This window comes from Thalassobacillus pellis (assembly GCF_016908295.1).
Taxonomy (GTDB): Bacteria; Bacillota; Bacilli; order Bacillales; family Halobacillaceae; genus Thalassobacillus; species Thalassobacillus pellis.
The window spans coordinates 519,044-576,714 of sequence record NZ_JAFBDO010000001.1; the positions used below are offsets into that span (position 1 = coordinate 519,044).

Below are 57,671 nucleotides of genomic sequence, written 5' to 3' on the forward strand. Positions count from 1 at the left end.
TGATATTTTGTTCACCCTTTTGTGATGCCAATTCTGCAACCGCCTTCAATTCATCTTGTAAATCTTGCGGGATTTCTCCCCCTTTTAGTACGTGGGATGGAGCAAAAGATGCGAATACCGGAGCTTCTTCACGCAGGCGTCGTACCCGATCCAACAACGCCAGTCCACTTAAAACACCCAATGGCTGCTTATCGCATCCCTGAATAACAAAAGCACCATGATAACTATGGGCTTCCATCTGGTTAACCACCATCTCCGCGATAGCATTCCGACTCTGCAGAGAATAGGACATCCCCATATTACTTTGCGCTGTACCATCACATAAAACAGGCGTACTGAAGTAAAAGGGAACACCCCCTTCCTCCCAAATTTTCAGAGCTGCTCTTGAAACAGTCTGTATGTCTAAAATGTGGGCAGGATGATCTGAAGATCCTCCTATGATTGCTATACGCGGGGCATTCTGATGCAGACGATTGTAAATTTCCCCAAGTGTCCAGTCAGCGGCCGATACCTGATCCCCTAAAACCTTTTTTGCCCGGTCCAGCAATCCTGCTACTGTAATCGGTTCATTGGCTTTCCCTTGCACATTGTCCCGATAAGGGTTAATCGGATTATTTATTCGAGGCATAACCTTATCTTCCGACTTTCCCATAAACATCCCTCCATCAATATTCGTATTATTGTTTTACATTATAAAACTTAGTTTTATATAAATTTCATGTAAAATATTACATTAGCTTACAAATTGAGTCAATGACTTTTGGGAATTTTCTTACAATTTAGGGAAATTACTACAAAAGACCCCTGACGCACGGTAATTTATACTATTATGCAGGTTAAACATGAGATTATATGTTGCGCCACACTTCTTGATAAACCGCTTTCAAAGGGATGTTTTGTAGTTCCGCAATTTTCCGACAATCTTCATATTCCGGAGATCTCTGTATCAATTCCCCTTGGTATAGTCCTTCTTTCACTGTTACTTCGCCCCACTTTGTAGAGACACTCAAAAACCTTCGTTCCAAACGATGTACCGTGATAGGAAAATAACGGATGCCCAACGTTGTTGTTTCTTGAAATAAGATGGCGCTGACTTTGTCTAGTTTCTCTTTATTACATAAAATCTGCAGCATTACGCCTGGCCGGTTTTTTTTCATGTAAATAGGGATGTAGAATACATCATTCACTCCTGCATCAAACAATAAATCCATGACATGGCCCAGCCACTCTCCTGGGATATCATCTAAGTTCACTTCTATTTTAAGCATCTTCTCATCCATATGTTCTTTTTTGTGGGAAAATGGCTCCATTCTATTGGACCTCCTCGATGAATTAGTAAGTTTTCCCGAGCACTACACGCAGGACATTTGGGTGATCCCTAAATTCTTTTGTTCCTGCTCCATAGCCGATAGCTTCTATCTTCATAGAAGGAATGGTTCCAAAAGACTGAGCAAGGGCGGACACAATACCCGCGCCTGTAGGGGTTGTTAATTCTCCCTCCACTTTACTCTGCTGCAACGGTTTCCCCTTTAAGATTTCTAATGTAGCAGGGGCGGGAACAGGGTAGATACCATGGTCAATATGAATTTTTCCGGTTCCTGCAGGAATTGGAGAAGAAACTATACGATCAACCTCTAACTGATTAATAGCTACTGCACTTCCAATAATATCGATAATCGAATCAATGGCTCCGACCTCGTGAAAGTGGACTTTTTCAAAGGGAATATCGTGGATCTTCGCCTCTGCCCTTCCTATTTCTTCAAAAATACGCAACGACATTTCAGTCACCTTCTCATTGAAACCGGCAGCTTTTATCATTTTCACTATATCGGTATGATGTCTATGGTGATGGTGGTGGTCACCACTAGTACCATCAGCATTGGTATGCACATAAAATTTCTTAGCAGAAATGCCGTTTTTCACTACTTTTTTCCATTCAAGCTGGTATTCCGATTCGATATCCAGCTTTTTTAATTCTTTCTCAATAATTTCCGGGTCCACACCTGCATCAACCAATGCCCCGATTGTCATGTCACCGCTTATCCCTGAAAAACAATCGAAATATAAGGTTTTCATTATAATGTCACCTGCTTCTCTTTTATTCGCTGGATTAATGCTGCATTGTAACCTGCCCCAAAGCCATTATCGATATTGACCACACTGATACCAGGGGCACACGCATTCAGCATGGAGAGTAAGGCGGACAGCCCCTGAAAGTTAGCTCCGTAGCCGACACTCGTTGGAACCGCATAGATTGGATGATTTACAAGACCACCCAGGACGCTCGCCAATGCCCCCTCCATTCCCGCAACAACCACAGAGGCAGATGCCCCCTTTATGGTTTCCAGATTTTCAAATAAACGATGAATCCCGGCTACCCCTACATCGTAAAAACGTTTTACTTGGCAGCCAAATACTTCAGCCGTTACCGCTGCTTCCTCGGCAACAGCCAAATCCGATGTTCCAGCACAAACTATAGCAACATACTCATCTGCTAGACTGCTAGACAGATTCTGACTTTTTACATAAAGAGCTTTTGCCATCTCGTTATAACTGAATTCCGGAAGGGTGTTTATAATAATTTCTGCTTTTTCCGGAGGAATACGGGTCGCAAGAACATTTTTGTTTGTCTGGACAAGGCGATGCAAAATGATTTGAATCTGCTCAACCGTTTTTCCTTCCCCAAACACGACTTCTGGGAAGCCGGTTCTCTCCTGCCGATGATGATCAAGCTTTGCAAAACCAAGTTCTTCATAAGATTGCAGTAAGGATTTGGCATCTTCGATGTTAAGCTCACCAGAGTGTACCTTTTCCAAAATGATTTCAATAGATTCCTTGTTAGCCATAAACTCTTCTCCACCTATCCTTGTAATAGATTATAACCATAAGGTAAATAAACCCTCGTTAATTCCCAAATTATATACATAGTAGAAACCAAACCCTGTACTAATAAGGCCTGTCATCTTCGTAAGTGTATCGTTCAGGCGGTTTCTGCCGGCACTAAGCACGAAAGGCACCCCAATAATAGTTGTAAACAGCAGCATTCCGACAATCGTACCTAAGCCGAAAACAAGTATGTAAATAACACCCTCCCAAAGGCTCGAAACCGTTGATGCTGTTAATAAAACCATTGTTGCACTTCCAGCCAGGCCATGAACGAAACCAATGATTAGAGGTTTGATAAAAACCGGGCTGCTTGCTTTTCCCTTCTCACCATGCATATGAATTTTCCGATAACCAAACATGCCTTTTACCCCTAAATAAATCAGCATCACGCCAACCAGGAATTCAAATGACATCGCCCAGACTTCAACAATCTCGACTTTTAGTACGATAACTGTCAAACCAACACAAAGCAGTGTAAGTGTATGACCGACACCCCAGCTAACTCCGGTTAGCGATGAACGTCTCAATGTTTTTGTTTCGCTTGCGATATTTGAAACGGCAATCACATGATCCGGCTCCAGGGAATGCTTCACTCCTAACAAAAAACCAAATAACCACATTGATATAAAACTGATTTCCATTAAGTAAACGCCCCCAATTTACAAATATAGATTATGAATAGATTTCACAGCAGCAATCTAGTAAATCACCTCCAACCGTTCCGTATTCAGAACTTTTACAATATTCTACCATATTTTCTAGAAATGGAAATTAATTATTAAGATTAGGGGCATCTTCTTTAAAGTTCTGTGGTACAACCAATCATAAGTGCATGAGAAGATTAAAACAGAATCCATAAAAAAAGTGAGCAGTAATTCCTGCCCACTTCCTTCTTCCTAAAAACAGCAAAACAACACACCCCGGGAGAACCAATTTCTGGTTCTCCCGGGGTGTGTTGTGTGTGATCTTACTTCAGGATACTTCTTCTTCGGAAATGCGGCCTTTGCTGTCTTCGATGATTTTTTTTGCTTTGGCGTAATCCTCATCCACCACTTCGAATGACAGAAGTTGTGGCTTATGGGTGTGAGCCTCATCTTCGGCGCGGACTAATCTTTTAAACAGTTCCACCAGATTGTTGTTGTCTTCCGGTATTTCTTCGACCGTCACATTCTCCACTCGAAGGGCCTGTAATCTGGCAGTGACTCCTTCTGCATGGTTTTCGTTTTCAAAATAGGCATTTACTCTTCGCATGTGTATCCCATCCTATCTATCATATTGTCTTATCTTTATATTTCCACAAACCAATGCTTGCTAAGCGGGAAATCAATAATATTTTGAAAAACATTCATTTTTTCCTTTACAAGCACGTATACTCCTATGATTCACTACATTTGTCCAGAAAGGAGTACATACGTTTCAAAAAAGAACCATCAATACGGTACAAGGAGTGACAGCTATGCAATACTGTGCAAATTGCCAGGCCCCACACCCAGATGGAAAGTTTTGCGGTAATTGCGGAAAGCTTTTTAAACCGCTGGATACTTCAGCCATCCCCACTGAAACTCCCAGACCCAGCCCAGCCTACACACCATCGGCTTTGGATGCAGATGTCGGAGCACAGCCTTTACAAACCACTCCCCATGGAGGCTATACGACGAGGGATACCTACCACGGTTCCACTTTTAATTTCAAACAGTCTGGAAAAAGTTATTTCGAATATTTTAAGGCAGCTGGTAAAAATCCGACAGCTGTCCTTCAAAGTACAGCTCATGATATTTTCGCTAATGCCAGAATAACTTTTCTCTTGTTCATTATCTTTTCCGGATTGATGATGTACTATATCACTAAGACGATGACGAGTTTCTTTGATGTGTTTGGGTTCGGCTTTAACGTGCCGTTCATGGCCGTATTTTTTCCGGTGGCAATAGTTGCAGGTATCGTTCTTCTGCTCGTGAGTGTAACGATTTTCCTGCTTACCAAAATCAACAACAATCAGCCGCCGACATTCAAGGAAGTATTCGGCAGTCTCATCACGTTTTTGACGATTCCTACACTGCTGCTTGCGCTCACTTGCCTTTTTTTAGTAGCAGGACTTGTGTCTTTAGTGCCATTCGCTAACGCCCTTACCGGTTTTGGGATTGCTGCTGCCGTTCCTTTTACGTTGTATTCCCTGCATCAAAAACAGTCTCTTGGTATCGATCCTTTTCTCCACACCTTGTTTACTTACCTTGTCTTATTCCTATTAACACGGATGATCATCATGCAAGTCGTCTCAAGCATTACCAATATGTTCAATCCTTTCTGAATTTAAAAATCCCTCATAATGGGGTTACCGAAAAATAGGAGATTATAAAAGTGCGGTCTTTATGGAGTTTTACGTACATAAAGACCGTTTTTGCATTAATTAAAGCTTATTGCGAAAATAGAGTGACATTTTTGTAAAGCAACGAAACAATCTCTCTTAAGATCAGCCACTGTTAGATATTTTTAGTTGCTTCAACAATGAGCTAGAGGCTATGACGCTTGCGGGAACAGCACGAGCCAAGATCCACTTGGACAAGCGAACTCCTTGACCAAGTTAGCTGAGGTCGTGCATGCGGCAAGCGATTCGTGATTCACAAAAAAAGAGATGACCGAAGTCACCTCCTATTCTCTCACCGTATCCAATATGTCGATTCTGGAAATCTTTAAATCCCCGTTTTCATCCACAATTAAATGGTACAATTTTTCTCTATCATAGTCAGTCCGCTCACCTTCATGAGTGAAAATAAATTGCTCATGCATATGGACGCTTATTCCTTCAGCAGTATCTTCGACTGCCAAGGGTTCGTTTACCGTGAAGTTAAATTCGAATGTGTCTATGACGTCTGTCTCCATATAGGTTTTCAAATCGTGATACGCGGAGCTATCATATAGAAGGAAGTTCTCTGCGATTGAAAAATCGACCGCATTCAATGCCTGTTCGTAAGCCTCACGGAATGCGATGACGAATGCTGCCGGGTCTGCATAGTCAGGAAGTTCATTTGAAACACTCGTATTCTTCTCTTCAGGAATAGTGATCTTATATTCTTTTGTATCACTTAACACAGGTATCGTTTCAGGAAACTCCTCATACCCAAGTGAAGAAGTTGTCACATCATAGACCTGCCACTTTCCATCAAGAAAAATCACATGGATATCCATGGTGTCCTTACTCATATCCATATCTGCATCTGAACCTGCTTCATAGCTTTGATTATAATACTCCATCCTAACTGGAATTCTTATATGATAATTCCCTTCGGCTTCAGATATCTCCTTTTCGCCTGCGAGCATTTCCATTTCCTTGACTTTCCATGCGTACGTATAACCTGCGCTTTTTTCCGTCGCAAGTTCATCCTTCATTATTTCTTCCCATTCAGTCGTTGCATTCTTTAGGCCGGATTTTCCTTGTTTTTCAAAAGATACAAGGTACGATTCGAAATATCCCCTGACTATCTCTGCCAGCTTTTTATCAAGTTTTTTCGTAAATTGGAAAGAAACGTCCACCACCGGCTCTTCCAGAGTTATTGATCCTGATTTCATTTTTCCCCACGGGAACTCTGCTTCCACTTCCGCGCTAGTCGCACCATCTAACACAATCGGTCCGTATTCTTTGATACCAAAAGGATCGAAGTCTACTTTTTTCCCATCGATGAAAAGTGTCCGATTTTCAGGAGGTCTCATGTCTGTCTGGAACCTGACCGTATCTGCCTCCATGTTGAAGTGAATCAGGTAATCCTGCGGCTGCCAGAATTCTGCCGTTTCCGTGGTTTTTAACTCTGCTGTTTCCCCTCGGTAACTGGCAGTAAAGGTATAGATCCCAGGAAACAACGGACCATATTTCTGTTCCTGCGATTCTTCGCTAGAGGTGAAGATTTCTTTTTCACCTAACTTGACCCTTGTCCCCTGGTAATCAAGCTGAAAAGTCGCATAAACCGGAGATACAGCAAGCTTGTAACGATCAAAAACAAGGAACTTTCCATCTTTTACGATTTCCAAAAACGGGTCTTCCGCGAGCATTTCATCCCAGAACTCCTGTTTTCCTGATTTTGATTCAGGAAGCTGGGCTTCCAATTCTTCCAGTACTTCTTCTTTTTTATCCGGATAGGATTTTAAGTATTCCAAATATGCTTTTGTATCCGACTTTTCAACCTTTTCCTTGACACCCTCATATACAAATAGCTCTGCCAATGCAGCTGCATCTTTCTTCTCGACAGCCTCTTCATATTCCTGGACGAGGCTTTTTTTCGAGGTCATATTGGCTCCGATTATGTATGCCGATCCCAAAACAACAAACAAAAGCACCACGGTAACCGTCCATATCTTCTGCTTTTTAGTAAATTTCTTTCGTTCCCTTGTACCATCCCCTTGAAGAGAAGATGTTTTAACAGGATGACCGCACGCTACACAGAATTGATAACCTTTAGTAAGTTCCCCTCCACATTCGGTGCAATATTTCATAAATACCTCCTTTTTTCCTGCAAATATTCGAGGGATTGCCCTCATACCACTTTATGAAAAATGGATGTAAATCATTCTAGGATCTCGAAGATGAATCTTAATTCATAATGAATATCTGTCCCGTTCATTTGAATATAGTGAGATGGCAGGAGAAAGCTTTTCAGGAATAAGCAAAGGGGGGGATTTTTTGAAAAAGTGCCTATTCTTTATAGGAGTATTGATTGTCTTGGTTGGCTGCGGACTGCCGATTAAGGATAGTTTCCAAATGTACCCTGTCGGCGAAAATGTGGAATACGAATACCATGTGTATAAAAACGATGAGATGTGGCGGAAAGAATTCACGGAAGTATTATTTCACCAGGGAAATGAATACTTCCAGAAGGTAGACTGGAACTCAGAAGACGATTCCTATCTGGACGAATATATCATTCACCAGAACAAAAACGGCGTATACTCCGCTTATGTGGAGCGATACGATGATGAAGTAGGTGCAAACGCTATTCCCTATGATGAAGAGACGTTTTTTGAAATGGAGCCCTATATGATGCTCAAGCTTCCAGCAAAAAAAGGGGCAAGCTGGACCACTGGAGGCGCTGAGTTCAAAATGACTCATAAAATCACTGATACCAATGCCACAGTAAAAACCCCTTTTAAAACATTCAAAAATGCTACCGAAGTTTCTTATACTTTTGGAGAAAAAGGAAAAGGCGTCAGATATTATGCGGAAAACTATGAAGTTGTTTATCTAGAAGAGAGAAATAACGAAGGGGACAACTACCGTTTTGAACTCGTTGATGTCAGAGATCCGGATTCAACAATCGAATAACCCGTATAAAGTTTCGGGTTATTTTTTTATGCTCGTATTAGTAAGTCCGTCTGGTTGTAATTTTCAAAAAATTAGGTATAATTCGTTGCAATAGCTTTTTTCCTGCTAAAAATTGCATGCAAGGGAGATATACATATGAGTGTCAAAATGGATCATCTACTGGAAGAATTGCAGCGGATTTTACGACCGGATCAGGTGAGCACGAACCCGACCATCCTTGAGCATCACAGCAAAGATGAATCGTATCATACGGGAAGCTCGCCTGATATTGTTGTTTTCCCGGAAGAATCTGAAGAAGTGAGCGCAATCGTTAAAGTGGCTGATGCAACAGAAACTCCGATCATTCCGTTCGGTCTTGGATCAAGCCTGGAGGGCCATGTCATCCCTTATGAACGCGGCATCACAATCGACTTTTCAGAAATGAACAAGGTGGTGGAGGTCCGGGAAAAGGACTTTCTCGTGACCGTCCAGCCTGGTGTTACCCGCTCCAAGCTCAATAAAGAATTGAAAAAGTATGGCCTCTTTTTCACGGTCGACCCTGGGGCAGATGCGACGCTCGGCGGCATGGCAGCCACCAATGCCAGCGGTACGACCTCTGTGAAATACGGGGTGATGACTGACCAGGTTCATGATCTCGAAGTGGTCACCCCGAACGGCGACATCATTCATACCGGCAATCTTGCGCAAAAATCGTCTTCCGGCTATGACCTGAACAGTCTGTACGTCGGATCGGAGGGCACATTGGGATGTATAACCGAGCTAACGCTGAAAGTCTACGGAATCCCGGAACATATCATGGCCGCCCGGGTATCGTTCCCGACCATTGATGATGCGGTCGAAGCGGTGGTTTCGATTCTGCAGGCTGGCGTCCCGATTGCCCGGGTAGAGCTTGTCGATGAAGCATCAATCAGACAGGTGAACCGATTCAGCGAAACAGATTATAAGGAAAAAGCGACCCTGTTTCTCGAATTTCATGGCAACGAGCCAGGATTGAAACACGATGTCGCTTTTACGGAAGAAATCGTTCAAGACCATCAATGCGAGGAAATCCTTTTTGAAAAGGACACAGCCGCCCGCACCAAGCTTTGGGAAGCGCGCCATAACCTGGCTTATGCCTATATCCATGGCAACCCTGGAAGAAAGCTGATGGTGACCGATGTGTGCGTGCCAATTTCTGAACTTGCCGGCGCAATCAGGCACGGCCGTGAAAAAATTGAAGCGTTGGATTTTGAAGCAGGCATTGTCGGCCATGTCGGTGATGGAAACTATCACGCTCTGTTAATGATAGATACAGAGAATCCGGATGAATTACAAAAAGCCGAACAATTCAATAAGGAAATCGTAGACTACGCGCTTGCCCGCGGCGGAACTTGTACAGGAGAACACGGTGTCGGCAGTGGGAAAATGAAATATCTGGAACAGGAGCATGGACAAGCCCTGCAGGTAATGGAAAGTATCAAAGCAGCCCTCGATCCAAAAGGGCTCATGAATCCAAATAAATTGATCGCCAAGAAAGGTGTGTAAAAATGAAATTACTAGAAACAATCAGTAATCTGGCAGGTAAATATTTCGCCTTTCTGGTAATCGGCGTCGCCCTTATCGCCTACTTGTTACCGGAAGTCTTCCTTGGACTCGGGGCGTACATAACAATCCTTCTTGGCGTTGTCATGTTTGGAATGGGACTTACCCTGAAGCCAGTCGACTTTAAGCTCGTTCTGCAAAAGCCAGTGCCAGTCCTGATCGGTGTTGCATCCCAATACACGGTTATGCCGCTGACAGCACTCCTGATTGCTTACATGCTGAATTTACCAGCCGAACTCGCAGCCGGCCTTGTATTACTCGGGTCCGTTCCCGGCGGCACAGCCTCAAATGTCATGGTTTATCTGGCGAAAGGGAATCTTGCACTATCGGTTGCGATGACCTCCCTATCAACGATGCTCGCACCAATTTTGACACCGCTAATCCTGCTCGCACTCGCAGGACAATGGCTGCCTGTCGATCCAGTCGCCATGTTCATTTCTATCGTGCAGGTCATCATCCTACCGATCACATTGGGAATTCTGCTCAGAAAATTTTTCCCGGTGACCGTCGAAAAAAGCGCGACCGTCGTCCCGCTCATTTCCGTTATCGCCATCATTGTAATTGTTTCCGCTGTCGTTGCAGCAAATGTAGAGAGCATAACGACATCCGGACTCCTGATTTTCTCAGCTGTCATGCTTCATAACCTGTTCGGACTAACCCTTGGTTATTTTGTTGCCAAATTAATGCGACTCGACGAAAGTAAACGCCGGGCAATTTCGATTGAAGTCGGCATGCAGAACTCCGGCCTCGGCGTAGCACTGGCAGCCGCCCACTTCGGCCCGCTCGCCGCCCTGCCAAATGTCATCGCAGCCGTCTGGCACAACATATCTGGCCCGATCCTCGCCACCTTCTGGTCGAAACGCCCAGTAGAGATGGAAGAAAAAGCGGAGAGCCGCAAAAAACATGCCGAGCGACTACAAAATACCGGGAATTAATAATTCAGTCGAGGATGAGCTTGCAGGAGCGAGTTTGATGCAAGCCAGATTTTGTTTTATGCTCGCTCTATTACCAATAGGAGAAATTCCCACGGAAAGGAAACACTTCCGTGGGAATTTTTTCATTTATGCTCGTTCAGAGCTGAAATATAATGCCTGCGTCTGTCCATACTTAATAACCTCTGTGCGTGAGCTTTTGTACGCGCGCTCAAGACAGTAATACGCGTGCCGGATACTGCTTTACGCGTGTTCAAGGCAGCTGTACGCGCACCAGATTCCATTGCACGCGTAGTCAAGACGGCAATACGCGTACCTCACCCTGATGTACGCGTGTTTGGAACCCAAATACGCTGACTCTAGTTATACTCATCCACCACTAATAGGAGAAATTCCCACGGAAAAGAAACACTTCCGTGGGAATTTTTTCATTAACCTTTTTCTGGAAATTCTTTTTTTATGGACTCTAAGATTTCTTGGACTGATTTTCCGATGCTTGCTTCAACGGCTGCAAGATAAGCGCCTTCTAATATTGGGGCTTCCACAACGTGAACATTATCAAGCTCCAGCATTTCAATTGCTGCTTCGGCATTCATCTTGGCGCTGCCTAAGTCATAAAAAATCAATGCTCCTTCGCTGGTGGAGATATTTTGAAGTGCTTCCTGGATTTTTTCGAGGCTGGTTCCGATTTCGCCTTCCATTCCTCCTGCTGCTTTCACATTCACTTCTCCGACTGCCTGTTCCAGTATATCCTTAATGCCAGATGCAACTTTTTCACTGTGGGATACGAGGACAATTCCTACTTGTGCCATCAGGCGCCCTCCTCTAAGCTGTCCGCCAGTGCGTCGAATATATAATAGGAAGAAACAGAGCCAGGATCGAGATGTCCTTTGGAACGTTCTTTCAGGTATGCAGCACGTCCTTTCGTCGCTACTAGATCACTGGTTGCTTCCATTGCAGTTTTAGCAGTATCACGAATCAATTCGGCATTAAAGTCGGATGCCTCTTGAAGCTTTTTTACGACAGGGGACCATACGTCTATCATCGTTTTTTCTCCTTCTGTCGCTTTTCCCCGCTGCTTTACTCCCTCGACTGCTTCTTCCACAGCCTTAATAAAGATTGGATAGTCAATAGCTTCCTCGCCTTTACTTGCCATCGACATTTTCAGAAAAGCGGTGCCGAATAATGGCCCGGAAGCGCCTCCGACTTTGGACATCAGCGTCATAGCGGCATCTTTCCATACATCGGACACAGTCACATAATCATTTTCCGATAGCTTGGCAACTGTCTCCTTGAAACCTCGGGACATATTAATACCGTGATCCCCATCGCCGATAGCCTGATCGAGCGAAGTCAAATAGTCTTTGTTATCCTGTATCTTCTCATTGGCTTTTGTGATCCAGGTTAAGGCATGATTAACGTCAAATTTCATACAAATCCTCCTTTAATTAAGCTCGGAAAGATGGTGCTTCTGACGGCTCATCCAATAGTTCCTTCAATTCGCTATCCAGCTTCAGTAGTGTAACGGAGCACCCCGCCATTTCCATAGATGTCATATATTCACCGACAAAAGTCTTGTGAGTCTTAATCCCTTTTTCCTGCAAAATAGCCTGGACTTTACGGTTGACGATATACAGTTCCATCTCCGAGGTAGCGCCTAATCCGTTTACCATGACAGCTGCTTCATCAGAATCTTTCAACCCTGCATCCTCGATGACACGATTCGTAAGTTCAGAGGCAATTTCATCGGCAGAACCAAGCTTTTTCCGCTCGATACCCGGCTCTCCGTGAATACCAATGCCGATTTCCATTTCTCCATTTTCCAGTTCGAAGCTGGGTCTTCCCGATGCTGGCATGATTGATGGGCTTAACGCTACCCCAAAGGATCGTACATTAGCGACCACTTTTTCTGCTGCTGCTTTTACTTCTTCCAATGATCCTCCTGCTTCTGCCTTTGCTCCCGCAATCTTATGCACAAAAACCGTCCCGGCGATTCCTCTGCGACCTTCCGTAGAAGAACTGTCCCCGACTGCCACATCGTCATTAACTACTATTTTCTCCACCTGGATGCCTTCCGCTTCTGCCATCTCAGCAGCCATATCGAAGTTCATGACATCCCCGGTGTAATTTTTGATGACGAGGAATACTCCCGCCCCTCCATCGACAGCCTTGATTGCTTCTAACACCTGGTCAGGTGTCGGTGATGTGAACACTTCACCTGCTACAGCGGCATCGAGCATCCCTTTTCCGATATACCCGGCATGGGCAGGCTCATGCCCACTTCCTCCTCCACTGACAATTCCTACTTTATTGTCAATCGGAGAATCTTTTCTCGTGACCACGGTCGTATCAGGGAGACGCTTCACTTCATTTGGATAAGCCAACACAAAGCCGTCCAGCATTTCCGTCACGATTTGTTCTGCATCATTGATTATTTTTTTCATGATAAAACTCCTTTCCCGAAATTTTGTATCCGCTACCATTATAAAATTGTTCCTGGCATCTATCATCCATTTGCCCTTCGGTTAATAGGAATCTACTAGTTTTTCTTCTATCTGTTCAGCCGTAGTTTTCCCTTTTTTCAATTCTGACTTAGCTGCTCCGAAGAGGATGAACACGATGACAACACTAAGCACCCAGAATAGCACGGTGAAGTCCCCTAAAAATATAGCGCGATAAAAAACAGCCCCATACGTTCCACCTAAAAGAGGTCCGGCTATCGGGACCCAGCTATATTTCCAGTCTGAACCCCCTTTCCCTGGAATCGGCAGCAGGGCATGCGCGATCCTGGGTCCAAGATCTCTGGCAGGGTTGATCGCATAGCCCGTTGCCCCGCCAAGCGACATCCCGATCGCCATGATCAGAGCTCCAACAATCATCGGATTCAACCCTTTGGTAAACTCATTCGCACCGATGAACATCAATCCCATCAGCAGTACAAACGTACCGATCATTTCACTGACCAGATTGGAAAAAGGGCTTCGTACCGCAGGATCGGTGGAAAACACAGCCAGCTTCGCACCAGGATCTTCTGTTTTTTTCCAATGGGGCAGATAATTCAGGAAAACAATGACCGCTCCAATGAAAGCACCGAGCATCTGCGCGGTAATGTAAATAGGCACCTTAGCCCACGGGAATTCCCCAGCTGCAGCAAATCCCAGCGTCACGGCAGGATTGATGTGAGCACCTGAAAATTTCCCCACAGCATACACTGCCATCGCGACAGCCAGTCCCCATGCGATTGTGATGACAACCCACCCCGATCCTTCCGCCTTGGTTTCTCGTAAAACTACTCCACCAACCACTCCCCCACCAAATATGATGAGGATCATTGTTCCAATCACTTCAGCTAAAAACTCAGGCATCCCCGACACTCCTTCATCAGTTTCATTTTGTATGCAGGAGTAAAACGCAAAAAGGCCCGCACCGATTCATGCACTTCCCTCTTGAGAAAGCGCGTGAATAGTGTGGGCCTCCGTATCTCCAGCACATCGTTAACTTGTATATAAAGGTTAATCCATCTGGAAAGCGTTGTCAATATTTGTTACAGAATGTTAGCGGAAGTTTAATCTATAGTTCATTTATGAAGTGGACTCTTTCCATACTTTTACCAGGCCATCAACAATTCGATCAACAACAGCGTCTTCTGATTCATATCTTGTATGGGAAAAAGGGTTCCAGCCTGTCAGCAGGCCCCCTGCATTGACCTGGACGTCTTCTGTAACTGCGGTTTTATACCGGTCATTCAACCCTTTCAGCGGGTAGGCAAGGATATCGTCTTTGTCATAAAAGTTTAGCCATTCGCCTCTGATCTTCGGATAGTGTTTGCCAATCGTTGGTGCAGGGACCTGGATCGGCAGGCCGTAATCAAGAAACCTTAGTGACCAGAGTGCCATAGGGCTCCCCATGGAGTAAAAGAGTGACAATGTCTCCCCTCTTTCCAGTGCCGTATCATGAATATTGGTTTTCGTTAACGTCCCGATATTCTCCTGCTTCACTTGAAGGTCATAAAAATAATTGCTGGAAACGATGGAACCGAGGCTGTGACTGATAATGCATAAAGGCGCAGCAGAACCCGCTTTTTCTGCCAGTTCGTGCAGGGATTGCGCGAGCACGGCGTGTACTTTGTCATAATTATTATCTTTTACAGAGGATGGCTGATAGGCAATCGCATCGGCCAGAAATTCCACCGTGAAACGGCGCAGCCTCTGATAGTCGAGATCAGCACTACCTTCCAGCCGCTCCCATAATCGCTTTTCTTCTGCTTCGAACACTGACGACCAGAATACCGGCTCAAACACCAGCACCTCATCGGGATTATTGAGTTTCAGCTTTTTTGCAAACCGCTTTGAAATATTTTCTATCATTTCTTCTGCAAAATTAGTCATCGGCGTTCCGGCACCGTGAAGAATCATTACAGCAAGCTTCTTTGTCATGTATCTTCCTCCTAAGATCGAGGCATTGTTCTATGGTATAAGGTGATTGTACCTTATTCAGCCAGAAGAGGAAATCATGGAAAATGATATTTATCATCAAAATTTCATGATAAACATGACTACAGGAGCAAGGCAGTATTACGGTAACTTTTATGATAGGGATTAGAAAAACTTGGCTTGTCGTCAAGTCCTTATGGCGAAAGCCTTCGTTTTATTTATACTTTAATCCTTTAGCAAAATTAAACTTTCTTAAAGTGAGACAAAGCGGAGACTATTAACCTGTCTCTGCCCTTGTAGACCAAAGGAGGTGAAATGCGTCTGCTGATAATTTTTTTAAAACAAGAGGAGGTATTCTGTTGAAAAAATTATGTTTGACATTTATAGCTTTTGTCCTTGTTCTGACCATGCCGTTAGCGTCAGCCCACGCTGGTTCCTATGACCATATCGGCACCAGGGAGACAAACAAATGGTCCGACTACTATGGTATGTGGAAAACAAGCACCATTTCATCAGGCGGCGGCTATCTCAAGGTATTGGTAGATTATGGAGCCAGGTACTATGTCTATGAATACGATCCAGGTTCCAATAAAAACGAATATTTAGGGGCCTGGTATGCAGATGCAAATACTACATTTGAACTTCATGTCGAAGGATATGTAGACGGCAGTAATAACCGGGCAGAAATATACGTTGTGTCATCGGCCTATGATGTGTTACTTAATTTTTGGGATTAAAAAAATCTCCCTCATCCTTAACGGGGTGAGGGAGATTTTTACATATACAAAATGCGTATACCAATCAGATCTATCCATTAATTTAAATTCAGAAGCTTAATCCCAGAAATAGATGGCAGCATAATTACCCGGATTCTGGTAGGTACGGACATAGACTTCTGCCCTATTATTGGAACCGTCCACATAAGAGTTGATATTCCAATATTTTGACTCCCATTCACTTAAATTTACCGACCCAACGAAATCATCATTACTGGAACCTGGATCATGCTCCCACATCTCCACATACCCTATTGCACTGTTCGCCTGGATGAGCACGCTTCCCCCGGTTGACTGGACATTAGTCGTATCCCACCAATCATAGGTGTAATTATAATAGAAATCTCGCCAACCTTGGTAATCCCATCCCCCATTTCCAGCTGCAGCTACGGAAGATACCGGAATGCTACATAACATCAGTAAAGCCACCAACAACAACCCGATTTTCTTCAAAAAATCCCTCCATATAATGATTTTTAATACCAACTGGCATACGCATTTCGAACCACTTTTTTTAAAAGAGCCTATATTTATCAATCATAGAAGGTTATTTCTCCGCCATTATTCGCCGTCACATAAAACTCCGCCTGATTATTCGATCCATCTACGAACCTGTTGATATTACGAAACGGGTATTCATCACCAGGGGCAAGAAATACAGCACCGACATAGTCATCATTGTTGGAACCAGGATCGGATTCCCATAATTTATACTTCGCGTTCGGGGTATCACTGCCGGTTTTAATCATAAAATCGCCACCCCAAGAATTATGCGCCCAGGTATTATAGAAGCCGTAAGATGAGTTATACCAAAGCCCTCCTGCACCCACGAAATCCCATATCCCGTTTCCCGAAGCTTCTGCAGAGGAAAACGGAATCGTCATAGCAAAGGCAAACGCAACAATAGACATACCAATTTTCTTCAAACTGATTCCTCCCTTAGAAAAAACACGCAAGTTTTTTGAAATCTTCTGTAAGTCTATCTAAGTATCTGCCATTCTAGTAGTGGTGTTTATCATCACTTTTTTATGATATTTGTCAGAACTAAGCCAATGGTATTGACTTTAAGTGGGTTCACAGTTGTTCAGAGCTTTTAAGTTTCAAGAAAACCGTTGAGTTAAAAAAATCGCACATTTAACAGGCCTGAAATAAGACCTAAGATTACACCTGCCGTGCAAAGTATTAACCAGATTTTCCTGCTTCGAGGCTTGTTAAGATAACACCAGCCAAGGACCCCTAATAGAATGCCTTCAATCAAAAACCACGGTTCGAATAGCAAAAGATCACTCAGTACAAATTTATGGTCAGCAACATTGAACGCCCCCGTTTCCATCTCGACGACACCTGTTATTTGAAATAAGCGGTAGATGATCCCGTAAATACCGTGCGAAGCGGAAATCGAGCACCCAATTAATGCTATCGCAAGCAGGAACCAGCCAATGATCTTTTGTTTTCTAAAATAAATAAAAGCAATTCCCAAAAAGCCCGCAGCTGTGAGAAACCCGGATGCTACCCAATTAATCATTTTCCAATAAGCTGCTTCTGCGATAGATTCCTTTAATAACGATAATCCGATTGTGCCGCCTAACGCCCAATAAAGGTGTGGCAGCATGTAGGCTATCGACCAAATGAACACTGCATATCCCGCCCATACCAGATTACGCGTTGATTGCGGCTTTGGAGATATAGCCTCGTTACTCCTTGCTCTTCTTTCAATCATAAAAAATCCCCTGCTCTCTTTTTCGATTGTGTAAAGACTAATGGAAGTGTTATCCAAAAAACCATTCGTTATGTATGTCGCTCTCTTGCTCCTATCAGTTACACTTTTTCAGAAAATTTTTACATTTTCATAAAAATATTAGGCTGAATATAAAAAGAATCCCCCGTAGATTTTTTAAACTACGGAGGATTATGAAATAATTGATATCCATATAGTTACTTCAGCACAAATTGCATGCCGTCTTTGAAGTTCTTACTGAAAATAATGAACAATACCAGTATCGGCAACGTCAAGAGAACGGATGCCGCGTACATCGGTCCCGGGTAACCTCCATATGGTCCGAACATTTGGGCCAGGAGGACGTTCAGTGTCAACATATTTTCACTGTTGACCACCAGCATATCCCATAGTAATTCCACCCATCTTTCCATGAAAAGGAACAGGAAGATGATGGTTGTAACCGACTTCGACATGGGAAGGACAATTCTCCAGAGTATCTTCCATTGACTGGCCCCGTCAATTTTGGCTGCTTCCAGAAGTTCATCCGGAAGTCCGCGGAAGAAGTTCGTATACATGAAGATCGCCCATAAGTTCACGGCTTTTGGGAGGATCATTGCCCAATAGGTGTCGTACATGCCAAAATAACGGACAATCAGGAATAACGGGATAAGAAGGATGACCGCTGGGTAGAACATCTGAAATAAAATGACGTTATTGATGAAACGACTGCCTTTGAATTTCAACTTAGCCAGTGAATATCCGACCATCAGTGCTGAAACCAGCATCAGGATTGTGGAAGCCAAGGTGACGAATACACTGTTGAAAAAAGCCCTAAGCCATGGTCTCGCAATGACATCGCTGCCTCCAAAAAACAGCCACTCATAGGACCTGAAGGTAAGTTCCGTCGGGATGATGCGCCGGTCGACCTGATCCCAGGGTGATAATGAACCCAGCACCATATAGATATAAGGGAACACCATCACTAACATGACGGTAAAGGCTAGCAGATATAATAAGGTAACTTTGATTTTACTATTCCCAACCATGTTTGGCCCCCCACACTTCTAGTATCTTCCGAAAAACAAGAATGGAAGCAAAAGTAACAATCGAATTGATGACGGCAATGGATGTTCCATAACCGGCATGCAAGCGCTCAAAAGCCTGCTGATAAATCTCTAATTGCCAGGTATGTGTCGCTAAATCCGGCCCGCCGCCTGTAAGCACGTATGGCTCCGTAAAAATACCGAACATGAGACCGACGGCTAATATCGTCACGGTATAAAAAGACGGGTAGAGCATCGGGATGGTCACATACCAGAATTTTTTCCAGCCTACTGCCCCGTCCATTCTTGCCGCCTCATATACATCCTTCGGGATACTTTCCAGTCCAGCTACAAATAACAGGGCGTAATATCCCATGAATTTCCACGCCATCATCAACGCGATGATGAGAGCTGCTAATACAGGAGACCCGAGCCAGTTGATATCCAGCCCGAACGTACTTCTGAGCCAAATATTAAATGGACTGTTATAAGACAGAATCCCGTTCACAACAATAGCAGATGCTACACCAGACGCCAGATAAGGCAGGAAGAAAGCTACAGAAAAAAGGCCTTTAAACCTTGGCAAAGCACTGATGATCAGCGCCAGGCAAAGTGCACCTATTACCGCAATCGGCACAAACATGGCAAGAAACTTATAGGTGACAAAGAAGGCTGCCCGCACACTTTCGCTGAAAAATGCCTGGACAAAGTTCTGGACCCCGACAAATTCATAGTCCGGGGAAATTAAATTCCAATTTGTAAACGCAAGGTATGTCGCCCAAAGAAGTGGAAACAGAAAGAAAATGAGTGAATAGACAAGGTATGGGCTGGCAAACAACCAACCCATCCTTGCATTGCTTTTATTCATTTATTTCAACACCCCGTTGATGGCCTCTTTCATATCTTTCCACGCTTCCTCTGGAGATTTTTCCCCTTTTATCACAGGAATGAGGGCATTGGTACCGATCAATTTCTGAATGGCTACCGTTTCTGCATTATCTATTGGCGGTACGGCATTCGGAATATTTTTTGCATATTCTTTCAGCTGAGGATTTTCTTCCAGATAACTGGTGAATGTTTCATTTTCAGAAAGATCGTCACGTGCCGGCGGAAGATTGGTCTGCTTGAACCAAGCCAGATCATGTTCAGGGTTGGAGTACACCCATTTCACGAAATCAAAAGCTGCCTGCTGCTGTTCTTTGGTAGCAGATGCGTAAATAGACAATCCTTTCGTATCAGCAAACGTTTTTGCATCTTCAGGGGAAACGCCGTCAGGTACAGGCGGCATAGCCAGTTCATATTTTTCTCCAAGCTTCATTTCCGGAAATTTCTCATCCCAATAAGAGAATGTCCATGGACCGATATCCATCATGATGGATTGCCCTGTCTCAAACGGATCCGTAACCTGCCTGGTCAACAGCAAGTCATTTTTACTCAATTTATCAAACAGCTCAAGCGTTGCGATTCCCGCCTGGTCATCCGCAATCAAGTCAGAACCTTCGACGAAGTTATTACCTTTGGAAGCGGCATTATAAATCATGAAAAAGTCGAACCATCTTGCCCACCACGTCGGCTTCACCAGGTCAGCTCTTGCCCATAGGAATTTCTTCGGATATTGCTCTTTTAATTTTTGTCCTACCTCCAACACTTCACTATGTGTTTTTGGCACTTCTTCAAATCCCAGTTCATTCAAGATATCAATTCTCCACGCAAACAGCATGGCATTAGAATAAATCGGAAGGACATACTGGTTGCCATCGGCGAATTTCCAGCTTTTGATCGTTTCTTTCATATGACGTTCCTTGAGCAGCTCTTCGAATCCTTCAAATTCATTCAAAGGAACGATCGCACTGCTGTCTGACAGTTGGGCAGCAAAACCGCGGGAGATGTTTTCAGAGATTGTAGGTGCACTTCCCGCTGCAATCGCCGATTGAATCCCAGCCTCAGAAGAAGGCGATTCGGGCATAGGAGTAACATTGATTTTAACTCCATCCGTTTCTTCCATATACTTTTTTGCCATATCCGTCCAAAACGCTTGCTGCGGCGGGTTAGGAGCAGACCAGAATTCAATTTCAACTGTCCCGTCGTCACTGCCGCTTTTTTCAGATTGACAGCCTGCAGCAAACACCATCACTAAAAGCATGACACAAAGATAACCAATACGCTTTTTCATTTTTTACCCTCCAGTTTTATTCGAATTTTTCAAACGGATCCGAAATGACAGCCTTATGGGCTTCCGCATCACTGACACCGACATAAAGTTCTGCCATGCCATTTTTCAGTCGTACTAATCCGCCACTGAACAAGACATCTTTTAAGTCCGGCCGTTTTGTTGCTCCCGGCGGAAAATCTTCCCGTTCCGCGATTATTTCCATATCCGAAATCTGATTTGCCTGCACATCATAAAGGAAAATCATCGGGTAGTAGTGCCTGTCCCCCTGGTCATCGAACTGGGAAATATGGCCGAGAACGCCAATTCTGCCATTGGCTAATAGATGAATCTCATTCGCCCCTCCCCACTCTTCGTCAAGGAAATGTTCCTTCATCAATGGAGCCTGTGATAACAGGTCAGCATCTAATTCATCCAGTTTGTCTATGGCAGTAAAACCCATTTTTCCTCTTCCGCCTTTTTTTCCTTGCGGCCGAGTGAAGACCCCGATCTTTCCATCAGGTAACTCTATCAATCGAATATCCTTCATCCCATCAGGTCCGGTCGTGAATTTTTCCAATCGGCTGATGTCTCTGCCTTTATAAAAAACAGTCCGCCACATTAAAGCGCCTTCATTTTCCGGATGGGGAAAAATTTCGACACCTCCAAATACAAGCTGATCATGAATGCTAGTGACAAACGGGTCCTGCAGTTGGAACTTTGGGAGCCCTTCATCCGGCGTCCACTCTCCGGCTTCTTTTTTGAAAAAAATCACCTCCGAGTACTCGGACGACCTTTCTTCGACACGACCGGCAATCATTTGCTTCCCATTATCTGTGAAAGGCGCTGTGATGTTATAGACATCCTTTCCGCCGACACCCGTGAAAGTGAGCTTTTCCGCCATAACAGATGGTTTATTTTCCCGGTAGTCTGCTAATAGATCATTTACTCGATAGCTCATCGTACTTCCTCACCTTTAATTGATCTAAAATTTCGTTCAAACTTAAATCTGCGACTGCCATCGATGTGTCTGCCACTCCGTAATAGATTCGCACGGTATCTTCCTTAACAGTTACTCCACAGGAGAAGACAACGTTGCCAAAAAAACCAGCCTTTTCGTAATCTTCTTCCGGAACTAGAATAGGCTCTTCTGTTTTGGCTAAAACACGTGAAGGATTCTTGTAATCTAGTAAAACGGCCCCGAGGCAGTAACGGTCATTTCTATCAGCGGCATGATAGATTTCAAGCCAGCCTTCTTCCGTTTTGAACGGAACTGCTCCACCGCCGATCCTGCCATTGTCCCAGCCATCCTCGCTTAGCCCAAGCAAATGCTGGTGATTTCCCCAGTGGATAAGATTCTCCGATTCCGCAATCCATATTTCCGGCCTGCCTATTCCTTTTGGAACCGGCCGGTGCAGTGTATAATACTTTCCTTCTATTTTTTCTGGAAAAATAGCGACATCTTTATTTTCCGGATGAAGCATGAGACCATGGCGCTCATAATCTTCAAAGTCCTTGGTCGAAACAAGGCCTACACCTATTCCTTCCGGCGAAACAGCGCTGTACTGAATATAATAAGTATCATCGATTTGAGTGACGCGCGGATCCTCGATTCCCCATGACTCCCGTTCATTCTCCGGATAAAGGAATGGTCTGTCATCAATGTCAAAATGATACCCGTCCTTACTCCTGGCAATCCGAATGTAAGATAGAGAAGTCAAATAGGCTGTACGCCTGTCCTCCGAATCATTCTTGGCAATGGTCCTTGGATCTGAAAAGTCATAGGCTGGGTCATCCTTGTCCAGTTCAATGATTTCAAGCTTTCCTTTTTCTTCAGAAAAATCAACGAAAGGTGCTTTCACTTTCTTTGGGTCGTGACTAATCGGCCTTTCAGCGACCCGGAGAAGCAGAAGCACTTCCCCCTGATACTCAGCCACCCCTGCATTGAATGCCCCGATAACTTCATGCCCCTCATGAAAAGGAGAAATATCAGATGGAAAAATGATGGGATTCCCTTTAAAACGATCAACCTTCATTACGTATCCTCCAAGCTTAACTTAATGATCTTCCACCTCCTATGTAATCCCTTACAAAAAAGCAGAAGACAAAACATTACTTATGTTTTTGTAACTTTACTAAACTTAATAATTGTAATATAGTAACCTTACAAAGAATTATACACGCTAAATATTTCGTGTCAACATGATGATTTTAAAATTTTCAGTGCAATCAAACCGCCGCGAAAGCTATATGAACCGAGTTAACAGCCGGGATTTTTGTAACGTTACAAAAAAGATTACATTTTTCTGTTAAAATATACACAGAAAGGAAAATGGCCATGAAAAAACGAATTACTATGCAAGATATCGCTGATCATTTAAATATATCGAAAAACTCTGTGTCACAAGCTTTTTCCGGTAAACCAGGTGTAAGCGAAGAAACGAGGAAGCAAATCTATCGAGTAGCAGACAAGCTCGGGTATCAATACACGAAGAAAAATAATCATTCCCAGCAAACTGTCGGCAATATCGGATTGATTGCTTCCGAATTCGCATTTTCGATGACAAGTTTTTTCGGGGAAATCTATCTAAGTATAGAAGAAGAGGTAAGAAAAAGAGGAAAAAATCTATTGATTCAATCCATTAAAAAAGACGAAAAAGAGAACTTCATCCTTCCCTCTTTCATCGAAAACAGACAGGTGGATGGGATCCTGATCCTGTCCCATATAAGCAACGAATACATTCAAAAAGTGATTTCTACAGGAATTCCAACCGTCTTGATCGATCATCACCACCCGAGCATTGAAGCAGATGCGATTCTCACAAACAACCGCTTCGGTGCTTATAAAGCCATCCAGCACTTAATCGAGCTGGGCCATAAAAATATCGCCTATATCGGCGATGTAAACTTCTCCCCAAGTTATCAGGAACGGTGGGAAGGGTACCTGCTTGCATTACGCGAATTCGACATCAAACCCGACGAGCGTCTCATGTTTACCGATGCAAAGGAAGACGAACTCGTCCTCAACACTTTCATCCAGCAGCTTCCATACCAGCCCACCGCCTGGTTCTGCGTCAACGATGGGCTGGGTTATTTAATCAATACCGGACTGCAAAAGCATGGCATCCACGTGCCAGAAGACGCGTCTGTCTGCAGCTTTGATAATGGTAAATTATCGCAGCTTTCCAGCCCCAGCATCACCACCATGGACATCGATTTAGGCGATTACGGAGTTAAAGCCGTAGAAAGACTATTTTGGAGATTCGAAAATCAAGACCAGCCCTACCAGGAAGTATTACTGCCAGCAAAATTACTGGAAAGACAATCCACTACAAAGGCTAAATAGGAGGAAACGAGCAGAAATGCTCGTTTTTTCTGTTTTTAGAGAGGCGGAGTGTGGCTGGGGCGAGTGTAAATTTAGAGGGCCACAGTTGTTCAGAGTTCAGAGCTTACATTTATGGATAAATTATTCTGACTAGTGAGGTCGTATATAAATGCAGATTTTTTCAAAAAGGAAAAGAAACGAGCCGAAGCTCGTTTCTCCATTAGAAAGTTATTCCTTTCGCACTTTCGCGCACGCGTGTTTCACCTTTGAACACGCAGACTCGCCCTTGGGCACGCGTTTTATACCTCTAAACACGCGGAATGCGTCTCTGGATACGCGTATTCCTCTAATGAATACGCGTATCCATCCCTCCAGCACGCGTTGACTTACCTTTAGTACGCGTTCTCAACTACAAAACCTTCTCAATCTTCATTTTCCCCAAACACTTTATACATTTTTAATTAAGAAGCTTGCGATAAAAACCTTGATTAAGCCTATTAAGAGGGGAAATACAATATTTGTCGAATTATTAAAGATAGCTTAATAGAAGGAAGTGATGTATTGATCATAAAACCCCGCAATCTACCAATTGAAATACGAAAGCTGGAATCATTACAAAGGCGGCTTTCGCTAAAACACCCCCAATATCAGCATGTTTCGGATCAATTAGGCAAATTTAAATCCGGCCATAACGGTGAAGAATCTCTGGATTTTCCTCTATCATTTTTATCTACGCAAAAATACCGCATATTGCATAACCTTCGTTTAAATGATGGCTCCCGTTTTTTCCAACTAGATACCCTCATTCTATCTCCCCAGTTTTTGCTCATTCTTGAAGTAAAGAATTATTCAGGAACATTGACCTTTAATACTTCTTATAACCAATTGATTCGCGAAAAAGACGGTCTTGAGGAAGCTTTTCCAGATCCCGTTATTCAGGTTACCCGCCAACAGGAGCAATTACAGGCATGGATGCAGGCTCAATTAGGATTTACAATGATGGTGGAAACTCTAGTGGTATTTGCGAATGAACGTACCGTAGTCAAATCTACTGAAAACGATAAAGAAACCATGCTGAGAGTCACTAATCGCTCGGCTTTACCCTACAGAATCAGGGAATTGGAGAAAAAGCATCAGCATAATAAGAAACATGAATTAAAATCTTTAAGTGACTATTTAATAAGGGCAAACCAAGAGATAGATTGGGATATCCTTGAAAAATACCAAATAAAGAGAACAGAGATCAAAACCGGAGTAGCCTGTCCAAAATGTGCCTTGATACCCATGCTAAGGGAATTTCGAGTTTGGGCCTGCCCGCGCTGCCAATTCAAATCGAGAGATTCGCATCTTGAAGCACTAAAAGATTATTATTACCTTATCAGCCCAACAATTTCAAATAGAGAAGCAAGAGATTTTCTACACATCTCATCAAGAGACATAGCCTACTGGATGTTACGTAGGTTGGGAAGTAAAAGTGCCGGAAGAGGAATGAGGTATAATTTAGGAAATTTATTTGATTATGAAGGCTAAACTTGTGGACGTATATGAGGATTATATTCTTCTATCTCATGTTAATATTCATTTGCGGGGCTATACCACTTGTACGCGTTTTCTTCATATGTACACGCGTTTCTCCTCGCGAATGCGCGTGTTCCGCCCTTTGGCACGCGTATTACGCTTTGGAACACGCGTTTTTACTTTCCGGCACGCGTGCTTCACTTTGGAACACGCGTTTCCCACTCTCCCAGCACGCGTACCTCGCTTTGGAACACGCGTTTCCACTCTCCCAGCACGCGTACCCCGCCTCGGAACAAGCGTACCCGACCTCTGAATCTGAACACGCGCATTCCTAAACTAATGAACGCACCACCTCTGCCTCCCCTCCCCCTAAACTAAATCAACCCCAGGCTCGGCCTGGGGTTTCCTTATGGAAAATTATTTACGCTCTTTACACCAATCAAGGATAAAGGCTGCAATGGACTTCGTGACATCGCGTACAGTGTCCAGTTCGACGTATTCATTGGGGGCGTGCATGTTGGCTCCGCTTGGGCCGTAGCATGTGGCTGGGATGTTGAATTCGTGGAAGGCGCGCATATCGGTGGTTCCGGTCATGCTCATATGTTCGATTGGTTCGCCGAAGGTATTTTCATGTGCTGCTGCGAGTGTACGTACTAATTCGGAGTCCTCGGCCATGGTGCTTCCTGGGGCGGCGAATCCGTAGAAGCTGATCTCTGGCGGGACTTCTCTTAGCCAGCTGTCTTCCTGGGCTGCTTCCATCAGCCAGTCTCTCACTTCGCTCTGGACTTCTTCCGGCTCGCGTCTTGGATCAAAGCCAATCCTTACGTCAAAGGTGCATTCGGATGGGACGTTGGATGGCCAGTCGCCGCTATGGATCATGCCGACATTGACGTTAAGTGGGTGAGGATGGTCGGCGTAATCCGGGTGTTTCGGCTGGGCGTTGACATGTGCTTGATAATTTTCGAGCGCCTGAACCAGCCGGACCGCTTTATTGATCGGGTTCTGCGCTTTGTCGGCGCGTTCGACATGGGCGCCGCTGCCGTTCACTTTTACTTTCATCCACAGCACGCCCACCTGAGATTTCATCCATTTCAGGCCGAATGGCTCTGGAATGATCGCTCCGTCGGCTACAAATCCTCTGTCCAGTAAGGCTAGTGCGCCATTGCCGGTGCACTCCTCTTCCAGCACGGTATGAATCTGCACATCAGCACCAAGGTTAAGACCAACTTCCTTAATTGCTTTCACCGCAAAAATCATCGCTGTAACACCTGATTTCATGTCGCACATGCCTCGGCCATACAGCTTTCCGTCGACTTCGATCGGATCATACGGCGGGTAATCCCATAGTTCTTCCGGCTCGGCGCTGACGACATCGATATGCCCCTGCAAAATGAGACTCTTCCCAATTTTCTCGCCATCCGTTTTCCACTCGCCTGCTATTACCGGTCTGCCATCATAAGACCATTTCGTTTTCCCAAAATTACGGTAATGGGAGATTTTTTCGGGATCCGGCTCAAATGCGGTCGTATTCAATCCCATTCCATCCAGGAAACTTTTAATGTGGTGCTGCACGCCTGCTTCGTTCCCGAGCGTGCTTTTATGGGAAACGATTTCTTTTAAAAAGGTAATCTCATCCTCCCACTGCTGATCGATCATCTCAAAAACTTTCTCCAGCTCGGCGGTCTGCTGCTTTTGGCTCATACATCAACCTCCATGGAATTTTCGATTTTTAGAAAAACTTGGCTTGTCGCCAAGTCCTTATGGCGAAAGCCTTAGTATTACTTATACTTTAACCCTTTAGCAAAGTTAAACTGTCTTAAAGTACAAAAAAGGCTTCCCTCTCTATCCATCTTCTCGCCGGAAAACGATTTCTCCTTCTGTCATCGTAAAACGGACGCTGCCATTTTCATGCAGGGGATGGCTGTCCCACAGCACAAGGTCAGCGTCTTTTCCTGCTTCAATACTGCCTTTCCTGTCATCCAATCCTAAAATCCAGGCGGCATCGAGAGTCACGCTCCGCAAAGCTTTCCCGGCATCAAGTCCTGCTTTGATTGCTTGCTGCATGGAGGTCTGCAGATGGGTGATCGGAATGACGGGATGGTCGGTTATAGAAGAAAATGGAATTCCGTGCTCGGCAAACACGCGATAGGTATCCCAGGATATCTGGTTGAGCTCGACTTTGCTTCTGCTTGATAATGTCGGGCCAATGGAAAATTTGACTTTATCCTTATATTTTGCCAGCTCACCTGTGATCAGGTGGCCTTCCGTGACGTGTTCGATATGTAAGTCCAACTCGAATTCTTCCGCAATCCGGATGGCCGTAAGAATGTCGTCGGCACGGTGTGCGTGGACGCAGACGGGAATTTCCCGCTTCAATGCTCTGCCTAACGCTTCTTTCTTCAAATCCCGTGCTGCATCTAATTTTAAATAGTTCTGTGCTTCGACAAAAGCGTCGCGAATCAATGATGCAACGCCCATCCGCGTAATCGGAGCATGGCCTTTTTTGCCATGAATGTTCTTTGGGTTTTCGCCTAACGCCATTTTTAAGCCGGCAATCTCTTCCACTACCAGCTCTGACAATGGACGGTTCGGCTTCACTTTCACAATGGCGGTCAGACCTCCGATGGCATTGGCACTTCCTGGCAGGACCTGGACAGTGGTGACTCCGCAGCTCGCAGCATCACGAAATCCCTGGTCAAACGGATTGATGCCGTCGATGGCGCGCATCTGCGGCGTTACGGGAGAGGAGGTTTCGTTGAAATCGGCACCTTCCCAGGCCAGTCCTTCTTCATCGATGCCGAGATGAGTGTGGGTGTCGATCCAGCCCGGGGTCAGAACTTTTCCCGCAGCGTCAATCACTTCATACCCGCTCACATCCACATCAGAAGCGCGGCCGACTTTTTCTATTTTTCCTTCTTTCACTAAAACGGCAGCATCCTGAAGCGGTGCTCCAGCTGCTGTTTCGATCGTTGCATTGGTGATGGCAAGCATGCTTCCACCCTTTCTACTGGTTATTGCGGTATTTGTAAACATGGTAGGCAAGCTGGATGTTGAACCACTCATCCATATTCCCGGCGTCGAGCTCCAGGATCTCCTGGATTCGGCTGATGCGGTAATAGAGCGTGTTGTGGTGGATGTTCAGTTCCTGGGTGACTTTCTTCAAATCCTTGTCATGGGTCACATAAGCTGCCAGGGTTTTCATTAGCTCGCCGTTTTTCTTCTGATCGTAATTGAGCAATGGGCCGAGGATATCATCAATGAACAGGTCCAGTTCTTCCTCGCTATGCTGCAGTAAAAATCGGTAAATGCCGGCGTTGACAAAGCTGATCACGTTTTGGCCGGGGTTATTCTCTAATAATTCGAGGCATTTTTCTGCGTCGGTATACGATTTGTTGACGTTTGTGATATTTTTATGGACACGGCCGACACCGATGTGAAGCGGCACAGCGGTATTTTCTAATCCTGCGACGAGTGACTTCATCTGATCCCTGGCTGAAGCTTTCCCTTCTGCTTCCGAAAAACTGACCATCGCGAAAATATAGGATCGATTCATCGAAGTGATCCCTCTGATTCCGCGCTTCGAAAGCTCTTCTTCTAAAAATTGCACGGCCTCCCGTTTCTGCATTTTTATATGGGAAGGCATCAATCCTTCCACGGAGCCCGGCTTCAATCTTCCAAGCACCATGACATAATAATCAGATGTCGAGAGCCCAAGATTTGCGGCCTGGACTTCGAGTGTTTCCCGTGATTCACCAGTGAGGATGCCTTCCACGAGTTCTCCTTTGGCATTCATTTCTGCTTCTTTTACTGCTTCTTCCTTGGTCAGCTCCAGTGACAGGACCGTCGCTCCGTATTCGAAGAGGACAATATCGTTTTCGGCAAGCTGATCGTCCGCTGCCCAGACGCATAAAAATCCCCAGACCGCTTCTGCTCCCATGATCGGCAGCACAATAAGGTTGCCATCCTCAGCCGGAATCACCTGCCATTTATTCGTTTTGATGACGTAGCGGACGCGGTCATGGCTCAGAAAATTTTCCGGAAGCGACTTTTCGGCAGCACCTTCTGTTTCGTAAAAAGGATGCAACAGGGAGTCGTAAATAGCAAAGGGATGTGCGACTGTCCGCATTAAAGTATCTACAATCGCCTCTGCTCCTTCACCTCTCGCAGCAATATTTGTCAGGCGATTATGGAAATCAGTTGTCCGCTGCATCATTTCGTGTTCTTTTCTGAGCGCGTGCAACGTCCGCTGGAATTCTTCCCGCTTTCTTTTCTCCTGCTGGTAAAGCCTCGAGTGGGTGATGACGATGGCGACATGATCAGCGAGCGTCTCCAATAGCAGCAGATCTCTTTTAGTAAAAGCAGCATGGACCTGGAAGCTGTCAATCGTCAAAACACCGATCGTTTCATTTTGGAAGCGGAGCGGCACGGACATCATGCAATCGGGAAACGGCCTGTCTTCGGTCGATGCAAGGTAATAGCGGTAGTTAGCCGGGGACATACCCTCCATCGCCCCGCGGATTTCCGCTTCCCCATTGATGATCATCGGCTCCTCATTCGCGAACACCTGCCCGCTTACCCCTTCGCCAGCCTTCAGACGTGTTTTCTGGTAGCTCTCTTTCCGGAAACCGACCGCAGAACGGACGAGCAGCTTGTCGATCTGTTCGTCATATAAAAATAAAAATCCTGTATCGGCGGCGGTGATCGCTTCAACGACAGAGCGGATGACGACCTCCAGGATGTTTTCGTCGTACATTTTTGAAGCAAGCGTTTTTGCGGTATGCATCAATAAATACAGGAAATCATCATCCTGCTGTTTCCTGTCATGCTCCAACAAGAACAGGATCCATGGTGTGTGCTCTTCAAAATACTGTAGCGCTTCCTCTGCGTTATAAGACGCCGGTCCGACAAGCGCAACCTGAAAATCGTCCAAATCAAAGACGACCTCCGACTCACTAAGCCGCTCCCACGGTCCGGAAGAATCAGCCTTAGCCATACAACAGGCGATCGAGGGCTCGCTCGACAAAATATGATCGGTAGCTTTTTCTCTGATATGGATCGCCTGCTGGCCGAACCGTTCTTTCATGGCAGTCAATATGTCATCCTGCATCGTGTCACCCTTCCACTATAAAACAATCCCCTGCTTCACCGCGTCCACCCATTCATAATAGCGTTCAATCAGAACCGATTTATTTTTTTCATAAATCCTACGCAATTCCTGGACAGGTTCTTCATGGTCATCGACGCGAAAATCAACGTACGGGAACTGGTCGATGTCCACCACTTTGATGACGGCAGACTGCTTGCCCCGTGTCTCCCCGCCGGCGTTATCGCCAGCTGCGAGTGCATCGAGGAGCCTGACCTCAAGCTTCCCGGTGGATTCCTCAAAGGCCCGCGCCATTTCTTCCAATACTTCCGGCCCTGCGAGAATGTTCCCCTGGACCGACCATTGCTCGCCGATGATATGGCCTTTATAGGCATCATTTTCGACACCGGTATAGGCGCTGCTATTGCCGTACTGGTCCATGACGGCGACCTGGCGCAGTTCTTTTCCCGGATCCTTGATCAGCAGGTGGTTCAGGGTTTCGTTTGCCGTATAGCTCTGCCGTAAATAGTTCAAACCTTCCTGACCGAGCGCCGGGTTCACCCATCCTTGGGTGATGACTGCGCCCGTGTTCGCTTCTATATGCGGGGAGTAAGCCCCTACTCCTGGAAAGCAGGTCGATACGGCGGCGCCGAACTTTCCTGTTTCCTTGCATCTGGCAATAATTGAATACGTCATTATTTCACCTCATGACACGCCACGTAATGGCCTTCTGTGATTTCCCGGAAGCTTGGGACTTCCTCTTTGCAATGTTGTTTCGCAATCGGGCACCGCGGATGAAACGGGCATCCGGACGGCGGGTTATCAGGACTCGGAATTTCCCCTTCGAGCGGAATCCGGTCTTTAACATGGTGAATATCCGGAACTGGCACAGATGATAACAGCGCCTGGGTATATGGGTGAAGCGGATTTTCATAGAGATCGTCGCTTTCACTCAATTCTACCATTTTTCCGAGATACATCACGCCGACACGGTCACTGATATACTGGACGACACTCAAATCATGGGCAATGAACAGGTATGTGAAATCATATTCCTCCTGCAGATCGACGAGGAGGTTGATGATCTGTGCCTGAATGGACACATCAAGGGCCGCCACCGGCTCATCGGCGACAATGAATTTCGGCTTCAATGCCAGCGCACGGGCAATACCGATCCGCTGCCTTTGTCCCCCGGAAAATTCGTGGGGATAACGGGTGCGGTAATCCTGCGGAATCCCGACATCATCCAGCAGCTGTTTCACTCTCGCTTTCCGTTCTTCCTTGCTCATATCTGTCGTCTTCAGAGGTTCTTCGATAATGTCTTCCACGATCATTCTTGGGTTTAGTGATGCATAGGGATCCTGAAAAATCATCTGAAAATCGCGGCGGCGTGCTTTCAGCTTCTGCTTGTCCCAGGTGGAGACGTCTTCTCCTTCGAAATACATCTTTCCTTCCGTCGCTTCGAGAAGCTTCATTAATAAACGCCCCGTCGTTGATTTCCCGCAGCCGGACTCCCCGACTATTCCTAACGTTTCTCCTTTATAAACGGAAAAATTCAGGCCGTCCACTGCTTTCACGACAGTATTTTTGCGAAAAATTCCATTAGATATCTTAAAGTGCTTCTTCAGGTTGTCGATTCTTACGAGTTCCTCGGTCGCCATCCGGCTGTCCCTCCTCTTCCAGCCAACAGGCAACCGTATGCTGCTCTGATTCTGCTGGCAGTAATTCTGGCTGTTGAGCCAGGCATTTATCCATCACAAACGGGCAGCGGTCCTGGAACCGGCAGCCCTGTGGCAGGTTCTGTAAATTCGGCGGCTGGCCTTCGATCGGCTGCAGCCGTTCTCTTCTTCCCGGGCGAGGGACAGAATTCAATAGTCCCTTCGTATAAGGATGCTTCGGTCTGTCGAAAATGTCTTCGATCGTTCCTTCTTCAACTATTTTACCGGCATACATGACGGCTACCCGGTCGCACAGTTCAGCGACGACCCCAAGGTCATGGGTAATCATCATGATGGCCGTTCCTGTATCATCGCGAAGTTTCCGCAGCAAATCAAGCACCTGTGCCTGGATGGTCACGTCAAGGGCTGTCGTCGGTTCATCAGCGATGATCAAATCAGGATCACAGGCAAGGGACATGGCGATGACCCCGCGCTGCCTCATACCGCCGCTGTATTGATGCGGATACTGGTGCGCGCGTTTTTCCGATGACGGGATACCGACTTTTGTCAGCATTTCCACCGCCCGTTTCCAGGCCGCTTTTTTCGGTTTTTTCTCATGAATTTCAGGCATTTCAGCGATCTGGGTCCCGACATTGTAGGCAGGATTCAAGGAAGTCATTGGATCCTGGAAAACCATCGAAATGTCCTTGCCGCGGATCTTCTCCATTTCCCGTTCCGTTTTCAAAAGCAGATCCTCGCCATGGTAACGCACTTCGCCGCTTACATGTTCACTGCTTTTGCTTCCGACGAGGCGCATGATCGACTGGGAAGTGACACTTTTCCCGCAGCCGGATTCGCCGACGATGCCAAGAATCTCGCCTTTTTTCACTTTGAAATTCACGCCGTCCACGGCTTTGACGACGCCTGTTTTGGTATGAAAATGCGTCTTCAGATCGTTCACTTCCATAATATATTCAGACATGGACTTACTCCTTTCACGACGATTCATTTTTCAGTTTCGGATCTAGGGCATCCCGCAGGCCATCCCCCATGACGTTAAAGCTGAACACGGCCAAGGTGATTGCGATCCCCGGGAAAACGGCGATCCACCAGGCCTGCTCCATCCAGTTCTTTCCTTCACTGAGCATGATTCCCCACGAAGGTGTGTCTGGCGAAGCTCCAAGTCCGAGAAAACTGAGGGCCGCTTCTGCCAAAATAGCGAATGCTAGGGACAGCGTAACCTGGACGATCAATGGCGCCAGGCTGTTCGGTAAAATGTGTTTCCACATGATTTTCACATTGCTGATGCCCATCGATTTCGCCGCTTCGATAAACAGCGCATTCTTGATGGTCAGCACCGCACCTCGGGCAATCCGGGCAAAAATCGGCGTATAGACGATGCCGATTGCGATCATCAAGTTGGTGAGGCTCGGTCCTAAAATCGCCATGATTACAAGCGCCAATAAAATATCCGGAAAAGAAAACATGACATCCGTGAGGCGGGACAGCACCGAATCGACCCACTTGCCATAATAGGCAGCAACGACTCCGATCAGCGTTCCCACTACAAGTGAGATCCCTACGGAAATGATGCCGACTTTCAAGGAAATTCGCGTGCCATAAATGATCCGGCTCCAAATATCACGGCCGAACTGATCCGTTCCAAGCCAGTGAGCCATGCTCGGACCTGCGAGCGACTCTGCTCCTGACATTTTGTATGGATCGTAAGGAGCGAGCAGCGGGGCAACGATAGCCGCAATAATGAAAGCCGTCGTCATGAACAGACCGAACAACGCAATTTTATTTTTCTTGAATTGATACCATATGTCACTCATGTAATCGCTCCTTTAATAGCGAATTTGTGGATCTAAGAATCCATAAATAATATCCACGATCAGATTGATGATGACGAACGCACTGGCGATGAACAGAATCGTTCCTTGCAAGAGAGCGTAATCACGATTGGTGATCGCCTGCAAGGACAGCTGTCCGACACCAGGCAGTCCGAAAATCTGCTCGACAACGACCGAGCCGCCAAGCAAGTACCCAGTCTGGATACCGAGCACGGTAACGACGGGGACGAGCGCATTTTTAAGTGCATGCCGCATGATCATTCTCCGCTTGGATACCCCTTTCGCCCGGGCCATTTTGATATAATCCTGATTGGTGACCTCAAGCATGGAGGACCGCGTCATCCGCATGGCAACAGCCCCAACGGCTGTACCAAGGGCGATTGCCGGGAGAATCATGCTCCTGAGGTTACCCCAGACACTTTCATACAGCCCGACAAATCCCCCGGACGGGAACCAGCCCGCATATAAGGAGAAAAAGAGAATCATCAATGTACCGAGCCAGAAGTTCGGAATGGAAATCCCGAGCATTCCTGCAAAGCTGGCACCGTAATCGAATTTGCTGTTTCGTTTTAAAGCAGAAATCGTCCCGAGCGGAATCGCCAGGATGACCGCAATGACGACACTCAATACTGCCAATTCAATCGTAATCGGAAGCCTGATGAGGATCGCCTGCAAGACCGGCGTATTCGTAAAATGGGAGTAACCAAAGTCTCCCTGGAGGACGTTTTTCAGCCAAAGTACATATTGGGTAAGCACGGACTCGTCCAGACCGTATTTAGCACGAAGCGCCTCTGCCCGTTCCGGTGTGTAGTTGTTTCCAAGCATCGCCGTCACCGTATCCCCCGGCACCAGCCGGACAAGGAAAAAGGCGAGTATCGAAATTCCGAACAAAACCGGAATCGAGATCAGCAGGCGTTTGATAATATAGGAAATCATCGTCCAACCTCCTTCTAATAAGGAGAAAGCGACCTATCCTGAATAGCGATGGCCGCTTCCCCAAACGTTTATTGTTTTACTTTTGTTGTTTCCAGAGATCCTGTCGTTACTGTCGGATCGACCACGAAGCCTTGAACACGTTCCCTGACAGCAGAAATCTGTGGATTAGCGTACAAGAATACCATCGGTGCTTCTTTCGCAATGATTTTCTGCGCTTTTGCATAAATTTCTTTCCGTTTTTCCTGATCCATCGTTCTGCGGCCTTTTTCTAAGAGCTTGTCCACTTCCGGATTGGAGTAATTCTGCTGGTTGTACATCCCGTCGGTGTGGAAAATGTTGTACAGGAATTCATCCGGGTCAACGAAGCCTACCCAGCCGACAACCGTTGATTCAAAGTCACCGCTTCCGAGTGCTTCAAAGAACACACTGTCTTCCTGGGAGACAACTTCAAGCTCGATGCCGACTTCCTGGAGCTGCTGCTTGATGACCTGAGCGGCATCAATCTGAGACTGATTCGTGCTCACTTTCATCGTCAGCTTCAGACCATCGCCATAGCCTGCTTCTTCCAGCAATTTACGTGCTTTGTCTAGATCCGGCTCAGGATAAATCTTCTCGTCCAGGTGTGCCCAGTGGTTTTCCGGAATATTTCCGCTAAGTAGCGGGGAAGCCTGTCCGAATTTTACGACCTGGTTGATTGCATCCCGATCGATCGCCCAGGCAATCGCCTGACGGACCTTCTTGTTGCTAAGGGCTTCTTTTTCCGTATTAAGACCGATATATTCCCAGTACGTCCCTGGTACAGATACAACATTGACACCTTCTGCTTTTTCCAAAAGCTTCACGTCTTTAGGCTGAGCCTGGAGCAGGATGTCAATCTCGCCGTTCCTGATAGCAGTTGTCCGTGCTGTTTCATCAGGAATCGAACGCCATACGACCTTATCTAAATAAGGAAGACCTTCCTTGAAGTAATCCTCGAACTTAGTGAGGACCATTTCCTGATCCTTCGTCCAATGATCGAGCTTGAACGGACCACTTCCAGCATCTACGCTGTCGAGCTCTCCACCGTTCTCTTCGACAATTGTTTTGTTGACAACCGCGTTCATTGGGTTAGCAAGGAAAGTGAGGAACGGAGCAATCGGCTCGCTCAATGTCATGACCACTTCTGTTTCTGAAGGTGTCTCGATGGACTTAAGTTCTGAAAATTGATGCTTCCGGACACCTTTTTCAATGATACGCTCAATGGAATACTTCACATCTTCTGACGTCAGTGCATCACCATTATGGAACTTCACGCCTTCATGCAGTGTGAATGTGTAAACTTTACCGTCTTCCGAAATCTTGTAATCTTTCACAAGATCCCCTTCGATTTCGCCATATTTTCCTGGTATGTAACGGAACAACGTATTGTACATGTTCTCAATATAATGCATGGATGCAGCATCCGTGACCGTATGCGGGTCCAGGCTGTTCGCCTCGGATAAATCAACGAGCGTTACCGTACCGCCTTTACCGGCTTCTCCTTCGCTGCTGTCACTATTGCCACCAGTCTGACTCGCCTTATTAGGATTCGTACAGCCGACAAGAATGAACATCAGCGACACTACCATGACCATGAAAGCTTTCAATTTCACTATATTTCCCCCTCTGAAAAGTTTTCGTGAAAATATTTCGAAAATACTGTTAACAATTCTACATGAAAACGGTTTACTATTATTCGTGGAATCTACCAAAATTAAAGCGTGTATATTAGGAGATATTACAAAATAGAGCGGAGAAGGGGACAGACCACACGTAAGCTCTACACCTTTGATTCACACGAACCGCTACCGGCGGATGCTTGCCGCGGGCACGGCCTCAGCTAACTTGGTCAAGAAGATCGCTTGACCAAGTGGATCTTCGGCCCGCGCTGTTCCCGCAGGCGTCACCGCCTCTCGCTCATTGCGGAATCAAGCATGTATAAATGTATGTCGATATAAACATCAAAACGCCCACAACATCCAAGTACTGCATAAAAATCTTAAAGGAATAGAGTCATGAATCCCTTAAAATTATAAACAAAACGGTAAGTATGGACATAAAACTCCATACTTATCGTTTTTTAAACCTTCCGTTTTTTAGTAGCCTCCTATAAAGCAATGGAGGTTTGTCTGTTCCTACTTTCTCGAAATAGAACCGTATAAAATTCGGCAGAAATATGTAATTCGTATATCATTTTGATGACATAGCTAAGAAAGTTTATTTCTTCTGATAGAATAAAAACAGAAAGACAGCAAGCCTACGGCGCCTCCCCCCTGGCGCCTGGCAAATTGCTGTCTTCTTTTCATGTGTATTTATCATTTAACTACACTACTTCTCGGGGGACTGTCCCCTTAAATGATCCCTTGCATACGCAACACGAGTTCTGCAATGAGGGCGGAGCCGAGAAAGGTTCCGACCATGACCAGCATGGCGACGACGACGCTTCTCCAGCCGAGCTTTTTGAAATCTGTCCAGGACCTTCCAATCGCAATACCTGCATAGGCAAGGATTGGCGTAGCCAGTGCCAGCAGATTAACTTCTGTGGTCCACCGCACTACGGTTTCTGAACCTGGAAATCCAGGCAGCGAAATGATGATACCAATCAAAGCAACGTACGCAACACTTGGAATATTCACTTTTAATAATTTCTGTAATATAAGACCAGCGAGACTTACTAAAATAAGCACAATCATTCCTGGTACGGCCGCTAGAGGAAGGATTCCATAACCGATCCAGTTTCCGATTGCTGAAATGACTCCGAAGATCAACAGCAAAAGAATCCATTCTTGAATGTTATTCATCAATGTCATCGCTTACGCCCCCTTTTTAACCGCGTTTTTTTTTGACTCTTTTCGTTTGCTTAAGGCATTATACATTTTCTCCGTCAATGGCAGGCCAATGAAAATGCTCATATATAATCCCGTCGACAGGGACAGTAAGTTACTAGCCCCTGCATAAGCGATGATATCTTGTTCTAAGGCAGGGAATGCGGCGATCAAGGAACCACTTGCAGCCGCCATCATACTGCCGCTCCCGACCCCGGATGCCATCGCAAATGACAAGGGATGCAATGGCGTAATAGTCGCCAGGAATCCTGAAATCAACCCAAGAAAAATTGCCCCGAATACTGTTCCAAAAATATAGATCGCCATTACCCCACGGCCTTCTGGAGAGTTAAAACCGTATTTGTCCATAATCAAGCCGACGTTCGGCTCCCTTGCGATCGAGTGCGTCATGCCGATGCTTTCCCGCTTCATTCCGAGAAATACAGCTACCGGCAATGCCAGGAATATCGTACCCAGGTTCCCGAATTCTTGAAGCAAGAGCGCAGGCCCGGCTTCAATGATCCCTTCAATTGACGGTCCGATAATTACCCCGATTTTTGCAATCAGCAATGTCACACCCAAGACGATCAATGGCTCTGCATTTTTCGATTGCTTGTTTTTAACGACCGGTGTAAAAAATAAAATCAGACCAATCACCATCGCGTACAGCATCGGAAGCAGCAGGATGACACCTGGTCCGACACTGAACTGGTGGGTACCGATGGCTTCCGTTAAAATAACAAGTCCAAAAACAATGGCATGAAGCCGCCAGTCTTTCCATATCCCTTTTTCCACCATGTCTTTCTCCCTCCTATTTTTCATGATTCAGGTCAGCTGTCCGACCTCCTCCTCCAGCAATTTTCGAATTGCTGCGTTATCCAGTTGTCCCTGATTGTGATTCACTGCCTTCTCATAAAGCTGGCTGATTAACTTGCTGGCCATTGGCTGAAATCCTTGGCTTTCAGAGAAGTTATTGAAAAGTTTAAGATCTTTCGCCATTAAAGAAAGCTGAAAAAGGACGTTATCATAGCTTTTATGAATGATGTTATCTCCAAAGATATTCAGGACCGCATTATTACCTGATCCAGCCTGCATAATAGCAGCCATCTTTTCTGACGGAACGCCGGCATTCTCGGCGACAATCATGGTCTCGCTGAGCAGTACCGTAATTCCGGCTACCACCATATTATTGCAGAGTTTGACGATCTGGCCGCTTCCTGATGGCCCGACGAAATGGATGTCATCTCCCAGAGCTAAGAGGAAATTCCTCACTTCTCCAAATCGCTCCTGACTCCCCCCGACCATAAAGGTCAGCGTACCATTTTCCGCGCCGGCAGGACCGCCGCTGACCGGGCAATCATAATAGCTGACACCCTTATCGCTGGCCTTTTGAAAAATTCGCTTCGTGACCTCTACATCTGTCGTTCCCATATCGAGAATGAAGCTGTGTTTCTTCATCGTTTCGAGGGCCACGTCGACCACCTCTTCCAGTACCTCGGCAGCCGGTAACGATGTACATAAGAAATCCACTTTCCCGGCTATGGTGTCTACGGTATCCCCCGTCTTTGCCCCAAGCTTTTCCACATGCGAAATTGCCACAGGATCCGGGTCATATGCAAATACAGTATAGCCGCTTGCGATCAAGTTCTTGGCAATTCCTCTTCCCATTCTTCCGCAACCGATCAATCCGACAGTTTTCATAGCAACAGGCTCCTTTTACGGTTTCATATAAACGGTTTTTGTTTCGGTCCAAAAATCGAGTGCGGTGCTTCCCTGTTCGCGCGGGCCTATGCTGGAATTCTTCTTGCCGCCGAATGGAAATTGGTTTTCAAAATAATTCGACGGGACGTTCACATGCGTAACACCGCTCTGGATCTGTTTTGTGAATGTCAGTGCTTTATCCAGGCTTTTCGTAAAAATGGATGAGGATAAGCCGAAATCAGATTGGTTCGCAAGCTCGATCGCTTCTTCATAGGTATCAACGACTGTCACAGCAACGACTGGCCCGAATACTTCTTCATGAAAGATGGTCATTTCAGGAGTGATATTGGTAAAAATAGTCGGGGCGACAAAGTAGCCTTCCCCTCTGCCTTCATCGGTCAGACGCTCCCCTCCGAATTTAAGAGTTGCTCCTTCTTCGATCGCTGACTCGACATAATGAAGATAGGTGTTCAGCTGGTTCTCATCCACCACCGGCCCATTATCCACACCAGGATCGAATCCATCCCCAACCTCCAGTGCTTCTGCTTTTTCTATCAATCTGGCGATGAATTCATCAGCAATTGATCGTAATAAAATCAGCCGGCTGGTACCTGTGCATCTTTGGCCGTTATCATGGAAGCCGCTGATCACGATGCTTTCAACAGCATGCTCCATATCTGCATCTTCCAGCACAATGGTCGGATTCTTTCCGCCCATTTCCGCCTGCATTCTTCCTCCCCGCTGGGTGACGGCTTTTCCTAATTCCGTGCCGACCTGGGTGGAACCGGTAAAAGAGACTGCTTTTATTTCCGGGTTTTCACCGAACTCTTTTCCCACAACCGAACCCGGTCCAGTGACCATATTGACTACCCCTGCCGGTACACCAGCCGCTTCCAGCATCTCCATGATTTTGACGCTGATCAAGGAGGTGTTGCTTGCCGGTTTAAAAACAACCGTGTTTCCGGCAATAATCGCTGGTGCAATTTTCCATATCCCGATCCCAAGCGGAAAATTGTAAGGAGCAATGAGACCGACAACACCAAGAGGTTCCCGCACAGTATATCCGAAAATATCCGCGTCGTAGGAAGGAACAGTCTCCCCTGTCAGCCGATTCGCTTCCCCGCTGAACTGCTTCATCGCTTGAATTGTCTTAGTCACTTCGCCTTTTGCATCCCGATAGGATTTGCCGACTTCTTTTGTTATTAACACCGCCAGCTCTTCAAATCGATCCTCCAACAGGCGAATCAGGTTGAACAGCACATCACCGCGAACAGGAGCAGGCGTTGCTGCCCATTCGGGAAAAGCCTCCCTGGCTGATAGAATTGCTTCTTTGACATCTGTTTGATTCGACTTCTGGAAATATCCAAGCACTTCCGATGTCCTGGCAGGATTTATGCTCGCATATGTTTCACCGGAGCTCGACGGCACCCATTCTCCCCCAATGTAATTCTGATAAGTGGCTGTAGCAATTTCTGTCATATACGGTCCCCCTCTACTTAGTCTATATAATTATTATAATTTTCTGAAAAAGGTAATGAAATGTGGGAACCTACATGATTTATTGCTTTTCTGTGTGCCTGGACACATATATTTGATAGGCCGTAACAATATTCAGCCAGTCTTCTTGCCTGGCAAAGGATTTGTGCAGCATTTCTTCTATTTTCTTGATCCGTTGATAAAGCGTATTGGGGTGGACGTGCAAAACTTCTGCAGCTTTCTTATGATTTTTGTTATGGATAATCAAAGCTCTCAAAGTTTCCAAATACACGGCGTCCATTTCAAAAATTGGGCCGATGATATCCTCGATAAAACTATCGGTTGTAACAGGATCAAGCTTCTGCCATAGCCGTTCCTGACCAAGGGCTGAATAATCGGTCACTTTTTTATAACTTTGCTTGCCATAAGCTACGGCATCCATCGCCTCATCATAGGATTGCTTGATGTTAGGCAAGCTTCTTGAGCCGCCAATCCCATAATAAAGATGTTTCTCATTGGAAAGCGTTTCTCCTAAAAGCTCGATGAATTTCCTCGGACTCATCCGCTCGCTATCAGGCATAATCATAATGATTTTAAAGGACTTTGCGAAAACGAACTTGCACTGAAAAATATCGTTGCTCAAGTTTTCTATTATTCTCACAAGCTTTTCTTTCTCCCATATATACTCCCTGCTGCCAAAGTATCCTTGCTTGTTCTCTATGACCACTGCCCGGAAGTGCGCTGTCTTGTCCCAATTAAAATAATGACTCATAGTCTCCAGATCGTTCGACGTGATGCCCTCCAGCATTTGTTGGAAAACTTCTTCTCTTAGATGCAGTTCCTTTTCATAGATTGCCATCTGTTTGACAACCTCAAGAGCGAGAGCAGTTGCCGCCTGCTCAAGCGGTACCAGCTGCTCTTCCGATAGAGATGTAATCGGAGCATCCAGCTTTAAAAAGCCAAGCGTCCGGTTGTCCCTGATGATTGGGTAGACATCTTCCCCTTCCATATCCCGCTCTGTCTCATGAAAAGAAACTTCTTTCCCGAGAATTCTTGTCAATAAAGCCAAAATAGGTTCGATCCCGCCGCCTTCCAGCATCAGCTTCGTGAACTTTTTATGCACCATAAAGCTATATTCCAGCTGCTCATTCTTCTGCTTAATCGTTTGAAACAACCTGGAATTGGTCAGTGCAATCGCACCCTGATCAGCAATAACCTGAATGATCGCCATATCTTCTTCGGTGAAGTGCCCTTCATTGGTGAAATTGTCGACAGCAAGAACTCCAAGGCAGCGATTATGATAAAGCAACGGAACACAGAATACATGCTTGATCTGCCGTTCATAGACTCCCTTAAAATATAAGCGGTAATTCTCTTCGGTCATCGTACTCATATTGCTTTTTATTTCGTCCGTTTCATACAGCTTCGCCTGTTTCGTAAGGAAAGTCCCTCCCGCCAAAGATTCCCCCGACGCAAACTTGATGTCCTTCATTTCCCCCAGGCTCACGCCGACTCCTTCCGAAAACCTTAAAACCTCCTCTTCCTCATCATACAAATAAAGAATGACAGCATCGGAGACTTCGACCAACTCAAAAGCTGAAGAGACAAGCGTCTTCAGTATCTGATTGATATCAAAAGATTCGGTCAGAAGTCTGTTAATTCTGAATATTTCAGACGCTTTATTATTGCCAATAACTTTTTCTATCATGCTCGTCACCTCCTTGCTCTATGGTTTTAGATAGAGAGGCTCATCAGAAGTAATCTTAAGACAATTATATTCCTATTTACAAAAAGGAACAACATACGACAAAAATCCAGCCGCCCGGAAGACAGCTGGATTTCTATAAAACTATTCCCTTTTACACCTCACCGCACCGGGGGACACCTCTAAGCTTTAACGCCCTCCGGCCAGTGCAAATCATGCTCTTCCACGGAAGTGATTACGTTATTTTCATCTACAAAAACAACTCTCGGAGTCAAATTCTCGATCTCTTCCTCCGTCATCTGTGCCATGCTCAAGATGATGACGATATCTCCCGGTGAGAATAAATGAGCAGGCGGCCCATTCAAACAAATCCGCCCGGAGCCTTCCGGAGCAGGAATCGCATACGTTTTCCACCTGGTAGCGTTTTTTAAGTTGGTGATCTGCACCATTTCATAAGGCTTAATATCTGCTTCCTTCATTAAAGTAGAATCAATCGTGATACTGCCAACGTAATCCAGTTCCGCTTCAGTCACCGTTGCTCTATGAATCTTACCTTTACACATCAAACGCTGCATGATGTTCTCCTCCTTTGGTTACTATCTATTAATAGCGTATAGGAAATGAAGAGAACAATCAAAGGTATTGCTGAACAAGCAGAGTACTGGATATAAATAATGAAAACCCATAAATCATGTAATCCTAATCCCTAAATACATACTCACTGAAAAAGTCGATGATTTTCATCACAAATGAAAAATAAAGGTCGTATTTTGTCTAAAATTTGAACTCAGACATGATTATATTGCCACTTCTCCGTAAATTTCATAAGATAAAAGTACCGGAAAATAAACTAAGGATGCGCATACGGATAGGAAATTAGGATGAATAAAGAAAGATTTGCAATCGAATTTGAGGCACGTATTAAACCATGCAATAAGATTATTCTAAAGTTTATAAACCAGTTTCCTTATATGGAAGCAGAAGATCTTCACCAAGAAGGTCTGATTGTACTCTATGACTGCATGAAAATCCATGATGAAAAACGCTCAGCTTTTACAACCTATTTTTACAATAAAGTTTATTTCAGATTCCTTGATCTTCATTATAAATTTGTGAAACAAGTGAAAAGTGATTTACATTTCAAGAATGCTCCCTTGTCCTACGTACCTAACAAGGAAATTGACCCCTTCCTATTAGATGATATATTAAAGGTACTCAATCCTGAACAAAAGAATTGGGTACGCTACTACCTAATTGAAGACTTGAGTTATAAGGAAATAGCACTTATAGAAAATACTAGCATTCAGGATATAAAAAACAGAGCAAGGGCAGCTAAGAAAAAGATTAAACCAATTATTGATGATTTTATGGGGAGAGATTTCATCTGAGGACACACTGGCTGTTAACCACACGAAGGAGAGGTTTGAGAATAAGCAAGTAATATCCTAATTGTAAGCAACGGTGTTGAAATCCCTAATAACAACGGTTTCAAATTCCCCAATAATAACGGATAATCATTTCACTTAGAGATTTGGAGTGTAGAAGTGATGGTATGAACAAATCAAAGGTGCAACTGAAACGACTTAGAAATGCGGACCTCGTGATTATGGATGATTTGATGTATACTTCGAATAAAAAGACAAAGTTGCCGAATAAGGCGGCAACTTTGTATATTTTAACACGCCGATTTAAGAAAAAATAAACCAGCTAATAGTCTGGAAAATAAAGGTTTATTTGGGATAAAAAAAGGTAAAGGTCGTATAATTTACTCTTTAAGCTCTTCTTTTACTTAAATAGCCGAGAAGGGTTAGAACTATTAAATAGTTTAAAGTATAAAATCCACTTATCACCAGTAAAAATTTTTCTATACTAAAGTTTAAATAACTCGATAGTAAATATGCTGTAGTAGCTACTATAATAAACCCTGCTTGGAGTACAACTTCATACTTTTGTTTGTTACTAATTACCAATGAAAGGGATAAAGAAGAAGTAATAAACCTTGTTGCAAACATAGGAGATAATATTGCAACAAATACCCCTGCCCTCCCCCAACTTTCACCGAATATAAATTTAAATAGCTCCGGAGCAAATATGGCTATCGCACTAAAACCAGGTATCGCTATTACTAGCAAAAGTAATAAAGTCTCAATAAAAGATTTTCTATACATATGATGATTTTTATATTCTTCTGCGGCCCTAGCAAAATATACTTTAGAAACGTTCATACTTACTAGTTGTATAGGTAAACCTAACATTCTATAAGACAAAAAATAATATCCTAATTCTTCTAACCCAAAAAGTGCTGCTATAAAGAAGTTCAGAATTGAATAAGAGGCTGCATTCATTAATGTAGCAGGAGCTGAGTAAAGGAATTGTCTTTTGTACTTTTTTCCTACAGCGATAACTTCGCCTGTTTTAACTCTTAAAAAGCTTCTAAAGTTATTAATAGCATATTTAGATTGCCTTACAATCCCAAGTGAACCTGAAAGCAACTGGGATAATAAAAGGCCAGGGCTCCCTAAATGCAATATGCCGAACAAAATTTGCCCTAAAGCGTTAGCTAGTGATCTAACTATACTAACAGAAGCCAATAAACGATATTGCTTAAATCTATTATTATAACTACTTAGCATGTTTATAGTACCGTTCAGCATAATTAAAGGTAGTGCTACCAAAACCCAAATGCCCATACCATTTAAAAAAGAAGCTTCATAAATAAGGGAAAGAATTAATACTATTCCCACAAAAGTAGTGACAAGTACTTGTGTGAATAAACAAAGTACACTTATCACATTTGCCTCATGATCAGTATCCGCAACTACAATACTAACCTCATATCTCCCATTTACTACCGGAGTAACAAGTGAAACAACGGCTAGCACCATCGTATATAGACCTATTTGTTCAGGGGAATATATTCTAGTAACAACTGGGGTTATTCCTATTAATATTAACTGTGCAAACAAAGTCCCGATTCCAAGAGTTGCGATGTTACGAATATATGTACTTTTTTTTAATTTATTAAAATACTCTATTAACATATATTTTCACAAATCTCTAATTTTTTTAGCAGGATTTCCGGCTAAAATACACTTTCCCGAAACAAAACTTTTGGTTACAACACTTCCTGCGCCAACAATAGTGTTAGGACCAAGTTTAACACCTGGTAAAATTGTGGAATTCATACCAACCCAACAATTTTCTCCAATGATAATATCCTTACTATCAAGGTGTTTGTCTAATTCCAAAGGGTCATGATTAGCTGTTATAAGACCGACATTTGGTGCTATATAGGTTCCCTTACCAAGTTTTATTTTTCCGGAATAACATTGGTAATAACAGCCAAAATGCTGGAAATTCCCTAAATCATCTACATGAAATTTAAGATTTTGAGGATTACCTATTACACTCCGATGAGAAACAGGCCATGGTACATGTTTATTAAAACCTATCACTTTTTGAAAGAAAAAATTTCTCCAAGCCCACTGATAACCTTTTGAGGTATTTTGAAACCATCTCCCTGTTAAATACTTTTTATCGTAAAACAAAGGTAAAATAACTCTAGAAATTAATATATACAATTTCTTTAAATTACTTTTCATATTCAGCCCCACTTTTTTCAAATAATGTACTGTGTAGTGAAAATTATTAATAATGTGGTTTTAGTAATGATATTTTACTATTCTTCAGAACAACCAAAAACAATATTAGTAATACTACATCATAACGAACTCTAAATAAAGATTCAAGATCTGCATACATTACCATCATCCCTATATAAAATGCTATACGAATTATTATTGGAGCTAAAAGAATGTTGTTGTTATAGACTTCTATTATATTGTCAACCTTCCCTAGTATAAAACCAAATATTGCTATCACTAAGAAACAACCAACTATCCCCAACTGGAAAAAACCCCAAGTTAAAATATCACTAGGAATACCACCAAATAACATAGTACCATTTTGTAATAATGTATTGTATTCATACAATGGTGAAGTTTGTACAAATCCTATACGACTTAATATAAATGCCGGAAGAAGGCTAATTACCCACAAATAAGTATCTTTAAAAAAACGGAAGTCAAATTCATTATTTAAAACAAAACCCAAGTTTGAATAGGGAAATGAAAATTGGGCTAATAGTCTAGCTAAAGATACTTGATCATAGGAAATACTACCCCCATACGTTAAATATGAGAATAGTGGATCAAGTATTATAAGGCTAAATAAAGCTATGAATATACCAAATATTAATAGAAATAACCTTTTAGCGTTTTTCTTTTTGGTTTTAATAAAAGCATCTGCTAAAATTAAAGTTCCGATAAAAATGAAAATATGAGTTCTTCCGCCATTTAGAAATAATATATATAAGGACTGCGTAAGTGTTAGAAAAAACATTATTTTATAAAGTAATTTATTTGTTGTATTCTTTAATACATAAAAAATGTAAAAAGAAAAAATTATAAAAAACTTAAACAACCTAAAAAAAACCAATGGGTTGTTAATCCCATCTTCTATTTCAGTTTCTTTAAATCCTCTAACTATTTCAATATTATTAAAGGATTGCCAAAGACCACCATACATATTGATTTCTATTATGAACCCTAGTAAACCTAATAGGAAAGTAAACCAAGCTATACCTTCTATTGATTTAATTGTAACTTTAAAACTTCTCGATTTACCTTTTGAAGGAGCGATTTTTAACCTTCTAGCTACTACATAACTAAGCCAAAAAATAAGATAACATAAAATAGAGAACAATATAATTGAATATTGTGTATGTGTCCCAAATATTGAATTAAATTTATTAGGTATTCCTTTATTAAATACAAAAAATGCCGGCACAATACCATAGACTAATAAATAAAAGCCACTAGCTATTATAAAGGCATTAATTGCTTTATTAGATTTATATGTAGAGATTATTGCAGTTAGTATAATTATTAACAAAATTATACTGAAAATGGTCGTTGCAACATCAAATATTGATAAATACAATTATTTCACCTGCTTCTTTTTACGTTAGTTAATAAACTACACATCTAAACCATTCCCCAAAATTTTACTAGCAATATTTTTATAGTGAAATTCCCTAACAGGTTTATTGGAAACACTGATCTCTCCATTATTAAACCTTTTTAATTTATTTAAAATATCAGATTCACTATTATAACAAAATAACACCCTATTAAAAGAGTTGAATGTTTCTTTTAATGTTTCCTTATCGCCGTCTAGAATAAATAAAATCGGTTTATTCGTGCCCATGTACTGGTATATTTTTCCGGGTATTTGGGTTCCAGAGCTATTAGACAAATGTACTAGTAAATCCACATCTTTTTCTAACTCTTTTACTTTTTGAAAACTAACCCTTCTATTCACTCTAACATTGTCAAAAGAAGCTAGATCTAAATCAGAGTTTCCATATATCTCCAATTCGTAAGGTGTATTTTTTATTGCATTATAAAGTGGTTTAATATTCCGTATGTTAGAATTGTAATCTCCAAAGTAGCCAATTTTGGTTATTTTATTTACTTTTTGATATATAGTTTCTTTTTGATATGTTGGGAAAAGTAAATCCATTCTATTTGCATATTTTGGGAATATCTTTTTTTCCTCTTTCAGCGTTAATGGAGAAACATATAAAATTTTATCTGCTCTACTCAGCAATCTCTTTTCTTCTTTTTTTATAAATGTGCCTGGAATTAAACTTTTATTGGTAATGTCTAAGTACATGGGATCTCCCCAAATTTGTATATATTCCCCATAGGATATAATCTTCTCTTTTATGAGAGTATTTGTTAATAAGTGTGAGGATTTTGGATCAGAAATAGAAATCACTTTATCGTAATATGGCTTTAGTTTCCCTTCAAGTTTATTTATTTTTTTAATACAACCTTTTAAAGGGTCATATATTTGAGTTTTATAATATATTTTCCTCCCGATAGATTTTGTTTTCCTTTTTAAATTTTGCGTGGTTTTATCTGTGGTTTTTCTAACACCACTATTATACATTTTCCCAGCATCTATAGTAACTTTTGTAATATTACTATAATCGATTGTATTATTAAAATTCGAGGATTTGTTTGGAGTGACTGCTGTTAAAACACTTACGTTTGCACCTGCATCAACAAGGGCATTTATGGTTGATAATTTACGTATTGATGATGAAACATTAACCTCTAACGGTCTCGTTGTTATTACGAGTACTTCTTTTGTCACTTTTTCGCCTCCTATTTAATTGTCTTATACATTTCTTCAATCCTATTTTCCATTATTTCCCAGTTGTATTTTTCGTCATATAGTTTTCGAGCTCGGCTTCCCATTTCCTCACTGATATCTCTATTATTTAAAAGGTAACTGTAGGCTTCTTCCAATGATTGTTCATTATAATTACAAGAAATGCCTATTTTTTCGGAAACAACCAATTCATCTACACCAGTGTCTTTACTTACGACTATTGGTTTTCCGCACATCATAGCCTCATATAGTTTATTTGGGGATGAATATTTATGATTGGGAACAGAAGGGTCATAGCATGCAAAAATAACGGTTGCTTTTCTTGTATAATTAATTATCTCATCATAATTTTTCTTGCCGATAAATTTGATATTTTTATAATTATTAGCCGCTTTTTCACATTCTTTCTCCAATCTTCCATATCCGGCAATGAAAAGATTCCACTCTTTATGTCTTTTACATATCTCTATGGTTTCTAAAATCATTCTTCTATCACTTAAAATACCCCCGTAAAAGATTGTTGGCTTCGAGAACGACATACATTTTTCATACTTTATATTAGTATCTATTGGTGTATTATGAATGAATACAATTTCCTTTGGTTTACTACCTTTTATTTGACTTAGTCTTGTCTCATTAACTAAAATAGTTTTCTCTGCTTTATTTATCGCGAGGAAATCCATCTTTTTAATAAGAGGCTTTATAAACTTTGGTACATGAAAAGCATCTATATAAAAATCACAAATATCATATATGTATTTTTTCTTAAAAAAAATTTTCATTAACAAAGCGGGAAGCACTGTATCGAAATCATAGGCATGGATTAAATCATAATTTTTTCTATTCTTGTAAAGCCATTTCATAAGTTGAAATTGCCATTTTATTAAAGGTAAAATGTTACTCAGCCCTTGACCAAATTCTGCTTTAATATTGAACCTAAGAATTGGCACCCTTTTATTCTTATTTAGTATTAAAATTGATTTAGTAATACCTTTTTTTTCAACCCTTCTATTCCATGCAAGAGCTATTGTGGAATGCCCAGAATTTATTGCAGCAGACATTTCTTTTTCTGCTCTCGGATAAGGATTTATTGGATTAGATCTCATATATACTATTCTCAATAGATATTCACTCTTTCATTATATATTAACTAAATTAAGCTTCAGGCAATTTCCCTTTTCTTTTATAAAAATCTGTATATTTTTCTTCCATTTTTTCTTTACTAAAAAAATTCATATATCTAAGAAATGCATTATAGCTTAAATTTCTTCTTAAAATTTCATCATTTATTAACTCACAAATGCCACACTTTAAACCTTGTGAATCTTTTGCCTTTACAATGATTGCTTCCTCCCTATTGTTTACCACAGTCTTATTACTTCCTATATCTGTACATACAATAGCTTTCTTTGCTGCCATTGCTTCCAATAATGATATTGATAAACCTTCCCACAATGAAGGTATGGCTATAATATCTGCTGCACACAACAAATTATTTACGTCTTTTCTAAATCCCAAGAAAGTCACAAGATTAGAGATACCTAAATTCCTCACCTTATTCTCCAGGCTATCTTTTAATTCTCCTGAACCGGCAATGTAAAAGTGATATTTCTTTTTTATATTTTCTTGTTTCAATAGCAATATACTATCTAACAGATTAGATATACCTTTCTGTGGTGCAAGTCTTCCTATAGTAAAAATAGCTATTTCATCTTGCTCAATGTTCAGCTTTTCTCTTATTTCATTTCGCTCTTGGTACGTTTTCACCCTATCAATATTCAAACCATTAGGTATGGAAATTAATTTATTTTCTTTTGCAATATTTAGTTTTTTCGCAATTTCTTTATGATAATCACTTACTGTAATTATATTATCGCAACATTTAGCTCCAATTTTTTCTATTTTGGAAAATACTTTGGTTGAAAAATTAGAAGAATGTTCATGAAACGCAAAACCGTGTACCGTATGAAATATTAAAGGGATTCTTGTGATTTTTGCAGCTACCCTTCCTAATATCCCAGCTTTTGATGAATTGGTATGAACTACATCAAATTTTTCTTTTTTCATTAGGTTTTTTAAATCTCTCAAAGTTTGAAAATCTTTAATTGGATTAATTTCGCGAACCATATTAATTCGATGAAAAGTAACACTATCAAAATTATATAAGTAATTTTCTTTTACTTTATCATTTCCATAATTCATATGTATATCCACATCAAATTTTTCTTGAAGCAATCTAACTATTGTAATGATATATTCGGTCCCACCACCGACGTCATTACCTCGACCTAAAATCAATATTTTTTTTCGTTTTTTCAATGTCATTTGCCTCAGATCCTTCTCAATTATTACTTTTATTAATAATACCCTCTCTTTTAAAAACTTTATATACTGTAACTAACAATAACTCAAAATCTAATTTAAAAGAAATGTTATCAACATAATATAAATCATTTTTTTGTTTTTCTGTTATGGAGGCGTCATTTCTAAAGTAGGCTTGATTAAATCCTGTTATGCCAGGTCTTATTGTAAACTTTCTTGCATAATCTTTTGGATAAAGCTGCTCATTTCCTATAGGACTAGGCCTTGGCCCAATAAAACTCATATCTCCTTTTAAAACATTCAATATTTGTGGTATTTCATCTACACTAAGTTTGCGTATTATCTTCCCTACTTCTGTAACTCTATCATCATGTGTTGCATTAAATGTACTACCATCACTATTTCTGATATCCTTTGCGTCTTGTTTCATTGATCGAAATTTATACATAGTGTATTGCTTTTTGTTTTTTCCAACCCTTTTTCCTTTATATATTATTTTTCCACCATCTTCAATTTTTATAGCTATACCCACTATTATAAAAAGAAATGAAAATAAAGGAATTAAAAAAAAAGCTACCAATATATCTATTAATCTTTTGATAAATCGCTTATACATTCTTGTTCTCCTGTTTTGTGTTTTTTATATCTTCTAAAGCTTCTTTTAGTCCCCATTTTGGAGAATAACCTAGTACTTTTTCTGCTTTGGAAGAATCCATTAATGATGATTCAATATCTTCATTAAGTGCATCGATATAAACTATTTCACTATTATTAAATACCTTGCTCACTGTTTCTGCAATTTCTAAATTACTATATGATACATTATTTCCGATGTTATAGGATCCATGAATTTGCTCATTTTTTAAAGCTAGTATAATAGCTTTAACTACATCTTTTACATAAACAAATTCTCGCTTAGCTATACTTTTACCAATCACCTTCAAGGGTTCGCCCTGATGCGCATTATCTATAAAAGTATTCATCATACCTTTACGTTCTTCTTCGCCCAAAATTTGCGCAATTCTCAAAGATTTAATGTTTAATCCACTTTTTTTGTGGTAAAGTTCCCCAATATACTCACAACTTACCTTGCTTATTCCATAAAAAGTTTTAGGTTTCACTATTTGCTCTTCAGTCCATGGTATTTCATCAGTTTCCGAATAAACTGCAATAGAGGATGCAAACACAATATTTTTAATATTTAGCTCAGAGCAAGCCTTATATAAATTGTCTGTTATGACTTCATTAATATGAAAATCCTTAACCTCTCCCCCTTTTCCTCTTATACTTGCTAAATGGATAACAGCTTGGACATTTTTCAAAGCTTGTTTTAGGTTATCAACTGAATAATCTGTTTCTACATACTTTGATAGTCTCTTATTGTTCGAATTAATCAGTCCTCTAGTGAGAACGATTGGTATATAACTAGTATACTTTTCTAAAAATAAAACTACTTTTTCACCTAAAAAACCTGTTCCACCTGTGATAGCAACTTTCATAAAACCTTTCCACCATTTTTAGTTATAAAATAACCTACTTTTTCATATTGATTGTTTATAGGTCTAACTATGTCTTTATCCTTATAATATTTAAACATACATAAATTAGTTGGAGGAATATTAAACTTGCTGTAATCAACATATTTATTTGGAAGTTCACAAATAAACTCGAGTGTATACTGATTTCCACTTACATTGTAGTTAGCTAATTCTTTGCTACTACCAAAGAGTAATTTCTCAAAAGTTAATTTTATTAGGTTTACATTAGTATAATAATTTAGTACTCTCCACATATGACACCCATCCAACCTTGGGGTAACCTCAATAATATATGGTTTATTACCACAAAATTTTATTTGAAAATATAATGGCCCATTTTCAATTTCTAGTTTATCAACTGTCCTATTTATTAATGATTCTAGATTAACTTCAGCTTCACTATTTGTTATATTTTGAGAGGGTACAATATGTTTATGAATTAACCCCCCACTATATTGCGTCCAAACTTCCCTGTCAGAATGCACCATAAAAACCGCTTTACCATCTACAACATAAGCGTTTACTGATATCTCAGGTCCTTCGATGTAATCTTCAATCAGGACTAGCCCCGCCCTAGAATATTTTTTACACATCTCAAAGCTTTCCATAAAGTCGGTAGAATTCTTAATTAATCTAACACCTCTTTGCCCTTGGGAATCTGAAGGTTTCATAATAAATGGATAATCTATTTCTAGTTCTGTGTTAAAGTCTTTTAATATTTGATATTTAACATTTCCCTCAAAATCACTTCCGAAGTACTCTCTCATATAATTTTTGTTATTACAGATTACCGCTGTCTCTTTTGGTACAAAGTAAGGAAGATCTAGTTCCTCACTAATTTCAGCAGAGATTGGAACTGCTATATCAGATCCAACAGTGTAAATACAATCTATTTTATGTTTTTTGATAAATTCAATAACTTTATTTTTATTAACAAAGTTAATTTTTTCAAAATAGTCCACAACTTTACTAGCAGGTCCGTCATTAGCCTGTGCAATTGCGTATGTTTTAATTCCCATTTTTTTCAATTCGATTATCGCATCCATTTGGACCGCTGCCACCCCAAGTATTAATACTTTTTTCAATGTAAAAAGACCCCTTTTTTTCTAATTTAGATCATTTATTTTTTCCAAAGTCATTTCATCTGGGAAATTAGCAAATAAATCAGAATTAGCTTTTATTAGTTCATCTTCTAATGTCCACCATTTAATTTCTAATAATTTATCTATTACCTTTTGATTAAATCTAAATTTTATAATTTTAGCTGGGTTTCCCACAACAACGGCATATGGTGGGACAGATTCTGTGACTACAGAGTTGGCCCCGACCACTGCACCATCTGCTATATTAGCCCCTCTTAATATAGTAGAGTTAGCTCCTATCCATACATCATTTCCTATTTCACATTTATCTTTAAATTTGTCATAGTATGTTTTACCATTGTTTAATTTATCAAAAGAATTATATAAGAACGTATGAGTAGTAACCCTATTAAAATCGTGTTCTGGAGCCCCTATTGTTACATTCCAGGAAATTGAACTAAAAGCACCAACTTTTGTTTTCATAATGACTGTATTCTGACCGGTGTAGGTGTGCTTTCCAAAGTCCACATAATATAAATGATTATATTTTCCAGACCGTGAATAATTATCTAAAAAGCAATTATCTAACTTAGATCCTTCCCCTGCGAATGTATTACCTTTCAAAGTGGAGTTTACAATCCAACACTGTTTATAAATTTTGGTGTTTTTAGAAAGTTCCGAATTGATAACATGGCTGAAAGGTTCAATAAGCGTTGTGGAACTAATATTTGAATTAATTATTTCAGGACTTATATTAAATTTCTCCAACATAATTACTCCTAACTTCTCATTCACTGCGAATTAATTAATTTTGCTGAATCTTCTTCTTTTATTGAAGTTAATAAACTCTCAACGATATAACATAACTGAGATTCAGTTAAGGAAGTATGAAGGGGAAGGGAAATCTCATTTTTATATAAATTATAAGAGTTTTTATAGTGTTTAATATCAAACCCCATTTGTTTATATGCAGTGTGCATAGGGAGAGGTTTATAATGCACATTTGTAGATATGCCTTTTTCTGCCATTCTCTTTATAATATTATTTCTATATTCTTCACTTTTATTTTTTAGTCTCAAAAGGTATAAATGACCACTTGATGAGTAATCCCTTCCAAAATGCTCTAGCCTTTCAAACTTTTCAAACGATAATTCATGATCATAAAAACCAATAATTTCTTTCCTTATATTTAAGGCATTTGAATATCTTCTCAATTGACTTAGTCCTAGTGATGCAGCGATATCAGTCATATTACACTTATAAGATGGAGATAAAATATCATATTCCCATGATCCTATTTTAGTTTTTGAGAGCGCATCCTTAGATTGTCCATGTAATGATAAAAGCATGTACTGATGATAAACTTCTTCATTATCTAATGCTGGTGTGTCTTTCCAAGTAACCGCTCCTCCCTCTCCAGTAGTAAGGTTCTTTACAGCATGAAACGAAAAGCAGGTGAAATCAGCCACCTCACCACTTCGTTTATAATTTTGAGTTGCTCCGAATGAATGAGCAGCATCAGCCAAAACAACTATTCGCCCAAAAGATTGTTGAATTTCATTATCCGGGGTAAACAAATCACTATAATTATTAACTATTTTAAATATAGTATCATAATCACACATAACTCCACCTAAATCTACGGGCAATATTACTTTAGTATTCTTAGTTATGGCCTTTTCTAATTTTTCATAATCCATTTCAAATGAGTCTTTTTTTGTATCAACTAACACTATATTAGCGCCTACATGTTTTATCACGCTAGCAGTAGCTGTGTAGGTATAGGCAGTAGTGATAACTTCATCACCTCTTCCAACACCTAGGAGTCTTAACGTTAATTCCATTGCTGCTGTTGCAGACCCCAGGCAGACTGCGGAAGTAGTGTTACAGTATTCAGCTATCTTTTTCTCAAAGAGTTTGGTTTTAGGACCAGTGGTTAGCCAGCCAGACTTTAATGTGTCTATCACCTCTTTTATTTCCTCATTAGAAATGTCCGGAGGAGAAAATGGTATATTCATATGTTTTCACCTGCTTTTAATTAATTCATATATATTACTTATTAATAAGTTAAACTAATGGTATTCGGCTTTAATTCATATAAATTGTCGTAATTGAAGTAATTTTTAAGAGTACATTTATTTAGGCAACCTTTAGTATCAAGGACATAGTCATTTCTCATTAGCCCTGTTATCTGCTTCCAATCCAATAACTTAAATTCACTATGGTCGGTGAGAATCACTACCATATCAGAGTTTTTCAAAGAATCTTCAAGTGAATATAAATTAAAATCAACTTGTTCCTGCTTAACATGTGGATCATAAGGTTTTACGCTATAACCACAATCAATAAGTTGTTTATAAACCTTTAAAGCAGGACTTTCTCTGATATCATCGATGTCACCCTTATATGCTAATCCAAAAAGAGTGACAGTGGAATTGCTTCCTATGGCTTGTTTCACTTTTTCAACTACAAACCCAGGCATAGATTCGTTAATTTTTCTAGCATTAGATATTAGCAAACTATTAACAGGATCCTTTTCAATTATAAAATACGGGTCTACTGCAAGACAATGGCCGCCAACTCCAGGTCCGGGTTGGTGAATGTTAACTCTTGGGTGTTCATTGGCAAGTGAAATCACTTCAAGTGGATTTATATTTAGGTTTTCTGATATCTTTGTTAGTTCGTTTGCTAAAGCTATATTTACATCCCGGTAAGTGTTTTCCATTAACTTTGCCATTTCTGCGTTCTCTGCACTAGTTTTTAGAATATTTCCTTTTACAAATGTACGATAAACATCTACAGCAACCTCAGTTGATATGGGATCTAATCCTCCCACAATCCTATTGTTAAAAACTAACTCATCGAGAATTTTTCCAGGTAATACTCTTTCGGGACAATGAGCTAAATGAATGTTTTCACCAGTTATAAAGCCCTCTTTTATTAATAGTGGATTCACAACGTCTTGCATAGTCCTTGGCGGTATAGTAGATTCAACTATAATTGTATTGCCGGATTCTATTACTGGAATAATAGACCGCACTGCACTTTTCAAATAATTCAAGTTAGCTGTCAAGTCAGGATTATGGGGAGTAGGTACAGCAATAATATACACATTAGCGTTTACCGGTGTCATTCGCGCGGTCAAACTTCCGTTTTTTACCACTCTATCAACTATCTCTTCTAACCCATTTTCCTCAATATGTACATTTCCTTTATTTAAAGTTTCTACTACAATAGGGTTTGTATCTATACCAGTAACTTTCCATCCAGAATCTGCAAATACTGCTGCTGTAGGTAAACCAATATACCCTAATCCAATTACACATAACTTTTTTTCCATATTTCCACCACTTTCATTTAGTTTAAATAAAATCACATTTACAAAGTTGAACTTTTTTTGGTTGGTAAGTCTTTATACAATTCATTCAAATAAGAGGCTAACTGCTCTTTTATTTCTTCGTTATCTAGAGCCATTTCAATTGTAGTTTTAACAAACCCTAATTTTTCACCTACGTCATATCTTTTGCCTTTAAAGTCATAAGCAAACACACTCTGAAACTCAC

The 57,671-nt window shown here is 42.0% G+C and carries 56 protein-coding genes (2 of these 56 running past the window's edge); 8 read left to right on the forward strand and 48 right to left on the reverse strand.

All coding sequences use genetic code 11. From position 1 onward, the window contains the following. The 6 genes from JOC33_RS02495 to JOC33_RS02520 form a co-directional block, all read right to left on the reverse strand. Nucleotides 1-652, reverse strand: the beginning of a protein-coding gene (locus tag JOC33_RS02495; RefSeq protein WP_205090639.1) for a dihydroxy-acid dehydratase domain-containing protein. The gene continues 1,541 nt to the left of window position 1, outside the view; the window shows 652 of its 2,193 coding nt (coding positions 1-652); it begins with the start codon at nt 650-652; the stop codon falls past the left edge of the window. 196 nt (nt 653-848) lie between these two features. Then, nucleotides 849-1,310, reverse strand: a complete 462-nt coding sequence (larC2, locus tag JOC33_RS20490; RefSeq protein WP_205090641.1) for a nickel pincer cofactor biosynthesis protein LarC2 — start codon at nt 1,308-1,310, stop codon at nt 849-851. A 22-nt stretch (nt 1,311-1,332) separates the two neighbouring features. Further along, entirely contained in the window at nt 1,333-2,076 is a 744-nt protein-coding gene (gene larC, locus JOC33_RS20495; RefSeq protein WP_205090646.1) for a nickel pincer cofactor biosynthesis protein LarC, read from the reverse strand. Then, nucleotides 2,076-2,846 carry a nickel pincer cofactor biosynthesis protein LarB gene (gene larB / locus JOC33_RS02510; protein WP_205090653.1) on the reverse strand — a complete coding sequence of 257 codons (771 nt, stop codon included), beginning with the start codon at nt 2,844-2,846 and terminating at the stop codon, nt 2,076-2,078. The genes larC and larB overlap by 1 nt, the downstream gene beginning before the upstream one ends. A gap of 30 nt (nt 2,847-2,876) precedes the next feature. Continuing rightward, nucleotides 2,877-3,527 carry an urease accessory protein UreH domain-containing protein gene (locus JOC33_RS02515; RefSeq protein WP_205090654.1) on the reverse strand — a complete coding sequence of 217 codons (651 nt, stop codon included), beginning with the start codon at nt 3,525-3,527 and terminating at the stop codon, nt 2,877-2,879. A 331-nt stretch (nt 3,528-3,858) separates the two neighbouring features. Next, nucleotides 3,859-4,137 carry a hypothetical protein gene (locus tag JOC33_RS02520; protein ID WP_205090655.1) on the reverse strand — a complete coding sequence of 93 codons (279 nt, stop codon included), beginning with the start codon at nt 4,135-4,137 and terminating at the stop codon, nt 3,859-3,861. 205 nt (nt 4,138-4,342) lie between these two features. Between JOC33_RS02520 and JOC33_RS02525 the strand changes: the two genes are divergently transcribed. Further along, entirely contained in the window at nt 4,343-5,191 is an 849-nt protein-coding gene (locus JOC33_RS02525) for a zinc ribbon domain-containing protein (protein ID WP_205090656.1), read from the forward strand. Between the two features lie 341 nt (nt 5,192-5,532). On the opposite strand, the gene JOC33_RS02530 is transcribed toward JOC33_RS02525, so the two are convergent. Continuing rightward, nucleotides 5,533-7,368, reverse strand: coding sequence for a zinc ribbon domain-containing protein (locus JOC33_RS02530; RefSeq protein WP_205090658.1), 1,836 nt, complete (start codon nt 7,366-7,368; stop codon nt 5,533-5,535). Nucleotides 7,369-7,555: 187 nt separating this feature from the next. Here JOC33_RS02530 and JOC33_RS02535 point away from each other — a divergent pair, with 187 nt between their 5' ends. The 3 genes from JOC33_RS02535 (at nt 7,556) to JOC33_RS02545 (ending at nt 10,710) form a co-directional block, all read left to right on the forward strand. Further along, on the forward strand, nt 7,556-8,194 hold the full coding sequence (locus tag JOC33_RS02535; protein ID WP_205090660.1) for a hypothetical protein: 639 nt from the start codon (nt 7,556-7,558) through the stop codon (nt 8,192-8,194). 135 nt (nt 8,195-8,329) lie between these two features. Further along, nucleotides 8,330-9,718 carry an FAD-binding oxidoreductase gene (locus tag JOC33_RS02540; RefSeq protein ID WP_205090663.1) on the forward strand — a complete coding sequence of 463 codons (1,389 nt, stop codon included), beginning with the start codon at nt 8,330-8,332 and terminating at the stop codon, nt 9,716-9,718. A 2-nt stretch (nt 9,719-9,720) separates the two neighbouring features. Then, on the forward strand, nt 9,721-10,710 hold the full coding sequence (locus JOC33_RS02545) for a bile acid:sodium symporter family protein (RefSeq protein ID WP_205090664.1): 990 nt from the start codon (nt 9,721-9,723) through the stop codon (nt 10,708-10,710). Between the two features lie 428 nt (nt 10,711-11,138). Here the strand turns inward: JOC33_RS02545 and dhaM are convergent, their stop codons facing one another. The 5 genes from dhaM to JOC33_RS02570 form a co-directional block, all read right to left on the reverse strand. Beyond that, nucleotides 11,139-11,519 carry a dihydroxyacetone kinase phosphoryl donor subunit DhaM gene (dhaM, locus tag JOC33_RS02550; RefSeq protein ID WP_205090665.1) on the reverse strand — a complete coding sequence of 127 codons (381 nt, stop codon included), beginning with the start codon at nt 11,517-11,519 and terminating at the stop codon, nt 11,139-11,141. Next, nucleotides 11,519-12,139: a dihydroxyacetone kinase subunit DhaL gene (dhaL, locus tag JOC33_RS02555; RefSeq protein ID WP_205090666.1), complete on the reverse strand. Its 621-nt coding sequence runs from the start codon at nt 12,137-12,139 to the stop codon at nt 11,519-11,521. The genes dhaM and dhaL overlap by 1 nt, the downstream gene beginning before the upstream one ends. Before the next feature lie 16 nt (nt 12,140-12,155). Continuing rightward, on the reverse strand, nt 12,156-13,151 hold the full coding sequence (gene dhaK / locus JOC33_RS02560; protein WP_205090671.1) for a dihydroxyacetone kinase subunit DhaK: 996 nt from the start codon (nt 13,149-13,151) through the stop codon (nt 12,156-12,158). 81 nt (nt 13,152-13,232) lie between these two features. Further along, nucleotides 13,233-14,072 carry an MIP/aquaporin family protein gene (locus JOC33_RS02565; RefSeq protein WP_205090673.1) on the reverse strand — a complete coding sequence of 280 codons (840 nt, stop codon included), beginning with the start codon at nt 14,070-14,072 and terminating at the stop codon, nt 13,233-13,235. 216 nt (nt 14,073-14,288) lie between these two features. Continuing rightward, a complete protein-coding gene (locus JOC33_RS02570) occupies nt 14,289-15,143 on the reverse strand; it encodes a chemotaxis protein (protein WP_205090674.1) in 855 nt (284 codons plus the stop codon). Between the two features lie 356 nt (nt 15,144-15,499). On the opposite strand from JOC33_RS02570, the gene JOC33_RS20260 reads away from it, so the two are divergent. Further along, nucleotides 15,500-15,877, forward strand: coding sequence for a hypothetical protein (locus tag JOC33_RS20260; RefSeq protein ID WP_239533944.1), 378 nt, complete (start codon nt 15,500-15,502; stop codon nt 15,875-15,877). A gap of 96 nt (nt 15,878-15,973) precedes the next feature. Here JOC33_RS20260 and JOC33_RS02580 read toward each other — a convergent pair whose 3' ends face one another. The 8 genes from JOC33_RS02580 to JOC33_RS02615 form a co-directional block, all read right to left on the reverse strand. Beyond that, nucleotides 15,974-16,369, reverse strand: coding sequence for a hypothetical protein (locus tag JOC33_RS02580; RefSeq protein ID WP_205090676.1), 396 nt, complete (start codon nt 16,367-16,369; stop codon nt 15,974-15,976). 80 nt (nt 16,370-16,449) lie between these two features. Beyond that, nucleotides 16,450-16,842 (reverse strand): hypothetical protein, encoded by a 393-nt coding sequence (locus JOC33_RS20265; protein ID WP_239533945.1) that lies wholly within the window; start codon nt 16,840-16,842, stop codon nt 16,450-16,452. 191 nt (nt 16,843-17,033) lie between these two features. Further along, complete coding sequence (locus JOC33_RS02590; RefSeq protein WP_205090678.1) at nt 17,034-17,636, reverse strand: DUF3995 domain-containing protein; 603 nt, start codon at nt 17,634-17,636, stop codon at nt 17,034-17,036. A gap of 215 nt (nt 17,637-17,851) precedes the next feature. Continuing rightward, the gene (locus JOC33_RS02595) at nt 17,852-18,682 is read right to left on the reverse strand and encodes a carbohydrate ABC transporter permease (RefSeq protein ID WP_205090680.1); all 831 of its coding nucleotides are present in this window, start codon (nt 18,680-18,682) and stop codon (nt 17,852-17,854) included. Continuing rightward, entirely contained in the window at nt 18,669-19,547 is an 879-nt protein-coding gene (locus tag JOC33_RS02600; RefSeq protein ID WP_205090682.1) for a carbohydrate ABC transporter permease, read from the reverse strand. Before JOC33_RS02600 ends, JOC33_RS02595 begins: the two co-directional genes overlap by 14 nt. Continuing rightward, complete coding sequence (locus JOC33_RS02605; RefSeq protein WP_205090683.1) at nt 19,548-20,852, reverse strand: ABC transporter substrate-binding protein; 1,305 nt, start codon at nt 20,850-20,852, stop codon at nt 19,548-19,550. A gap of 16 nt (nt 20,853-20,868) precedes the next feature. Further along, nucleotides 20,869-21,789, reverse strand: coding sequence for a DUF1861 family protein (locus JOC33_RS02610; protein ID WP_205090686.1), 921 nt, complete (start codon nt 21,787-21,789; stop codon nt 20,869-20,871). Further along, on the reverse strand, nt 21,770-22,864 hold the full coding sequence (locus tag JOC33_RS02615; RefSeq protein ID WP_205090688.1) for a BtaManbiosPhlase: 1,095 nt from the start codon (nt 22,862-22,864) through the stop codon (nt 21,770-21,772). The genes JOC33_RS02610 and JOC33_RS02615 overlap by 20 nt, the downstream gene beginning before the upstream one ends. 302 nt (nt 22,865-23,166) lie before the next feature. On the opposite strand from JOC33_RS02615, the gene JOC33_RS02620 reads away from it, so the two are divergent. Together JOC33_RS02620 and JOC33_RS02625 are read left to right on the forward strand one after the other, a co-directional pair. Next, complete coding sequence (locus tag JOC33_RS02620; RefSeq protein ID WP_205090689.1) at nt 23,167-24,174, forward strand: LacI family DNA-binding transcriptional regulator; 1,008 nt, start codon at nt 23,167-23,169, stop codon at nt 24,172-24,174. Between the two features lie 540 nt (nt 24,175-24,714). After that, nucleotides 24,715-25,683: a nuclease-related domain-containing protein gene (locus JOC33_RS02625; protein ID WP_205090690.1), complete on the forward strand. Its 969-nt coding sequence runs from the start codon at nt 24,715-24,717 to the stop codon at nt 25,681-25,683. 405 nt (nt 25,684-26,088) lie between these two features. Here the strand turns inward: JOC33_RS02625 and JOC33_RS02630 are convergent, their stop codons facing one another. The 15 genes from JOC33_RS02630 to panD form a co-directional block, all read right to left on the reverse strand. Continuing rightward, nucleotides 26,089-27,372 carry an ArgE/DapE family deacylase gene (locus tag JOC33_RS02630; RefSeq protein ID WP_205090691.1) on the reverse strand — a complete coding sequence of 428 codons (1,284 nt, stop codon included), beginning with the start codon at nt 27,370-27,372 and terminating at the stop codon, nt 26,089-26,091. Nucleotides 27,373-27,513: 141 nt separating this feature from the next. Continuing rightward, nucleotides 27,514-28,734, reverse strand: a complete 1,221-nt coding sequence (locus tag JOC33_RS02635) for an amidohydrolase (protein ID WP_239533946.1) — start codon at nt 28,732-28,734, stop codon at nt 27,514-27,516. Continuing rightward, a complete protein-coding gene (locus JOC33_RS02640; protein WP_205090692.1) occupies nt 28,676-30,778 on the reverse strand; it encodes a helix-turn-helix domain-containing protein in 2,103 nt (700 codons plus the stop codon). The genes JOC33_RS02635 and JOC33_RS02640 overlap by 59 nt, the downstream gene beginning before the upstream one ends. A gap of 15 nt (nt 30,779-30,793) precedes the next feature. After that, nucleotides 30,794-31,450 (reverse strand): DUF1028 domain-containing protein, encoded by a 657-nt coding sequence (locus JOC33_RS02645; protein ID WP_205090693.1) that lies wholly within the window; start codon nt 31,448-31,450, stop codon nt 30,794-30,796. Next, entirely contained in the window at nt 31,450-32,415 is a 966-nt protein-coding gene (locus tag JOC33_RS02650) for an ABC transporter ATP-binding protein (protein WP_205090695.1), read from the reverse strand. The genes JOC33_RS02645 and JOC33_RS02650 overlap by 1 nt, the downstream gene beginning before the upstream one ends. Then, nucleotides 32,366-33,394, reverse strand: coding sequence for an ABC transporter ATP-binding protein (locus JOC33_RS02655; protein WP_205090697.1), 1,029 nt, complete (start codon nt 33,392-33,394; stop codon nt 32,366-32,368). The genes JOC33_RS02650 and JOC33_RS02655 overlap by 50 nt, the downstream gene beginning before the upstream one ends. 13 nt (nt 33,395-33,407) lie before the next feature. Continuing rightward, complete coding sequence (locus tag JOC33_RS02660) at nt 33,408-34,247, reverse strand: ABC transporter permease (protein WP_205090699.1); 840 nt, start codon at nt 34,245-34,247, stop codon at nt 33,408-33,410. A gap of 12 nt (nt 34,248-34,259) precedes the next feature. Next, the gene (locus JOC33_RS02665) at nt 34,260-35,201 is read right to left on the reverse strand and encodes an ABC transporter permease (protein WP_205090701.1); all 942 of its coding nucleotides are present in this window, start codon (nt 35,199-35,201) and stop codon (nt 34,260-34,262) included. Between the two features lie 68 nt (nt 35,202-35,269). After that, complete coding sequence (locus tag JOC33_RS02670) at nt 35,270-36,832, reverse strand: ABC transporter substrate-binding protein (protein ID WP_205090703.1); 1,563 nt, start codon at nt 36,830-36,832, stop codon at nt 35,270-35,272. 738 nt (nt 36,833-37,570) lie between these two features. Continuing rightward, complete coding sequence (locus JOC33_RS02675; RefSeq protein WP_205091520.1) at nt 37,571-38,023, reverse strand: hypothetical protein; 453 nt, start codon at nt 38,021-38,023, stop codon at nt 37,571-37,573. Nucleotides 38,024-38,032: 9 nt separating this feature from the next. Further along, nucleotides 38,033-38,842: a DUF3100 domain-containing protein gene (locus tag JOC33_RS02680; protein ID WP_205090704.1), complete on the reverse strand. Its 810-nt coding sequence runs from the start codon at nt 38,840-38,842 to the stop codon at nt 38,033-38,035. Between the two features lie 27 nt (nt 38,843-38,869). Next, on the reverse strand, nt 38,870-39,745 hold the full coding sequence (locus tag JOC33_RS02685; protein WP_205090705.1) for an NAD(P)-dependent oxidoreductase: 876 nt from the start codon (nt 39,743-39,745) through the stop codon (nt 38,870-38,872). A 15-nt stretch (nt 39,746-39,760) separates the two neighbouring features. Beyond that, on the reverse strand, nt 39,761-41,224 hold the full coding sequence (locus JOC33_RS02690; protein ID WP_205090707.1) for an aldehyde dehydrogenase family protein: 1,464 nt from the start codon (nt 41,222-41,224) through the stop codon (nt 39,761-39,763). A 79-nt stretch (nt 41,225-41,303) separates the two neighbouring features. Next, nucleotides 41,304-42,929 (reverse strand): helix-turn-helix domain-containing protein, encoded by a 1,626-nt coding sequence (locus JOC33_RS02695; RefSeq protein WP_205090708.1) that lies wholly within the window; start codon nt 42,927-42,929, stop codon nt 41,304-41,306. Between the two features lie 179 nt (nt 42,930-43,108). After that, nucleotides 43,109-43,501, reverse strand: a complete 393-nt coding sequence (gene panD / locus JOC33_RS02700) for an aspartate 1-decarboxylase (protein WP_205090711.1) — start codon at nt 43,499-43,501, stop codon at nt 43,109-43,111. A gap of 306 nt (nt 43,502-43,807) precedes the next feature. On the opposite strand from panD, the gene JOC33_RS02705 reads away from it, so the two are divergent. Next, nucleotides 43,808-44,314: an RNA polymerase sigma factor gene (locus tag JOC33_RS02705; RefSeq protein WP_205090713.1), complete on the forward strand. Its 507-nt coding sequence runs from the start codon at nt 43,808-43,810 to the stop codon at nt 44,312-44,314. Between the two features lie 384 nt (nt 44,315-44,698). Here JOC33_RS02705 and JOC33_RS02710 read toward each other — a convergent pair whose 3' ends face one another. The 13 genes in view from JOC33_RS02710 to galU are tightly spaced (at most 46 nt apart) and all read right to left on the reverse strand, a layout consistent with a single transcriptional unit that may run on beyond the window. Further along, complete coding sequence (locus tag JOC33_RS02710) at nt 44,699-45,967, reverse strand: lipopolysaccharide biosynthesis protein (protein ID WP_205090715.1); 1,269 nt, start codon at nt 45,965-45,967, stop codon at nt 44,699-44,701. A 6-nt stretch (nt 45,968-45,973) separates the two neighbouring features. Further along, nucleotides 45,974-46,528 (reverse strand): acyltransferase, encoded by a 555-nt coding sequence (locus tag JOC33_RS02715; protein WP_205090717.1) that lies wholly within the window; start codon nt 46,526-46,528, stop codon nt 45,974-45,976. A gap of 46 nt (nt 46,529-46,574) precedes the next feature. Continuing rightward, on the reverse strand, nt 46,575-47,927 hold the full coding sequence (locus JOC33_RS02720) for an O-antigen polymerase (RefSeq protein ID WP_205090719.1): 1,353 nt from the start codon (nt 47,925-47,927) through the stop codon (nt 46,575-46,577). 36 nt (nt 47,928-47,963) lie between these two features. Continuing rightward, nucleotides 47,964-49,148, reverse strand: a complete 1,185-nt coding sequence (locus JOC33_RS02725; RefSeq protein ID WP_205090721.1) for a glycosyltransferase family protein — start codon at nt 49,146-49,148, stop codon at nt 47,964-47,966. Nucleotides 49,149-49,159: 11 nt separating this feature from the next. Beyond that, on the reverse strand, nt 49,160-50,287 hold the full coding sequence (locus JOC33_RS02730) for a glycosyltransferase family 4 protein (protein ID WP_205090723.1): 1,128 nt from the start codon (nt 50,285-50,287) through the stop codon (nt 49,160-49,162). Nucleotides 50,288-50,321: 34 nt separating this feature from the next. After that, entirely contained in the window at nt 50,322-51,491 is a 1,170-nt protein-coding gene (locus JOC33_RS02735; protein ID WP_205090725.1) for a glycosyltransferase family 4 protein, read from the reverse strand. A 16-nt stretch (nt 51,492-51,507) separates the two neighbouring features. Beyond that, on the reverse strand, nt 51,508-52,104 hold the full coding sequence (locus JOC33_RS02740) for a sugar transferase (protein ID WP_205090726.1): 597 nt from the start codon (nt 52,102-52,104) through the stop codon (nt 51,508-51,510). Beyond that, nucleotides 52,097-52,987 carry an NAD-dependent epimerase/dehydratase family protein gene (locus JOC33_RS02745; RefSeq protein ID WP_205090728.1) on the reverse strand — a complete coding sequence of 297 codons (891 nt, stop codon included), beginning with the start codon at nt 52,985-52,987 and terminating at the stop codon, nt 52,097-52,099. The genes JOC33_RS02740 and JOC33_RS02745 overlap by 8 nt, the downstream gene beginning before the upstream one ends. After that, nucleotides 52,984-54,111, reverse strand: a complete 1,128-nt coding sequence (locus JOC33_RS02750) for an ATP-grasp domain-containing protein (RefSeq protein WP_239533947.1) — start codon at nt 54,109-54,111, stop codon at nt 52,984-52,986. The genes JOC33_RS02745 and JOC33_RS02750 overlap by 4 nt, the downstream gene beginning before the upstream one ends. 21 nt (nt 54,112-54,132) lie before the next feature. Further along, nucleotides 54,133-54,879 (reverse strand): xenobiotic acyltransferase family protein, encoded by a 747-nt coding sequence (locus tag JOC33_RS02755; RefSeq protein ID WP_205090730.1) that lies wholly within the window; start codon nt 54,877-54,879, stop codon nt 54,133-54,135. Nucleotides 54,880-54,899: 20 nt separating this feature from the next. Beyond that, nucleotides 54,900-56,126 carry a DegT/DnrJ/EryC1/StrS family aminotransferase gene (locus JOC33_RS02760; protein WP_205090732.1) on the reverse strand — a complete coding sequence of 409 codons (1,227 nt, stop codon included), beginning with the start codon at nt 56,124-56,126 and terminating at the stop codon, nt 54,900-54,902. 41 nt (nt 56,127-56,167) lie between these two features. Continuing rightward, a complete protein-coding gene (locus tag JOC33_RS02765; RefSeq protein WP_205090735.1) occupies nt 56,168-57,448 on the reverse strand; it encodes a nucleotide sugar dehydrogenase in 1,281 nt (426 codons plus the stop codon). A 38-nt stretch (nt 57,449-57,486) separates the two neighbouring features. Then, nucleotides 57,487-57,671, reverse strand: partial view of a UTP--glucose-1-phosphate uridylyltransferase GalU gene (gene galU, locus JOC33_RS02770; protein ID WP_205090736.1) — the end only. 709 nt of this gene lie beyond the right edge of the window; 185 of the gene's 894 nt are visible here — the last part of the coding sequence; its start codon lies off the right edge, out of view; its stop codon occupies nt 57,487-57,489.

Coding starts and splice junctions, on each gene's coding strand:
- larC2 (WP_205090641.1), bottom strand. CDS start 1,310: ATGGAGCCATTTTCCCACAAAAAAGAACATATGGATGAGAAGATGCTT.
- larC (WP_205090646.1), bottom strand. CDS start 2,076: ATGAAAACCTTATATTTCGATTGTTTTTCAGGGATAAGCGGTGACATG.
- larB (WP_205090653.1), bottom strand. CDS start 2,846: ATGGCTAACAAGGAATCTATTGAAATCATTTTGGAAAAGGTACACTCT.
- JOC33_RS02515 (WP_205090654.1), bottom strand. CDS start 3,527: ATGGAAATCAGTTTTATATCAATGTGGTTATTTGGTTTTTTGTTAGGA.
- JOC33_RS02520 (WP_205090655.1), bottom strand. CDS start 4,137: ATGCGAAGAGTAAATGCCTATTTTGAAAACGAAAACCATGCAGAAGGA.
- JOC33_RS02525 (WP_205090656.1), top strand. CDS start 4,343: ATGCAATACTGTGCAAATTGCCAGGCCCCACACCCAGATGGAAAGTTT.
- JOC33_RS02530 (WP_205090658.1), bottom strand. CDS start 7,368: ATGAAATATTGCACCGAATGTGGAGGGGAACTTACTAAAGGTTATCAA.
- JOC33_RS02540 (WP_205090663.1), top strand. CDS start 8,330: ATGAGTGTCAAAATGGATCATCTACTGGAAGAATTGCAGCGGATTTTA.
- JOC33_RS02545 (WP_205090664.1), top strand. CDS start 9,721: ATGAAATTACTAGAAACAATCAGTAATCTGGCAGGTAAATATTTCGCC.
- dhaM (WP_205090665.1), bottom strand. CDS start 11,519: ATGGCACAAGTAGGAATTGTCCTCGTATCCCACAGTGAAAAAGTTGCA.
- dhaL (WP_205090666.1), bottom strand. CDS start 12,139: ATGAAATTTGACGTTAATCATGCCTTAACCTGGATCACAAAAGCCAAT.
- dhaK (WP_205090671.1), bottom strand. CDS start 13,151: ATGAAAAAAATAATCAATGATGCAGAACAAATCGTGACGGAAATGCTG.
- JOC33_RS02565 (WP_205090673.1), bottom strand. CDS start 14,072: ATGCCTGAGTTTTTAGCTGAAGTGATTGGAACAATGATCCTCATCATA.
- JOC33_RS02570 (WP_205090674.1), bottom strand. CDS start 15,143: ATGACAAAGAAGCTTGCTGTAATGATTCTTCACGGTGCCGGAACGCCG.
- JOC33_RS02590 (WP_205090678.1), bottom strand. CDS start 17,636: ATGATTGAAAGAAGAGCAAGGAGTAACGAGGCTATATCTCCAAAGCCG.
- JOC33_RS02595 (WP_205090680.1), bottom strand. CDS start 18,682: ATGGTTGGGAATAGTAAAATCAAAGTTACCTTATTATATCTGCTAGCC.
- JOC33_RS02600 (WP_205090682.1), bottom strand. CDS start 19,547: ATGAATAAAAGCAATGCAAGGATGGGTTGGTTGTTTGCCAGCCCATAC.
- JOC33_RS02605 (WP_205090683.1), bottom strand. CDS start 20,852: ATGAAAAAGCGTATTGGTTATCTTTGTGTCATGCTTTTAGTGATGGTG.
- JOC33_RS02610 (WP_205090686.1), bottom strand. CDS start 21,789: ATGAGCTATCGAGTAAATGATCTATTAGCAGACTACCGGGAAAATAAA.
- JOC33_RS02615 (WP_205090688.1), bottom strand. CDS start 22,864: ATGAAGGTTGATCGTTTTAAAGGGAATCCCATCATTTTTCCATCTGAT.
- JOC33_RS02620 (WP_205090689.1), top strand. CDS start 23,167: ATGAAAAAACGAATTACTATGCAAGATATCGCTGATCATTTAAATATA.
- JOC33_RS02630 (WP_205090691.1), bottom strand. CDS start 27,372: ATGAGCCAAAAGCAGCAGACCGCCGAGCTGGAGAAAGTTTTTGAGATG.
- JOC33_RS02635 (WP_239533946.1), bottom strand. CDS start 28,734: ATGAGTGGTTCAACATCCAGCTTGCCTACCATGTTTACAAATACCGCA.
- JOC33_RS02640 (WP_205090692.1), bottom strand. CDS start 30,778: ATGCAGGATGACATATTGACTGCCATGAAAGAACGGTTCGGCCAGCAG.
- JOC33_RS02645 (WP_205090693.1), bottom strand. CDS start 31,450: ATGACGTATTCAATTATTGCCAGATGCAAGGAAACAGGAAAGTTCGGC.
- JOC33_RS02650 (WP_205090695.1), bottom strand. CDS start 32,415: ATGGCGACCGAGGAACTCGTAAGAATCGACAACCTGAAGAAGCACTTT.
- JOC33_RS02655 (WP_205090697.1), bottom strand. CDS start 33,394: ATGTCTGAATATATTATGGAAGTGAACGATCTGAAGACGCATTTTCAT.
- JOC33_RS02660 (WP_205090699.1), bottom strand. CDS start 34,247: ATGAGTGACATATGGTATCAATTCAAGAAAAATAAAATTGCGTTGTTC.
- JOC33_RS02665 (WP_205090701.1), bottom strand. CDS start 35,201: ATGATTTCCTATATTATCAAACGCCTGCTGATCTCGATTCCGGTTTTG.
- JOC33_RS02680 (WP_205090704.1), bottom strand. CDS start 38,842: ATGGTGGAAAAAGGGATATGGAAAGACTGGCGGCTTCATGCCATTGTT.
- JOC33_RS02685 (WP_205090705.1), bottom strand. CDS start 39,745: ATGAAAACTGTCGGATTGATCGGTTGCGGAAGAATGGGAAGAGGAATT.
- JOC33_RS02690 (WP_205090707.1), bottom strand. CDS start 41,224: ATGACAGAAATTGCTACAGCCACTTATCAGAATTACATTGGGGGAGAA.
- JOC33_RS02695 (WP_205090708.1), bottom strand. CDS start 42,929: ATGATAGAAAAAGTTATTGGCAATAATAAAGCGTCTGAAATATTCAGA.
- panD (WP_205090711.1), bottom strand. CDS start 43,501: ATGCAGCGTTTGATGTGTAAAGGTAAGATTCATAGAGCAACGGTGACT.
- JOC33_RS02705 (WP_205090713.1), top strand. CDS start 43,808: ATGAATAAAGAAAGATTTGCAATCGAATTTGAGGCACGTATTAAACCA.
- JOC33_RS02710 (WP_205090715.1), bottom strand. CDS start 45,967: ATGTTAATAGAGTATTTTAATAAATTAAAAAAAAGTACATATATTCGT.
- JOC33_RS02715 (WP_205090717.1), bottom strand. CDS start 46,528: ATGAAAAGTAATTTAAAGAAATTGTATATATTAATTTCTAGAGTTATT.
- JOC33_RS02735 (WP_205090725.1), bottom strand. CDS start 51,491: ATGACATTGAAAAAACGAAAAAAAATATTGATTTTAGGTCGAGGTAAT.
- JOC33_RS02740 (WP_205090726.1), bottom strand. CDS start 52,104: ATGTATAAGCGATTTATCAAAAGATTAATAGATATATTGGTAGCTTTT.
- JOC33_RS02745 (WP_205090728.1), bottom strand. CDS start 52,987: ATGAAAGTTGCTATCACAGGTGGAACAGGTTTTTTAGGTGAAAAAGTA.
- JOC33_RS02755 (WP_205090730.1), bottom strand. CDS start 54,879: ATGTTGGAGAAATTTAATATAAGTCCTGAAATAATTAATTCAAATATT.
- JOC33_RS02760 (WP_205090732.1), bottom strand. CDS start 56,126: ATGAATATACCATTTTCTCCTCCGGACATTTCTAATGAGGAAATAAAA.
- JOC33_RS02765 (WP_205090735.1), bottom strand. CDS start 57,448: ATGGAAAAAAAGTTATGTGTAATTGGATTAGGGTATATTGGTTTACCT.